The organism is Actinomadura rugatobispora (assembly GCF_042656285.1).
GTDB lineage: Bacteria > Actinomycetota > Actinomycetes > Streptosporangiales > Streptosporangiaceae > Spirillospora > Spirillospora rugatobispora.
In genome coordinates this window covers 1-57,138 of sequence record NZ_JBHSON010000050.1, presented here as the reverse complement: position 1 = coordinate 57,138, position 57,138 = coordinate 1, and the positions used below count along the sequence as shown (strand labels likewise).

The window sequence follows — 57,138 nt, the reverse complement described above, 5'->3', positions numbered from 1 at the left end:
GCGACTGGTACACCACATCCCGATCCTCAAGGGATGGCCGACGGCCCCGGCACGGCCCTGGTCGGCGACATCGGCCCAGGCTTCACCGGCGAAACCGGGCACCACACCTTCGCCGCCAACGAGCTCTTGGCTGGCCCGACCTCCGCCGGCAACGGCGTCTGTCCTACAGGTCTCAGGTGTTCAGTCCGCCGGCTGAGCCGGATCGGCCTGCTCGCCGCAGAACACCTCGTTGACGAGCCGTTGCCGGGCGTTCTGGAACGCTGTCGCTATGGACAGGTCGGCGTCGCCCGCCCAGTTCAGGACGGCGGTCAGGGCCGTGCCGCCGTTGTGGGTGACGACGGTGCGGCCGCAGTCCGTTTTCTGCACGAACACCCCCAGCTCGTAGGCCATGTTCGGGATGCCCGTCGGGCCGGGGTGCACATCTCGGCCAAGAAGGGGGCGCGGCGGGTGATGTTGATCGTCTTCTGCCTGCCAGCTTCCTCATAGTGGGCGTGCAGTTTGGGGTGCTCCGGCGAGGCGTCCAGCACCACGGTGCCCCGGGCCGGCACGTAGTCGGTGTTGGGATAGCTCCAGCTCGTCCCCGGCTCGAACCGGGCCGGCTTGGACAGTGCCAGTCGTATCGGGGTGGGCCGGCCGGCGCGGCCTCTGATCGGGCATGGGCCGACACCGTTGTCAGCCCTCCTCCTCGGGTCGGTTCGACCCGAGGAGGAGCAGCCGTGCGTGACCACGGTCACGGATGCCGGTCTTAGGCACCTTCTAGGACGGCCCATCGCGGGTTGCCGGTGGCTTGCTGGGTCAGCGTCCACAGGCGAGCGCGGGCGGCCGCCTGGTAGGCGAACGCGGGCGCGTTGACGGGACGCAGGTTCTCGTCGATGTAGATGCCGCGGAGCCGGGCGCGCTCATCTCCGGCGGGGTCGGCGCAGGCGTCCCAGGTCTCATCCCGCCCGGCGACGGAGGCGTAGGTCTGGCCGAGCCGTTCTGGCGGCGCCGACATCACACGGGCAGATGCGTACAGCATGCGCAAGGGGCGCGGCATGGCCGCGACGCGTTCGGGGTCCAGGCGCACCTGCGGCACGCGCACGCATGCCACGTCCAGCCGCCCTTCGGTGTGAAGAGCGAGGTGGTACGTGGTCATGATCTGGGCGAGCTTGGCGTGGTAGTACGCCTTGGCCGGGCTGTACCAGGAGGGATCGTCCAACCGGTCGAATCGGATTTTGATACGGGGCATGGAGATCAGCCCCTTGCTGGCCACGGAGATGAGCCGCGGGCGTGGCGCGGCGGCCAGGAGCGGGCTGAGCGCGGCGGCGAGCCGATGCGGCCCCAGGTGGTTGGTCGCCCAGAACAGTTCATGGCCGGCGGATGTGAAGCGGGGTTCGCGGATGGCCTGGTCGAAGACGGCGGCATTGTTGATGAGGAGGTCCAGGTGCGTGACCTCCTCGGCCACCCGGGCGGCGGCGAGGTCGATGGCGCCGGAGTCCGCCATGTCGACGATCACAAGGCGCGCCCGGTGGCTCGCCGCGGTCCTGTTGATGGCCTCAAGCGCGGCCCGGCCGCGGCCGGGGTCGCGGCACAGCGCGTACACCCGGTGTCCTTCGCGCGCCAGCAGGACGGCCGCACGCAGACCGATCCCCGAGTTGGCGCCCGTGATGGCGATCGTGAGCGGACTGGTCGACATGGGCCCTCCCCGGCCATACGATCCGATCTGTTCGGATCGATCCGAACAGATCAAACCACGGTGGGACGGGCGCGAGAAACCATGAGAGCGAGCGCGGTGCAGTGAGCAGTGCCATGAGCAGCGAGGACTTCGTCGAAGAGGCCGGCCTGTACTTCGAACGGCTCGGCCTGAGCAGGACCGCCGGAAGGGTCATGGGCGTCCTGCTGCTCTCCGATGACGACGGCATGGACCTTCCGGAACTGCGTGAGGAGCTCGGCGCCGCCAAGAGCAGCATCAGCGTCGCGGTCGGCCGGCTGGCGCAGGCGGGCCTGGTCGAGCGGTTCCGCCGTCCCGGAGCCCGCCGCGACCGCTACCGGCTGACCCGGGACGTCTTCGGCCGCGCCTTCCGGTCGAAGATGGCCGAATTCCAGCGGTTCCAGGAACTGGCCGAGCACGGCCTGGCCGTCGTCGGGGACGACCCGCGACGGCGCGAGCGGCTGGAGAACATGCGCGACATGTACGCGTTCATGGCCGAAGGCTTCCCGCGCCTCCTGGCCGAATGGGAGCGGACCCGCCAAGCCCCGTCCCACCGGCCGTGACCAGGGCCAGCCGGCCACGGGCAGACGATCGGCCCGCGAGAAGGATCGGAACGGTGGTCCTGGAGCCGGCGATCCCGCTGGGGCCAGCGATGCAGTGGGGCGCGATGCAGTGGGGCGCGATGCCGACGGCCGCGCAGGTGAGTCAGGCGGGCTTGGTGAGGAAGCCGGTGATGTCGGCGGCGATGTCGGGGTAGTCCTCGGCAAGCCAGATCATGTGGCTGGGGGCGGTGCTGATGAGCAGGCGGGCGTGCGGGATCGTCTCGGCCAAGGATCCCGCGTGGGCGTAGGTGACCGATCCGTCGTCGCGGGAAGCGATCACCAGGGTCGGCTGCCGGAGCCGCGCCGCCTGCCGGGCCGCCTGGGCTGAGGTGGCGGGGGCGGCCATGATGCGCATGTCGTTGCGGAAGCCCGAGCCCGAGCGCATCTGGGTGAACAGCTCCAGCAGCGCCGTGCGGTGGGCGGCGGGAAGGCCGGTCAGCAGTTCGGCGACGGGACGCGAGGTCAGGTCGGGCAGCAGCACCCTCAGGGCGAGATCGGGGGCGCGGCGACTCAGGGCGCGGATCAGTGCCCAGGTGGCCGCTTGGGCGCGCGGGTGGAAGGCCACCCCGCCGGCCATGCGGGTACGGCGGTCGGGCCAGGGCAGCAGCCCGACGGCGCTTTGCAGGATGAGGCGCTCGACCAGGTCGGGGTGGCGGGCCGCCAGCGCGAGTGCGGTCGGGCCCCCGGCCGACTGGCCCACCGCGCCGGCCAGGGAACCGATACCCAGGTGGGCGCACAGGCCGGCGAGCACATCGGCGAACCGGTCCGGGGTGGTGCCGGTGCCCAGCGGGGTACGGCCGTAGCCGGGACGCGAGACCGCCAGGATGGTGTGACCGGCCTCGGCGAACACCTCCTCGCCCAGCGCGATTCCGGCGCGCATGTGCCCGCCGTGCAGCATCAGCACAGTGCGGGGGCCGCGCTCCTCCAGCCGGTACTCCACCGGCCCGGCGGACAGGTCCACCAGCCGTGTCGGCCGTTCGGCCCCTTGCTCACCGATCATCGCGCAGTTCCTCTTCTCCCCGGAGAACGGCAGAGATCTAGATGTTGCCCGAACTCCTCAACGCAGATCGGGTCGTTCCGGTGCCCGAGTGCGCTGTCAGCCCACGATGGAGCGTTGTCCGGAGGGTTTCGGAGCCCCAGACGCACATGCCCGACCGGCCATCCGCCTCCAGTTGCTCCGCGCCGAGGCCGAGGAACCGGAAACCGAGATGGTCGAAGCGATGGCGCCCGGACTTCTGCGGCCGGCCGGCGTCGGCTCGATGAGCGCCGCGCAGGTCCTGGTCAGCTGGTCACCCCCGGGCCGGTTCCGCTCCGAGGCCGCGTTCGCCGGCACCGCGCCGATCGCTGCATCCTCAGGTCTGACCACTCGCCACCGGCTCAACCGCTCCGGCGATCGGTATCTCAACGCGCGGTACACACCATCGTGCTGGTCCGCACCCGCATCGCCCCGGCGGCATACATTCAGCGCCAAGCCCGGCGCTGCCCGAAACGCACCGTCGCACGGCGGCCAGGCAAGCTCCTGGAGAACCGGTCAGCCGACGGCCCCTCATCCTCACAAGAGATGCGCCGCCTCCTGTGAGGGGCCGTTCGGCGCGGTCAACCGAGTCCGGAGTGGAGTACACCGTGACCCTGTCCGCGAGTGCCAGCGAGCACTCGCCCGCGCGCAGAGCACGGCCGCTTCGATCGGGTCGCCGACCCTGGTCCCGGTGCCGTGGAGCTCGACGTACTGCACCGCCGCCGGGTCGACTCCGGCGCGGTCGTAGGCCGACCGGGAGCACCTCTTGCAGAGCCTGCCGGTCCGGTGTGGTGAGGGTACGGCCGCCTGCCGTGATCACGCAGTACAGCCGGTCGCCGTCCTCGACCGCTCTGGAGCGCGGCTTGAGGACCACGACGCCGCCGCCTTCGCCGCGAACGTAGCCGTTGGCCCGCGCGTCGAACGTGAAGCAGCGGAAGTCGGGAGACAGCGCTCCGAACGCCGCGACACGGCCCGTATCGTCGGAGGCGACACCGAGGAAGACACCGGTCCGACCGTCGGCCAGAAAGGACGGGCCGAGTGGCGCCGTCGTGGCCGACCACTGCGGTACCGCCGACCCGAGTGCATCGGGCCGCCCGGTGCCCGTGCTCGGCCCGCAGGTCAAGATGCGCCTGCAGCAGCTCACTCCCTGCTGTTGGAGGAGTTCCTCCAGGCCATCGTGTGTCCAGGTCGCGGTGACCGGGTCGGCGAGCCTTCCGAGGAGACACCTGAAGGTGTTCTTCGCGACCGCAGAACCGACCCTCTGCCAGCAAGATCTTTCCACATCTGAAGGTACAAGCTCATCCGGTGGAACGGATCGGGTGGAGCTGCGGGCGCGAGCCATCGGTATGGCCATCGGCGTGAAGGCGACGCATTATGGAACGATGCTGTTCCGTAGGCGGCGCACCCCAGAACGCAGCCAGGACGTGCTGGCTGCTGCCCTCTACGGGCGCAACAGCCGCGCCCGTGAGCGGATCGACCGGTGGTGGGCGGCCGGCGGAGCCGATCGCGACGGGGTCTGGCGCGGCGCGTGGTTCCTGCTGAGTGCGGCGTCCTTCAGGTTCGGCAACCACGAGCGGCCGGAGCGAGTCGTTCCGGTGCTGGAGTTCCTGCTCGAGGCCGACCCCACGTCCCCGTACCGGCCGCGGGTCCGGCTGACAGCCTGTCTCCCGCCGACCGCCGCCCGCCCGCCGGTCGGCGTGTACAGGGGCGATCCGGAGGTTGGACGGCTGGTCGAAGCCGCGCTGGGGTTCCCCGATCCCACATTGCGCCAGCGGTTGGCCGACCTGTTGTCCGTCACCGACCAGCCCGGCCTGCTGGACGCCCTGGAAACCGCCTTCCGGCCGCGTGCGCGGCTGGGCCCGACCTACCTCGGTGCGGCACCGCCCGGCCATGAGACCCGCTGCAACCTGTGGCGCAGCGGCGAGCCGAATGCGTTCCTGAAGATCGTCTGCGCCAACCCCAACCTGCCGCGGCCCCCTGCCCAGACCGGCGACATCGACCTGATGCTGCTCGCGCTCCTGAAGGACCGGCCCGATCTGCTGCCGGCATTCGAACAGGGCGCCTTGGCCGTGCGGCTGCTGGAGTATCTCGGTACCTGGCTGCCCGAACAGGTCCACGACCGGTGCCGCCGCGCGTTGCGTGACCTGTCGGCCCGGGAGGACGTCACGGTGGTGTGCGACCAGGCCATGCTCGGTGACGCCGAGGCGATCGCCGCGGCGCGCGACGCCGGGCACCGGCCGGCCGACCCCGCCTGGACACCCGTCTTCCTGCTGCTCACCCGGCAGTTCGCGGCCTATCGCGAGGCCGATCCGGACGAGCGGGTCCTGCAGTTGATGTGCTCCAGCGACGGGTCGACCATCGGGGAAGACGCCATCCTCGACCGGATCCTGGGAATTCTCGACACGGACCTGCCGGACGACGTGGCCGCAGCCGTGCGGCGGTCCTTGCGCGACCTCGGTCCCTTGGACGGCCCCTCGGTCGAGGACCTCAGACGCCGGTGGCTGCGAAGGACCATTCTGGCCCGCGCAATCAAGCGTGAGCCGGAGGCGGTCGCGGCCGTGGTCGACGCGGGCTATCTGCCCGAAGACGACGACCAGGATCTGCTCCCGCTGCTCTTCCTCACCGAGCAGTTCGAGCGGTACGACCGCGAAGATCCGAACGGCACAGGGCTGCGCGCCGTCCTCGCCGAGAAGCGTTACCGGTACGAGCACCGGCATTTCCGAACCGTCGCGGAACGGGCGGGACGCCCAGATCCCTGGCCGCCCAAAGAGCCGTCGCCGTCGGGCAACCGGATGTCGACCCGGCACGCCACCACGTGGCCGAGCAGCTTCGGCGGCGACGGCTTTGGCGGTCACTTCTGATCACCCGGTGCCAAGAGGCGTCAGTGAATGCTCTCCGGCACCTGCCTTGTCGCCCGGGCCATGAGCAGCAAGGGATGTCGGCCTCCCCGGATCCGTCGCGAAGCACGCGATTGGGCCTCAGAAGGTGATGACGACCTTGCCGAGGAGGCCACCGGCTTCGAAGCTCTCGTGGGCGGTACGGATATCGGCGGTCGGCGATCCGATCGACGTGGGCGTCGGCCCTCTGGAGCACGCCCGCCGCTGAACACCGTCAAACGGTACGCCCGGAACGACAAGCCTCCCAGGCTCGATTTCACACGCCTCCGCTACCCCTGCGACAGAGCCGACCTCAATCGGCCCCCGCCTTCGGGCTCCCTGACGCCCTCAGCCGCAGTGAACGTCGTACAGATCGATTCCGGCGCCGTCGACGCCACCAATGACGTCGATGCAGGCGCCCGGTGCCGAGACATATACCGGACCCGCGTAGTAGGTGGAGTCCCCGTAGTCGTGATCCCACGGGGTGATTCCGGTTGCGGAACGGCGTATGCCGACCGACTTCCAGTTCTCCGTATTGGCCCAGGCGCCGTATCCGTAGGTGAGAGCGCAGTTCTTTTTCGCTCCTGAGCTGTAGTAGACCTCGAGGGTTCCCTTTCTGGTGCCGTTCTCCGGGATGGCGTAGACGCCGACACGGCTGTAGCCGCTTCCACAGGGGCCGGCCGCGCTGGCCGGGGACGCGCCGACCACCAGCGCCGCGGACGCCACCCCGGCAGATGCCAGGATCGCGAGCACACTCCGAGTGTGCATGCCTTGCCCTTCGCTCGATCGTACGGTTCCGTTGACAGCCATGACCGTCCGCATAGAGCGGCGATGTGCAAGGCGGAGCGGCTCACGGCTCGGCCCGGTTCGATCACCTCCCCCGTAGGCCGTCGGGTCGCGTCCGCAACGCTTGCGTGCGTATTCGTTGACGATCCCGCCCAGACGTTGCCTTCTTCGTGTCCAAGCTGACGATTCGGTCGGGGCTGGTGACCGGTGAAGGCGGCGGCCTCGACGGGGGCATTGGCGAAGATCTGATGAGGCCGGTGCTCGTTGCAGAAGGTCTCGAACTCGCGGAGCGCGTGCCGCACGGGGGCGTCACCGCACCATGCCGGTCACCGTCGAGGGACTCGCGCTTGCCTGATCGTCGCCGCGAGACGGCAGACAACGGTCAGGTGCCGCGGCGCTGCTTCTCGCGGTAGCGGCGGGCCTTCACGATGTTGCCGCAGCCGCGCATGCTGCACCAGCGGGCCGTGCGGCTGCGCGACTCGTCGTAGAACAGCCAGCGGCATTCAGGGTTGGCGCAGGACTTCAGTCGTGTCCACGTTCCGGTGAGCACGGCCTGGTGCACTGCGGCCGCCAGCACCGCGATGGCCCCTCCGGCGCCGTCCTCCCGTGGTCGCAGTGAGGCGGCCACACCGCCGTGCAGGACGTCGAGGCGGACCACGGCGGCGTGCCGCGCCGCCAGATCGTTGAACGCCTCGACGGCCTCACGAGGCGCCTCCTCACCCGCGGTGTTGGCCGCGGCCAGCGTGCGCACGGCGCCGCGCAGGTTTCGCAGAGCGTCCAGGCCACCGGCCGTGATCGGCCGATCGTTGCTCAGCACGCCCTCGCCTGCCAGCCACGCGGTGGCGGCCTCGATGTCCGCCAGAGCATCGCGGCCGTTGTAGAGGTCCTCGGTGTCGACGAACCTGCGCACCAGTTCCAGCATGCCGGGCGCCGCGTTGCCGGGGTCGTCGGTCACGTTCACGGCTCTCTCCCCATCACCATCGTCTTCGACTTGATTGTAACGACGCGACCATCTACGGTCACCAGTGTATCGCTTTTGGTGGTGACGGTTCAGAGAAGCTCCTGCTAGGGCGAAGGGAACTCTTCGATGACCCACGACGTGGACACCGTCAAGGAGGCGAGCGCCGAGCGCTCCGCCGCGCTCGGGCTGCTGGCGATCTGCGCCGCGCAGTTCCTGGTATCGCTGGACCTCTCCATCGCGAGCATCGCCGTGCCGCACATGAGCGCCGAACTGGGCCTCGCGCGCGACTCGTCGGGCTGGGTGCTCTCCGCCTTCGCGCCGGCCTTCGCCTCGATGCTGCTGCTGGGCGGACGCGTCGCCGACCTGTACGGGCGCAAGCGGGTCTTCGTCACCAGCCTGCTGGTCCTGGGCACGGCGTCACTGCTGGCCGGCGCCGCCTGGAGCCCGGCCACGCTGATCACGGGACGGGTCCTGCAGGGTCTGGCCGCCGGCTTCATCGCCCCCTCGGCCCTCGGGCTGCTGACCGCCACCATTCCCGAGGGCCCGCAGCGCGAACGGGCCTTGGGGATCTACGGGGCGGTCCTCTCCGCCGGGTTCGTCAGCGGGATGATCGGCGGTGGCCTGCTCACCGAGTTCCTGACCTGGCGCTGGACGATGTACATCAACGTGCCCGTCGTGCTCGCGGCGGTGGCGCTGACCGTGCGCCACCTGCCCGAGAGCCGCGTCAGCGGAGGGGGCCGGCTGGACGTTCCCGGCGGCCTCCTGTCGGCGGGGGCGATGGTGTGCGTCGTCTACGCGCTCGAGGAGGCCGGCGCCGGAACGGCGTGGGCGTCCACGGCGCTGATCCTCGCCGCCGGCGTGGGCCTCATGCTGGCGTTCGTGAGGGCCGAACGCCGGACTCCCTCGCCCATCCTGCCCATGTCGCTGTTCAGGATCGGAGCCGTGGGCGGGGCTAACCTCGTCGGCCTGGTGATGGTCGCCGCCTACGGTGGGATGCTCATCATCCTGACCCTGTACCTGCAGGAGGTTCTGGGCTACGGTGCGCTGCCCGCCGGGCTGGTGTTCGCGGTCTCGGGCGCCATCGCCATCATCACCAGCACGTTCACCGGGAAACTCCTGCAACGCCGGCGCCTGGACCACGTGCTGCTGTTCGGCATCGTCGTCGCCGCGCTCGGCCTGCTGTCGCTGATCTTCCTGCCGGAACGCGGCGGGCTGTGGCTGGTCATCGGGGGCACCTCGGTCAACGCCCTCGGGCACATCATCGTCCTGGTGGTCGTCAGCATCGCCGCCAACAACGGTGTGCCGGCCGACCACAAGTCCGTCGCCGGGGCCGTGCTGAACACCGCACAGCAGCTGGGCATCGCCCTGGGCGTGGCCCTGCTGACCTCGCTGGCCGCCGCCGTAGCCGAGGCCCAGCCGGAGCCCGACTCCGCGGCGGCGCTGGTCACCGGCTGGCGATGGGCGCTGGCGCTGAGCGCGGCACTGGCCCTCTCGACCGTCCCCCTCACCCTGGCACTGCGCAAGAGGCTGCGGATGTGACCCGGTCGCCACGGTGTCGCCGCGCCGATCGCGGGTATCGAGTGTTCTCGATTAGATGGTTACGAAGGCAGGGAGGTTCGAGCATGGCGGATTTCACGACGGCACCGCTCACACCCGAGACGTGGCCGGACTTCGAACAGGTCATGGGCTCGAACGGCGGCGCGCGGGGATGCTGGTGCATGCACTGGCGGCTCTCGTTCAAGGAATGGGAGGCCGGACAAGGGGACGGCAACCGGGACACGCTCCGCAAGCGCGCGGAGCAGCAGCCTCCTCCCGGCCTGGTGTGTTACGTGGACGGCGAGGCCGTGGGCTGGGTCGGGGTGGGCGATCGCTCGGAGTACCCCCGCCTCCAGCGTTCGCCGGTCACCAAGCCCCTCGACGACACCCCGGCCTGGGTGATCAGCTGCCTGTTCGTGCGACGCGGCCACCGCCGGCAGGGACTGCAGGCGAAGATGATCGCCGCTGCCTGCGACTTCGCCGCCGACCACGGCCGGCACACCGTCGAGGGCTTTCCCGTCGCGCCCGCACCAGGACGGACGGCGGGCGCGGACAACGCCATGACCGGAATCGAGTCGGCGTTCTGTGAAGCCGGGTTCACCGAAGTGGCGCGCCGCAAGAAGGACCGCCCGGCGATGCGCCGTACCGTCGCCGACGGCTAGGCGTACCGACCACGGAGGTCGTGGAGTCGGCGGGCCGGTCAGATGCCGCCGGGCGGCCCGCTCGCCTGGAGGCCCGCTCCTGAGCGAGCGCGGCATCGCACCGCCGCGCGGTACCTGGCACTTTCAGGCCCTAGGTCTCCCGGCGCTCGAGCCGCAGTTGGGCGGGCGTCCCGAGCCGCACCGACTCGACCGCCGCCCGCCGGTAATACAGTTGGGCGTCGTTGTCGGACCGCATGCCCGCGGCGCCGTTGATCTGCATGGTCTGCGTCGTGACGGTGCGGGCCAGGTCCGACGCCGCCGCGAGATCGGCCGCCGCGTGCGCGGCCGCGTCGGGGTCGTGCACCAGCATGCGCGTCGCGTCGATGTGCATCGACATCTCGCTGAGGCGGAACGCCAGGCCCTGGAACTTGCCGACCGGCTGGCCGAACTGGCGGCGCGTCTTGGCGTACTCGACGGCGTGATCGAGCGCGGCCTGGGCGAGACCCACCAGAAACGCCGCCTGGCGCACACGCGCTCCGGCCAGCGCCGTCTCCCACTCGGCGGAGGAGTCGGCCCACGCGGTCACGGGGGTGCCCGCGAACTCCACCTCGTACGCCTCGCCGCGGCCCGTTTCCTCCAGCCGCCGCATCGTGATGGACGGGTGGTCGGCGGGCACGAGCGCCAGCCGCAGCCCGGCGGTGTCGACGCCGCCCACGAGAAGGTGGTCCACCTCCGTCGCGAACCCGACGAAGGACCGCCGGGCGGTGATCGCACCGTCCTGGCTGGACCATGGTTCGGCCGCGACCGCCAGCGCCACCGGCGCCTCCCCGACAGCGTCGTCCGGCAGCAGATCCCGCGCGGTGAGCGTGTCGAGCAGCGGCCCCTGGTACAGGACCGACCCGAGCAGCTCGGCGAGCCGCACGGTGTCGGCGGTGTCGAGCGCGCCGAGCCCGACCAGCCCCTGCCACACCATCCCGCGGATCCCGCGACGGTCGTCGTCGTCCCCGCCGCCGGCGCGCGGCCGATCGGCCATCCGCCGCACCAGCGGCGCCAGATCCTCGTCGAAGAACTCCGCGATGGCTGCGGTCATGACGGCAATCCCAACTTCGAGGTGGCGACGAAATAGAGCATGATCTCCGACGAGCCCTGGGCGAGGGTGAGCCCCGGTGCCTCGCGCAGCGCGGCGTCGAAGACGCCCCCGGCGATCGCCTCGGGGTCGCGTGCGTCCAGCAGCGCCCGCGGCCCGAGCAGTTCGACGGCCGCCAGCGACACTTCCTTGGCGGTCTCAGAGGTGTACCACTTAGCGGTCGCCGAGTGGACCTCGTCCGGCCGTCCGTCATGCAGGTTGGCCACGCACCGCCACGCCAGCAGCCGCGCGGCCCGCACCCGCGTCTCCAGTTGAGCCAGCCGCTGCTCGCTCCCGGGCGGCGCGTGCTCCCGCAGCGCGGCCAGCGTGCGCTCCGCCTTGGCGGAATGGTCCAGGCCGGTGCGCTCCAGCGGAAGCACCTTGCCCAGCACCTGCCACCCGTCGTCGACGTCGCCGAGGACGTCCTCGGGCCCGACCCGGATCCCGTCGAGCGTCACCAGGTCGAACCGCTCCTCCGACAGGTTCCACACCGGTTCGATGACCACGCCCAGGCTCCGCAGCGGGACCAGGAACAGCGTGATCCCGAAGAAGTTCACCGGGCCGGTCGACGTGCGGGCCGCGCACAGCGCGAAATCGCTGTGCTGCGCCTTCATGTTGTAGATCTTCCGGCCGTACAGGCGCCAGCCGTCGCCGTCCGGCTCTGCGCGGGTGGTCAGCGACGCCAGGTCCGATCCGACGTCCGGTTCGCTGAACAGCACGTTGGCCGTGGTCTGGCCGCGCGCCAGGCCCGGCAGGAACCGCTCCTTCTGCTCCTGCGTGCCGAACAGGTGGACGGCCATCCCCACGATGTCGATGCCCAGCAGGTGCACGTTGTCGGGCACGCCGTGGCGGATCATCTCCTCGGTGAGGATCGCCTTCTCCACGATCGTGGCGTCGGCTCCGCCGTACCGCTTGGGCCAGTTGATCGCGAGCCAGCCGAGCTCGCCCAGCCGCCGGTGCACGTCGAGCAGGCCGCTCTCCTGCCCGTCCGGCATCCGCCAGGCCTGGGCGATCTCCGCGCGGACCGCGTCTTCGCACAGCAGTGCGCAGACCTCTTTCCGGAAGCCGGCCTGTTCCGGCGTGGAAGCCGGGATCATCGCACGCTCACCTCGCTCAGTCTGTCGCGCATCACGTCCGCCAGCGCCTCGATGTGCGGTGGCCGGAGCATCGTGTAGTGGTCGCCCCGCAGCACGTGGATCTCATCGGCGCAGGCACGCCATCGGTCGAGCTTGCCGGGCTCGGAGTCCTCGGCGCACAGCACCACCACCCGGCCGTCCACGGGCGAGGGCTGGAACATCAGGAGCGCGCGCACGTTCGCGGCGAACACCGGGAACCGTTCGGCCACCTCGGCCTCGCCCGGTTCGGCGCCCATCGCCGCGACGTCGTCGGCGAACCGCGCGCGCAGCTCCTCATCGCCGGGACGGTACGGCGCGTCCGGGATTCCGGTGTCGATCACCAGCGTCACCGCGGCATCACCGTCCTGGCGCGCCATCTCGAACGCCACCGCTCCGCCGACCGACCAGCCGCCCAGGTGCAGCGGCCCCTCGGGCTGGACCTCGCGGACCGCGGCCAGATAGGCGGCGGCGAGGCCGGGCAGCCGCCGCTCCTCCGTCGCGCCGCCGTGCAGGCCCGGATCCTCCAGCGCGTAGACGGGCTGGTCGTCCCCCAGCAGTGCGGCCAGCGCGACGTAGGGCGCCACCGATCCGCCGGCGGCGTGCACGAGGAACAGCGGCGGCTTGGTGCCGTCGGTCCTGAGCGGCACGATCGGAGACGCCGTCTGCTGATCGGCGCCCGGCAGCCGCCCCTCACGTGCGGAGGGAGCGCCCTTGCGCCGTGCGAGGGCCTCCTCCCGTTCGCGTTGCAGCCGGAGCCGCAGCAGCGCACGCCGCTTCTCCTCCAGAGTGGCCGGGGGCGAGCCGTCCATCAGCTCGACTCCCTCAGCAGCCGATCGACTTCCTCTTCGTCCAGCCCGGCGATCTCGGCCTCCAGCCGCGCCACCTCCTCCTCCCCCAGCAGCGCACGCTGCGCCTCGTCGATCTGCGCGGCGAACTGGCTGAGCACCGGGTAGCTGAACAGCCGCCGCGGGTCGAGCGTCACCTGGAAGGCGTCGCGCACGCGCGAGACCATCTGGGTCACCTGGAGCGAGTTGCCGCCGAGGACGAAGAAGTTGTCCAGCGCACCGACGCTGTCGGCGTCCAGGCTCAGCAGGCCCTGCCAGATCTCGGCCAGCCGGCGCTGCGTCTCGGTGGTCAGCTCGGCCTGGGCCACGCCGCCGTCGGGACGCGGGTCGGGCAACCGCGCGTGGTCGATCTTCCCGGTGGAGGTCAGCGGGAGCTGCTCCAGCTTCACGTAATCGGTGGGCACCATGTGCAGGGGCAGCCGCCGGGTCAGGTGCTCGCGCAGCGCGTCCGGCTCGAACTCGCCGACCACGAAGGCGGCCAGCCAGGCCGACGCCGTGTCCGGGTCGCGCACGGTCACGACGCTCTGCCGGACGCCGTCGAACCCCTCGATGGCGTGCTCGATCTCGCCGAGCTCCACGCGCAGCCCGCGCAGCTTCACCTGGCGGTCGACGCGGCCCAGGAACTCCAGCTGGCCGTCGGCGTTCCAGCGCACCAGATCGCCGGTGGCGTACATGCGCTCGCCCGGCGTGAGGGCGAACGGGTCGGGCAGGAACTTCTCGGCGGTCTGGTCGGGCCGGCCGAGGTAGCCGACGGCCAGACCGGCGCCCGCCATGAACAGTTCCCCGGGCACGCCGACCGGCACCGGCCGCAGCCCCTTGTCCAGGACGTAGGCGCGCTGGTTGGCCATCGCCCGGCCGATCGGCGGCGGGCCGTCCAGCGGCTCCGGGGGGCACAGGTAGTCGACGCACGTGACGGTGACCTCGGTGGGCCCGTACCCGTTGTGGAACTCGCGGCCCGGCTTGCGCCACCGGTTGACCAGGTCGGGGCCGAACGGCTCCATGCCGATGAAGCACACCCGCAGATCGTCCACGGTGGACGGATCGAGCAGCCCGAGCACCGCGGGCGGGATGTCCACCAGCGTCACCCGCTCCTCGGCCAGCAGCGCCTGGAGCTTGTCGGGATCGAGCAGCTCCGTGCGGGGCGCGCCCACGATGGTCGCGCCGGCGGTCAGCGTCGAGAACACGTCCGACACGCTCACGTCGAAGGCGGGGTTGGAGAACTGCAGGATCCGGTCGTCCGGGGTCACCGAGAACATCTGCTGGAAGGTGGTGCAGAAGTTCACGGCGGCCCGGTGCGGGACCATGACCCCCTTGGGGGTGCCGGTCGAGCCCGACGTGTAGATGACGTAAGCCGTGTCCTCCTGCGCCACGCGTACCGCAGGCGGCGAAAGAGGCCGCCCGTCGAGCGCGTCGGTGTCCAGCAGGATCCGCCCCACCTCCGCGGGCACGCGGTCGGCGAGATCCGACGTCGTCACCACCGCCGCCACATCGGCGTCACCGAGCTGGTAGGCCAGCCGCTCCGGCGGATACTGCGGGTCGAGCGGCAGCCACGCCCCACCCGCCTTGAGCACGCCGAGTTCGGCGGCCGGCAGGTCGAAGCCGCGCTCGAGCAGGACCGCGACCACGCGCCCGGGCCCCACCTTGAAGTCGTCGACGAGCGCGTGCGCCAGGCGGCTGGACCGCTCGTCCAGCTGCGCGTAGGTCAGGTCCTCCCCCGCGAAGCGCATGGCGACCGCGTCGGGCGCCTCGGCCACGCGCGCCGCGAACAGCTCGTGCAGCAGACGCTCGTCGCGTTCGCCGGGCACGGGATTCCACTCGGTGAGCACGCGCAGGTATTCGCTGCTGGGCATGATGTCCAGCGTGTCCACCCGGGCGTCCGGCCTGGACAGCGCGTCGGCCATGACCGTGGTGAAGTGCCCGACCAGCCCCTCGACCCGCTCGTGGTCGAACAGCTCGGAGGAGTACTCGATCCATACGCCCAGGCCGCCGTCCGGCAGGTCGTTGATCTGGAAGGTGAGGTCGAACCGGGTCGTCTCCGGCTGCGGTGTCAGCATCTCGACGTCCACGCCGGGCAGGCGCCAGCGCGCGATCATCGGCTCCGGCAGCAGCGTGAACAGGTGCGCGACCAGCGGATTGCGCCCGGACAGCCGCTCGGGCTCCAGCTCCTTCACCAGGCGGCCGAACGGCACGTCCTGGCGGGCCATCGACTCCAGGATGGTGGTGTTGGTGGCGTGCGCCAGGTCACGGAAGCCGGGATCGCCCTCGAGGCTGCCGCGGACCACCACCGTGTTGGCGAAGAACCCCATCATGGGTTCGGTCTCCGAGCGCGTCCGCCCCGACAGGACGGACCCGAGCGCGATGTCGTCCTGGCCGGTGTAGCGGTTCAGCACGACCTGGTACCCGGCCATCGTCAGGGCGAGCAGGGAAACGCCCTCGGCCTGGGCCAGATCACGGATCCCCCGTGCGAGATCGTCGGGCAGGCGGGTCTCGTAGATGCGCCCGGCCCCGGTGGGCGCCGACGGGCGCTGCCGGTCGCCGCGCAGTTCCAGCGACTCCATCCCGTCCAGCGCGGAGCGCCAGTAGTCGATCTGCTTGGCCGGTTCCTCGCTGAGCATCCAGAGCCGTTGCCACGCCGCGTAGTCGGCCGGCTGGAGGTCCACCGGGGGGAACTCCGCGCCGCTCGGATCGGTGTAGCGGGCCGTCAGTTCCTCGGCGAACTGGCGCGACGACCATCCGTCGATGACGATGTGGTGCCAGACGATGGACAGCACGTGGTCCTCGGGGCCCAGGCGCAGCAGGGCGAACCTGTGGGGCGGGCCGTTGCGCAGGTCGAACTCCTCGCGCACCTGCCCGTCGATCCAGTCCTGAACCGACTCCTCCGTCCCGTCGGTCACGGGCAGTTCCCACGTCTCGGGCACCGGGTCGACGGCCTGGAAGGGCACGCCGTGCTCGTCGCCGAACCGGGTGCGCAGGCTCTCGTGCCGCGCGACGATCCCGCGCAACGCCTCGGAGAGGGCGGCCACGTCGAGCGGCCCGCGCAGCCGCATCGCGAACGGCACGTTGTAGACCGGTGCCCCGCCGACCATCTGGTGCAGGAACCACAGGAACCGCTGCTGCTCGGCGATCGCCATCTTGCCCGTGCGCGGGACGGCGACGATCCGCTCCCGATCGGCCTTCTCCGCCACGCGCTGGCGGACCTTCATCTCCAGCAGGGCGCGCCTGATCTCGGCGACGTCCCCGGTCTTGGGTGAGGTCATGATCTCCGTCTCCTCCTTCACCGTCGCACGCTCAGCGGGCGCAGGTCGGTCCACACCCGGGCGATGTGCTCCAGGCAGTCGCCCCGGCCGCCCGCGACGCCGGCCTCGCGCCAGCCGGCCGGGATCTCCCGGCCCGCGGGCCAGATCGAATACTGCTCCTCATGGTTGATCACCACGACGAACGTCTCTTCCATGGCTCTCACCTTTCCTGTGCCGCCAGGGCGGGAATGTCGGCCAGCTCGCCGAGGTAGCGATCGAGCGTCTTGAGCCCGTCCGTCGCCGGCCGCGCCAGCGAGACCGCGTGCCGGCTGAACCGCTGGGTGTCGAAATGCCGGGAGCTGTCGGTGAACATGTGGTCGAACTCGGCCGGAGCCGCGTCGCCGCCGCCGGACGGGGGCGGCAGCATCAGGCACAGCCCGGCGAGCCTCGCGTCGGTCTCGGCGCCCCCTTCGTCGGGCTCGGCGCCCTCTTCGTCGGCCCCGGCGAGCCTCGCGCCGGATTCGGCGACGGCCCCCAGGCGGTCGCGAAACTGGGCGTAGCCGACCCGCTCGAGTCCGCACCGGTCCGCGAGCACGTCGAAGGCCTCGGCGAAGCGCAGCCTCGCGGGCCACAGCACGTGCATCGGGCCGTCGGGCACCTCGATGTCGCCGATCGCGGCGCCCGCCACGAACTGGCTGACCGCGTCCACCGGCGTCACGTCGGTCTCGGCCGCGGTCGGGAACACGCATCCGGTACGCGCGCACGCGTACAGCAGGTTGTGGGCCAGCGAATCCGGGTTGGCCACGCCGGTCTCCCGGTGCGGCCAGACCTCGCCGAGGCGGTGCACCACCGAGCTGACGCCCTGCCGCTGCGCGTCGGCCAGCAGGCTTTCGGCGACGTACTTGGATCTGTTGTAGCCGTCCGCGGCGACCCCGTCCGTCTCCGGGATCTGGTCCTCGGCGATGCGCTGGGCGGCCGGCCCGGCGGGCGGGAAGATGCTCAGGGTCGACAGGGTGTGCACGCGGGCGCCGCCCGAAGCGAGCTTGATGAGCTGCTGCACGCCGATCACATTGGCGGGGCGGTGGTCCAGATAGCCCGACAGGAAGTTCACCGCGCCCGCGGCGTTGACGACACCGGACACGGTCGAGGCGATCGTGTCGAACCGCCGCTCCGACAGGCCCAGCAGATCGCTGCCCAGGTCTCCGGGGAGCACCTCGACCCGTCCGGTCTTCAGCGCCATGGGCAGCATCTGCCAGGCGGACGTCAACTGGTACCGCTCCAGGACCTCGGTCAGCCGCCGGGCCCCGTCAGGAGCGTCGGCGCACCGCACCAGGCAGATCAGCCCGGCATGGGAGTTCACCAGCAACTCGGCGAGGATGTGCGCCCCGACGAACCCGGTCGCGCCGGTGAGCAGCAGCGTCTGCGGCGGACGCCACGCCAGGTCGTGCTTGATGTAGGCCAGTTCGGCGCTGTCGTCGTCAACGCCCTTGGACAGCCGTTCCGCCTGTTCGCGCACGGTCGGCGCGACGAGCAGATCCCTGGGCCGCACCGGCCTTCCCAGACGGTGGCCGACCGCGGCCGTGAGCCGGTAGGCGATCAGCGATGTGCCCCCGTAGTCGGAGAACGGCACGGACACCGAGACCAGCTCCCGTCCCAGCACCTCCCGCCACGCCGAACAGACCAGCTCCTCCATCGGGTTGGCGGGCGGCTCGATCCGCTCTGCCGGGCCCGCCTGCCGCGCCGTCTCGGCCGCGATGAGCGCGGCCAGCGCCCTGCGGTCGGCCTTGCCGTTCCGGTTGAGCGGGAGCGCGTCGAGCACCACGATCTGATGCGGGACCTGCTCCGCCGGCAGCTTCTCCGCCGCGTACATGCGCAGCAGCTCCACCGACGGCGCGTTGCCCGCCGATCGCGGCGTGACGCACGCGACCAGCGTTGACTCGGGCCCCTCACCGAGCACGACCGCCATCGCGCTGCCCACCAGCGCATGGTCGGCCAGGGCGGACTCGACATCGCCGAGCTCCACCCGCACCCCGCCGAGCTTGACCTGCTCGTCGCGCCGGCCCATGAAGTACAGCAGCCCGTCATCGCCGACCCGCGCCAGATCGCCCGTCCGGTAGAGCCAGCCGCCCGGGATCTGGGGGAAGGGATTGGCCACGAACACCTGCGCGGTGCGCTCGGGATCGTTGAGATAGCCCGCTCCAATGCACTCCCCGCCGAGGTACACCTCGCCGGTCGCGTTCATCGGGGCGGGCTTGAGGTCGTCGTCGAGCACGATCGCGGCGGTGTTGTCGATGGCGCGCCCGATCGGGATCCGGTCGACGTCGGCGTCGGTGACCTCGTGGAACACCGACCCGATCGAACACTCCGTCGGCCCGAAGGTGTTGGTGACCTTGAGCTCGGGCAGCAGCGCGCGCAGCCGGTGCACCACGCCGGGACCGGACGCCTCCCCGCCGATCAGCATGCGCCGCAGGCTCGACGTCGCCTCGCGCAGGTCCTCGCGCACCTCCAGCAGCGTGACGAACACCGCGAGCACGGACGGCACGAAGTCGGTGATCGTGACTCCGTGGCGGCCGATGGTCATCGCGGTCTCCTCGAGGTCGAGGATCCCGTCGCGGTGCGGCAGCACGACCTGCCCGCCCGACACCAGCGGCCACAGCACCTGCCACATCGAGGAGTCGAACGTGGACCGGCTGTTCTGCAACGTCACGTGATCGGCTCCGTCGCCGAACCGGCGCGACATCGTGGTCAGCCTGTTGACCAGGCCGCGGTGGTCGTTGAGCGCGCACTTGGGCGTGCCGGTCGAGCCCGAGGTGTAGAAGCCGTAGATCAGGTCCTGGGGTGCCGGCCTGCGGTCGGCCGGCGGAGGCGTCGGGCCGGCCGGATCGTGCGGCGGCTCCGCGCAGTCGACGATGACCGTGGGGAGGGCCAATCCCAGGTCGGCGATGGCGTCCGCGGTCGCCGGGGACGCCACGACGGCGGACGGCGCCAGCTCGGACACCACCGTCTTGAGGCGTTCCGCCGGCCAGGCGGGATCCAGCGGAACGAACGCCGAGCCCGTCTTCATCACCCCGAACAGCGCCGCCGGAAATTCGGGCCCGTCCGCTATCAGCACGGGTATCAACTGCCGCGTCGACACACCGCTGCCGATCAGCTGATGGGCCGTCGAGTCGGCCGCGGCATCGAGGTCGGCATAGCTCATCGTGGTGTCCCGATAGCGGATGGCGGGACGGTCCGGCGCGTTCTTCACCTGCTCGCAGAACAGGTCGAGGACCGTGCTGTTCCGGGGGAACGCATGCCGCGGCCCAAGGGACAGTTGAATGGCGCTTCGGGCAGGTTCGCTCAGGTGCGCCTGCTGATGGCTTCGCATCGTGCTCCCGTGGTCTCGACTGGCAAGAGCTGCCTTGTGCGGGGCAGATCACTAGTCAGGTCGGTGAGTGTCAGGTAGCCAGGGCCGACCTTCCGCAAGCATGACGAGGGCGTCGAAGAAGTGTGCGCCGCGTGTGACGGCCGTGGATGGGCAGGCGCGGCTCACACAGAATGGTCAGGCTCCGGTGAGTGAACCTTCTTCATCCCGTCTTCCGGTCGAACAGGACGTGGGATGGCCATGGGGACGAGCCTGCCGGAGCGCGGTTTCCGGCTGGTTCTCAGGTGGTTCTCATGCAGTTCTTGCCGCGAGAACCACCTGAGAACCGCCTGAGAACCGCGCAGAAACCGCGTTTTGCCACGCTCGGCCCCGTGATCGTTCAGACAGGAGCTCAGGGTTCACTGAGTGCCGGATCGCGCCCGCCCGACAGCGCAGGGAGAATTCGTGGGGCCTTCCAAGAATGACGAACGCATCGGACTCCTCCAGTCGGGCGGGCTTTCCTCCCTGGCCGTCGGAGTCTGGCTTCATGAACTGCCCGCCCCGGCCAGGCATTACATAGCCGACATCGGCCAGTCGGACCGCGCGGAGATGGACGCGCTCGCCGCTTCGTTGCGAAGATTCGGCGACGAGGTCTCCGTGATCGACCTGAGATCGTCCATGGCCGCGGTGGCGTCGGATCTGCTCCGGTATCGCGCCCGTCACGACGGCGGCTACTGGAACACCACCGGTGCCGCGCGCTTCGTGCTCGTCAGCGAGGTCACGCCGCTGATGCGGGCCGACGGATGCCGGCGGTTCGCCCACGGCTGTGTCGGCGGGGGCAACGACCAGCGCCGCTTCGCGCGCTACGGCGCCCAGATCGCCCCGGAGCTGCCCATCATCGAGCCGTGGACGGACCCGCAGGCGCTCGAGCGGTTCCCCGATCGCCGGACCATGCTCGAGGCCGTCGTCGAGCACGGGCTGGATCTCGACCCGGGCAGCGGCGCCGAGCGGTCCACCGACGCCAACCTCGCCGGGATCTCGCACGAGTCGGCCGAGCTGGAAGACCTCGAAACGCCGGTCACCCGGCTCGATCCGCGGTGGAGCAGATGGCCCGGGCAGACCCCGGACGAGCCCGAGACCGTCACCGTCGTCTTCCGCGACGGACGGGTCGCCGACGTCGACGGCAGCGGGCCCGACCCGGTCGAGTGGATGGCGCGGGCCAACCAGGTCGGTGCGAGGCACGGCATCTGGCTGCGCGATGTGGTCGAGCGCCGCATCATCGGCACGGTCTGCCGGGGCATCTACGAGGCGCCCGGCCTGGAGCTGCTGGACCGCGCGTGGACCCGCGTCCTGCAGGCCGGCCTCGACCCCGCGGGGCGCGATCTCTACGATCGGCTGGCCTCGACCCTGGGCGACGCGATGTACGAGGCGCGCTGGCTCGAGCCGGCAGCGCACGCGGCGCGGGACGCGATCGACCGGCTCGTCGGCGAGCTCGACGGCAAGGTGACCCTGTCCGTCCACCGGGGCATCGCCCGGGTCGATCGGATGAAGGTCGTCGCCCGCGTGCCCCAGCAGACCCGGTTCGGCTCGGGCGGCAACCGCTGGAGCCGGATGGCCGCCGTTTAGGCATGGAAGGAGACAGCGATGCGCGAGCGTCGATTCGGCCGGTTGGACTGGACGGTCAGCGAGATCGGCCACGGCATGTGGGGCATAGCCGGCGGCGAGGGCGGATGGTCAGGAGCCGAGGACGAGGCCGGCAACCATGCGCTCGACGAGGCGGTGCGGCTCGGGTGCACCTTCTTCGACACCGCCTGGATCTACGGCCGCGGGCACAGCGAAGAGATGCTCGGTCATCTGCTCAGAAGGCACCCGGAACACCGGCCGTACATCGCGACCAAGCCCCCGCCCAAAGACCTCAAGTGGCCCTCCACCCGCGACTCCGAACTGTCTGACGTATACCCGCCGGATCATCTCTGGGAATACCTGCACCGCAGCCTCAAGGGGCTCGACGTGCCATGCGTCGACCTGTTCCAGTTCCATGTCTGGGAGGACGCCTGGGCGGACGACAAGGCCTGGCAGGACCCCATCATCGAGATGAAGGAACGCGGGCTGATCAAGGGGGTCGGCATCAGCGTCAATCGCTGGGAGCCCTGGAACGTCCTGCAAACCCTGAACACCGGCCTGATCGACACGGTCCAGGTCATCTACAACATCTTCGACCAGGCCCCCGAAGACGAACTGTTCCCGGCCTGCCGAGAACTGGACATCGCGGTGATCGCACGGGTTCCCTTCGACGAAGGCACGCTCACCGGCACCCTCACCCGTGACACCCGCTGGCCCGAAGGCGACTGGCGCAACTCCTACTTCGTGCCGGAGAACCTCGCCGCGAGCGTGGAGCACGCCGAACGACTGGCGCGGATCGTACCCGAAGGAATGACCATGCCCGAACTCGCGCTGCGCTTCATCCTTCAGAACCCTGACGTCGCCACGGTCATCCCCGGCATGAGCAAGGTCGCCCATGTCCGTGCCAACATCGCCACCAGCGACGCCGAACCTCTGAGCGAAGAACTGATGGCGCGGTTGCGCGAACACCGCTGGGACCGCCAACCCACCGCGTGGTCGCAATGAGCGCCGCGCCGAAGCCCATCGTGTTGTGGGCCGTGCCCCGATCGCGGTCGACGGCGTTCCTGCGCATCATGCTGGAGCGCGGCGATCTCGAGGTCGTCCACGAACCGTTCTCGTACCTGCAGATGGACGGCCACTTCGATGTGGCGGGCAGGCGGGTCACGTCGACGACCGAATTGCTCGACGTGATGTTCGAGGTCAACGCCAACAAGCGCCGGGTGTTCGTCAAGGACACCTCCGACTACGACTACACGCCGCTGCTCGAGGACGAGCGCCTGTTCGGCGACGTCGTCAACACGTTCATGATCCGGGAGCCGGCGGGCGCGATATCGTCGCACTACGCGATGAACCCCAAGGCCACCCTGGACGAGTACGGATTCGAATACCTGCACACCATCTTCGAGGCCGTGCGAACGACCACCGGCGAGGTCCCCCTGGTGGTCGACGGCGACGATCTCGTGGCCGATCCGGAGGCGACGGTCCGGGCTTATTGTGAGCGGGTCGGGCTCGAATTCATGCCCGAGGCGATGCGCTGGGATCCCGGTGAACGAACGAACTGGCAGCGCAAGGCCGCGTGGCACTCGGAGGTCGCCGAGAGCAGCGGGCTGGTGGCCAAGGCACCTCCCAAGCAACGCGAAACGCCCGACACCAACGAACACCTGCGCCGCGTCGCCGAGCACCACCGACCATTCCACGACGCCCTCGCCCGCCACCGCCTCGCCGGCTAGTGGCCGCGTTCACCTCCGTGCCTTCGCTCGCGCGGCGGCTGAGGCAGAAGGCCATGCGTCCCGCTAGTCCCCCAGGCGCATCTAGGGGGCTAGTCGGGTGAGTATGGTGGCCGGAGGATCCAACGCAGGATCGTTGACGAGAATCGCCTGTTCCAGCTCGCGAAGCTCCGGGCCCACGTCCAGGCCCAATTCCTCGACAAGAACACGGCGGCCTGTTCGATAGACCTCGAGCGCTTCGGCCTTGCGGCCCAGCTGGTAAAGCGCGAGCATGAGCTGGGCCCGCAGCCGCTCCCGGAAGGGGTTTTCGGCGACGAACCTGTAGAGGTCGCCGATGATGTCCGCATGGCAGCCCCGGGCCAGCTCGACCTGCATCAGCTCTTCCACGACCGCCAGACGCTGCTCGGTCAGCCGCGCGGACTCGTCGCGCGGGGTCGGCAGATGTTCTTGACCTACATACGCCGCACTTTGCCACAGGGTCAGCGCCTTTCGGAACTTCTCGGCGCCTTCCGCGGCATGCCCGGCGCTGACCTTCGCGCGCCCATGCTCCACGAGCTCCTTGAAGTGGAGCGCGTCCAGTTCTCCGGAATTCACGGCGAGGACGTAACCCGGCGGGCGGTGTTCGATCCGCCGTATTCCGTCCAGCCTACGGCGCAGACTGTGAATCTTGACCTGCAGGACTTTGCCGGCGGTCCGGGGAGGACGCCCTCCCCACAGCTCCTCGATCAGGCGATCGGCCGGTACGACGACATTCGGTGTGCACAGCAGAACGGCCAGCAGGTCACGCATGTGGGGTGACAGCCGGATGGCGCGCTCTCCATTCCACACCTCCATCACCCCGAGAATGCGAAACTGCATCTTCACCTCACCCTCCATGAGTCCACGATGTCACCCCGCGACCTCGACCGGCAGTCGTCGATGGCGGCACAGCCCCAGGCTCCGCGGCGATCCGTACTCCGTCGACGAGGAGGGAGTCCCGCCGCTGGGCGATGCGGCCGAATTCGTCGATCCGACACGCACAGTCATCCGTGCGACCTTCCGTCGAGACCTCAAACGACAGAGAGTTACAACGGAAGTATCGGCGACGCTACGCGCCTCCATCTCCCGAAAATCACGGGAACACTCCCCAGCCATGAACGACCCAAACTTGTTGGTCAACATGATGTCAACTTGATTCACCTAGACCGACTCCCCCATGCCTTTCCTTGTGCCATCACCCCTGGTCAGACTGCTCCAAGAGAAGTGGATCTTCCACCCGCCAAGCGACGGCCCGCCCAGAAGCCGACTCGGCGTCCTGGACGATGGCAAGAGAGATCACCGTGACGCAGTGACTCACCTTCCAAAAGTGATCATTCAGTTTTCACCTAGGGTGATGTCTGCACGCCAGGCCCACGCCGCAGGTGATCCCGAGTTTCGCAACCGTCCGCAATTACCGCGTCACGCACCGCACACCCGCAAGACGAATGCCTATTTTGCCCACCTCCCTCTGAGATTCGGCAGGCTCGATGCACGGAACCGACGACCTAAACAAGATGAACGACTCCTTTAAAACGCGACGAATAGACAGTGAACCCATTGCATCCCTCGGCGGTCCGGTCGATTTCACGCAGGCTGCGACCACATTCGTGCGGTGTCGCGCCGCGTTGCGTCACGCTCTCCCAGTCAGGCCCAGCGGCGAGGACGCGGATCGCGAGCCAGTTGTCGCCGTGCGGGTCCACCGGGGCCACGACGCCCTGCACGAGGAGGATCACGGCGTGCCGGGTGTCGACGAAGCTGGTGCATGTCAGGGCCAGGTCGCACTCCCCCGCCCAGCGGAGGGGCTGAGCGGTTTCCGCCGCGAAGACCATCACCATGGCGAGGCCGATCCGCAGCGCCGGGCTAGATCCTGTCCCGCGACGGTCAGCATCGGGGACTGAGCACAGCGTCTTCACCGGTTGCCAGTCGGTTCCGGCCAGGCGGGTGATCGCCGCGTACCAGGCGTTGGAGCCGCCCGGGCCATTCGCCGAAGCTCACACTCTGCCACCAGCTGATGAAGTACAGCGCCCCGGCGACCCGGAGCCGCCCGGGCGGCGGCGTACGTGAGGAGCAGCCGGCGTCGTCGGACCACAGCTAAAGCGATCGATCACAGAGTTCTTCACGTCCGCCTACTTGCTCAGCGCGCGGCGTCACAAGGAACCTGCGGACAGCCGTTGCCACTGAGAATGATCTCGGTGTCCTGAACCCACGATCTGGGCGGACGGTTTGTTCGTCGTGGTCCTGGAGCATGCGCATGACGGTTGCGGGTGAGGAGTGCCATCCCCTCTCCTTGCCGGTGGTGATGACGAACCGGGCGGCCATGTCGAGCAGACTTGGCTTCTGATCGCGCACGTGGAGGGCGTGAGAGGGCACGCGGCGACCGGGCGCTTCCACCGCTCTGCAGCGACGCCTGACGGCAACTACTTCTTTCAGCTCCCCAAACTGCCCAGCGGACTCGGGCCACCCCACCCCGCGTGAGTGCGCTTCAAGATCGTCTCCCCCAGACGGGGGCAGGTGGAAAGATCCACGCATGAACGTCCCATTGCGTTACGCCGCTCTCGGCAGTTCGTTCGCCGCCGGCCCGGCCATCGCTCCGGTTGTGGACCCCAACGCCATGCGGTCGGGCAGGAACTATCCGCATCTACTGGCAGGGCGTCTCGGCGCGGAGCTGACCGATCTGACCACATCCGGCGCGAGCACGGCGACGATTCTGGACCAGTCGCAGGTGACCATAACGGGTGCGGAGTATCCGCCCCAGCTGTGGTCAGTGCCGGAGTCGGTGGATCTCGTCACGGTCACCGCCGGCGGCAACGACCTGAACTATGCAGGGTCGATGCTGTTCACGGCGTGGCAGCGCGTTCAGCCGGACGGCCCGTTCACGACAATGATGGCCGCCGGTTTCGCGGACGGTATTCCGGTGCCGACGGCGGACGATGTGGAGCGGACGGCGGCGGGGCTGGCGCAGATCGTCGAGCGGGTCCGTGTTCGCGCGCCACGGGCGCGGGTGCTGCTGGTCGACTATCTGACCGTGATCGGCGGCGACACGGCGCCAAGCGATGAGGTGCCGTTCGAGCCGGGGGAGATCGAGGCATTCCGGGTGATCCAGTCGGCGTTGGAGGCGGCGTACACGGCGGCGGCCGACCGGACCGGGGCAGAGCTGGTCGCGGTGTCGCAGGCCAGTCGCGATCACGCATTGGGTACGGCCGAACCATGGGTCGCGTCCTTCGCACCGGACTTGATGGAGACCGCCGGGTCGTTCCATCCGAACGCGGCAGGCATGGCGGCGGTCGCCGACCTGCTTGGAGAAAGACTCCATTAAGAGGACATAACAAAATGCGTGCGTAGCGCTACGCGCCGTGATGGCTGGTGTGTTGTCGGGGCATGGGCATGGGCGGGCGCGTGCCGCCGGGTTGAATAGCGCATTGGCGAATCTGGTGAGCGCGGAGGCCGGGATCAGCGCGGGCACGGTGGTGGAGCAGGCGACGGCTGGGCCCTGACGGCCGTCATCGCCACCGACCGGTGTCGCGCTGCAGCTGGTGAGCCGTGACCGGACCGGCGGCGAGGCGGTGCCGGCCCACATCCTGACCCTGCTCACCGCCGACGCCCGCTGACGCTTCCCCAACGGATCCGAGCGCGATCGATGACGCGGAGCCAGGCGTTAGGCAAGTTCGCCTGCGGGGTCCGGCGCGGCGACGAGGCAGGGACGCGCCGGTGGTGACCCGGCTGACGGACGGCACGGTGTGCGGCGATCGGGTCGAGGTCAGCAGCCAATTCCTGGCCTTGCCGGAAAACGCCGTCGACCTCCAGCAGCGCCCGCCGTTCCAAGGCCGAGCCCCTGGAAGCAGGGGGCTACTGCCAACTCATCGATCCTGATCAGCCCCTCCGCCACCCGATCCGGCCCGACCCGGGCTGTGGCATCGGGATAGCACCGATCGGACGGGAAAGGCGCCTGCGTCGTCCATGCCGTTCCGGAACGGTCAACGCCGTCCGTCCCGCTGAAGGCTCCGGGCACACCACCCGGGTCCTGCTGGACGTTCCCGGCTTACCGCCGAGCTGGCGGTGTTCGTCGATCCGCACACCGCGCAGGTACGCGGAAAGCTGGAGAGCTACGGCAACTCAGGGGGCACTGCTCGTGCGAGCCTGGATCTCCAACCTGCACCGCCACCTGCACCTGGGCGAGACGGGGCGCTTCTACAGCGAACTGGTGGCCTGCTGCTGTGGCTGGGCCCGACGCCGCCGCGCCGGCCGCAAGCTCCGCGGCCTCCTGACCCCCGAGCGCGGCACGCCTGGGCGGCGACGGCCGTGTCCGGGCACGGCGCCATCGGTCTCCACCGGCCTGACCTGGTCCAAGCACGCGGGCACCAACGTCGAGGACCTGCGCTGGTCGACGCCGGAGCCCACGTCGACCACGCGGCCTCCGACGTCGGGATGGAGAAGGTCGCAGGCCGCCGCGGGCAAGAACCTGTGGCAACCGCGCAAGATCACCTGGCCGGACGGACCGGGCGGCGACTACGTCGTCATGAAGATCGACAAATAGTGGCCCCAGCGCCTCCCGCAGGGCAGGGACCGCCGAACCCGCCGCAGCTCCCCCACAGAACAAAAGACCCAGCCCGCAGGCACCGGCAGCTGACACGGCCCGGCCGCTGGACGATTCTCGCAACGTCTCCAGCGGCCGTTCGGGACACGATCCGCACCACGGCACACGACGGGTGTCGGGGCGACGGGCATGTTTGGCCGCCTTCTGTGCCATCGCTGTGCCGGTGCGGTCCCAGGCCATGCTGCCGACAGCCGGGCCCGGCGACTCACCATTGTCCGGCAGTTCTTCCGCTCCGCTCGAACCCACAAGATCGTGCTCGTCATCGTGCAGAACAGCACCCTCGACCATCAGCGGCGCTGTTCCGGCATCGCTGCCGTCGACCGGACGGTCCAGCTCGGGCGGCGGCCGCCCCGGGTGCCACTGGACCCGGCGAGCCGGATGATCCTGCGGTAATGCCTGCCAGGTCGCCAAGGGCACCAAGGCCGACCGATCCCCTTCACCGCCTAGTACTACAGTCGCGTTCATGACGCGCGTGTCCGCGTCGCTGGTACGCACGACCGTCTTCCACGACGGCCCCTGCAAGACGATCGCAGACGTCGAGTACGCGATGTCCGGTCGACCGGCGCAACAACCAGCGCCTGGGACTTCAGATGCCACCCACCGTGTGGTGACTGCTCAGATCTGGTTCGCGCCTCCGTCAACGTAGAAGTTCGCGCCGACGACGTAGCTGCTCTGTTCCGAGGCCAGGAAGGCCACGACTGCGGCGGCCTCCTCAGGCTGACCCATGCGGCCCCTGGCCACGGTCGCGGCGACATTCTCCTTGACGGCCCTAGCGGTCTCCTCGTCGCCGAAAGCGGCGGTGCCCCCGGGAGTCTCGATCCATGCCGGCGAGACCACGTTGACCCGGATGCCACGGCCCTTGAGCTCGTTGGACCACGTCCGTGCGAAGGACCGGACGGCCGCCTTCGACGCCGCGTACGCGCCGAACGCCTCTACTCCGCGGTCGCCGGCGGTCGAACCGACCAGGACGATCGAGGCTCCGTCGTTGAGCAGCGGCAGGGCCTTCTGCACGGTGAACAGCGTGCCTCGGACGTTGACCGCGAAGGTCTGGTCGAAGTGCTCCTCGGTGGTCTGCTCCAGCGTCACGAACGCACCGACCGCCGCGTTCGCCACAAGCACGTCCAAACCCTTGCCTCGCGCCCGGACCGCCTCGTAGAGCCGGTCCAGGTCCTCCGGCTTCGAGATGTCACCGACGACCGCGGTGGCCCGGTCCGCTCCGATGGTCTTGACGGCGGCCTCCAGTTCGGCCTCGCGCCGGCCGGTGACGAACACGTACGCGCCCTCGTCCGCCAGCCGTACGGCGGTGGCCAGACCGATCCCGCTGCTTCCTCCGGTGACCACCGACGTCTTGCCATTCAGCTGTCCCATGGGGGTGTCTCCATCACTCTCTCGATGCCGATCCGTGCGACATCGATACTGCGGGAGATCGGGGATACTATCCATAATGCAGCGTCCGGCGTTCTTTACGTATCGTCCAGGAGGTGTCGTCGGTGCTCGGCTTTGGGGATCCAGTGGCTGACGCGATCGGCCTGCTCAGGCCCCGCACGGTGATCGGGCCCAGCCTCCGGGCCGTGGGTGAGTGGGCGTTGCGCTTCGACACGTTCTTGCACGTGCGGGTCGGCGGCCTCGTGCGCGGCACGTGCTGGTTGATCCTCGAAGGGCACGAGCCGGTGCTCCTGCAGGCGGGTGACACCTTCATGCTGGGCAACCCGCCGCCTTACGTGCTGGCCGGCACGCTCGACGCAAGCCCGCGCCCCGCGGAGCCGGTGTGGGCGGGCGCCGAAGACGGGTTCGTGCGGATCGGCCCGGAGTCCGAGGACGACCTCTACCTCTGCGTCGGGCACATCGCGTTCGACGACGGGAACGCGGCCCTCCTGACCGATCTTCTGCCGCCGCTCGTGGTCGTCCGCGTGGCCGATCCTCACGGCAGGCGGCTCGCGCAGCTGATCGATCTCCTGGCCACCGAGGTCGGGGCCGCCGCCGTCGGCGGCCCGCTGGTGCAGAACCACCTCGCACAGATCCTGCTCGTGCACATGCTGCGCGCTCACGCCGGTCAGACAGACCGGCCCACAGGCTGGCTGGGCGCCCTGAACGAGGACGGCATCGGTGCCGCCCTGCGCGCCATGCACGCGGACGTGGCCCACTCCTGGAGCCTCAAGGAGCTCGCCGAGATCGGCCACATGTCGCGTTCCGCGTTCGCCCAGGCCTTCAAGAGCCACGTCGGGGTCCCGCCCCTGGAGTACCTGATCCAATGGCGCATGAGCCTCGCGCGCGACGCCCTCGCCCGCGACACTCTGTCGATCTCCGAGCTCGCACGGGCCACGGGCTACCTGTCCGAGAGCGCGTTCAGCACCGCGTTCCGCCGCGTGGTCGGCTCATCGCCCGCACAGTTCCGGAACCGGGCACGGCAGCCACCGCGTTCGGCCGCGAACGGAAGCTGAAGGAGGCGTCCTGTGCTCAGCAGTGAGCTCGCCGGGCTGGCCGGCGTGACCGTGCCGTTCGGCCGCCATACCTGCGATTAGTTCCGGCGCTCCATCGGGTCTCTACTCTGGACGACCGCTACGACCAAAGAGGAGTCTCATGGGCAAGGTCATCTACTGGATGAACACCTCGATCGACGGCTACATCGCGGATCCTGACGGCGGCATGGACTTCATGGAACCGGCCGAGGACTTTCGCCTGGCGGCCAACGACCATGTCCGCCGGATCACGGCGTTCCTGTTCGGGCGGCGGCTGTTCGAGGCGATGGAGAAGCCCTGGACTCAAGACCTCGGCCAGGAAGGCGCCCCGGCCATCGAGCGGGAGTTCGCCCAGCTCTACAAGGAGACGCCGCGGTACGTCTTCTCCGACACCCTCCAGACCGTCCCCGAAGGGGTCACGATCGTCCGTCGGAAGGACGCCGTGTCCGCGGTGACGCGCCTCAAGCAGGAGATCGACGGCACCCTCCAGCTCGGCGGCCCAGAGCTGGCCGCCTCCCTGGTGGACCTGATCGACGAGTTCTGGGTGTACACGTTCCCCGTGATCATCGGGGAGGGCAGGCCATACCTGCCCGTAGGGAAGAAACTGCTGCTGCGCCCGGTCGAGCACCGTTCCTTCGCCTCGGGAACCACGTTCCGGCGCTACGTACGGTCCTGACCGCCCAGGAGCGGACCCCGCACGGGCGTACAACACAGCGGCTGTACGCCCGTGCGTGCTCCTGGACGAAGTGGCGCGCGCGTCACTGAACCAGCTCGTTGGAGACGATGACCAGACTCCTCACGCTCGGTGAGACCTGGAACAGCAGCCGGGGGCGCCCCTGCCGAGACGGTCATGATCTTCCGCTAGCCGTACCAGCAGCGGCAACGGGTGCAAGCGCCGTGTCGTCGGGCCAGGGGTACGGCTCGCCGCGGGTGTCTCGGTAGCGGTCGACCGTGGTCATGTCGGGTCGGCGCTGAGCCGCGGCGGCGACCGGTGGGGTTCATAGGCCGCTTCTGGCGATCGGGTGCGAGGGCGGCGTGGCGTGGACAGGCTCATCGATGGTGGCGATGCCCAGGCCGCGGGTCTCCGGGAAGACCCAGGCCCACAGGGCCACACCGGCGTACAGGACGGTGGCGGCGAGGAAGATCGGCGTGTAGCCGGAGCGGTCGATGACCGCTCCGGCGATGATCGGCGGGAGGGCGGAGGTGCCGCGCGCGATCTGCAGGGCCGAGGAGACCCCGGTCGAGCGGAACGCCGTGGGGAAGACCTCGGTGAACAGGGTGCCGAAGATGGTGGGGGCGTTCGACCCGAAGTACAGGACGAAGAACGGCACCAGGATCCACGCCGTGTCGAGCAGCGTGGCCCCTCCCAGGTAGACGATCAGTCCGCCGGTCGCGGCCAGCGCCATGATCAGGGAGAGGGTGGGGCGGCGGCCCCATCGGTCGCAGGCCCAGGAGCCGAACAGGCAGCCGACCAGCCCGGCGAACGCGGTGAAGAAGATCCACCAGGATGCGTCGGACATGCTGAACCCGCTCGAGACCAGGTAGTCCGGGAGCAGGGTGGTGACGCCGTAGTAGGCCCAGAAGTACATGATCGCCGCGATCAGGCACTTGAGGAGCGGGACGACGAAGGAGCGGCGGGCGTACTCGCGGGGGGCCGGACGGGCCGCCGCGGCCGTTCGTTCCCAGGCGGGCGACTCCGGTGTGTGCGCCCTCAGGTAGATGACGAGCAGGACGGGCAGGCCGGAGATCGCGAACGTCCATCGCCAGCCGACCGCGGGCAGCACGTGCCCGCCGACGACCGAGGCGAGCATGATCGAGAGGAAGGCGCCGCCGTAGAACAGGCCGCCCCACCAGCCGCGCCGCTTGGGGCCGATCGCCTCGGAGATCAGCGACTGGCCGACACCGTACTCGCCGCCCAGGCCCATCCCGGCGATGGCGGTGAGCACCAGCAGGACCTCGTAGTTCGGGCTGAGCGCGCGGGCGAACGTCGCCAGCGTGAACATCAGCACGGTGATCACCAGGACGCGGCGGCGGCCGATCCGGTCGGCGAGCACCCCGAAGAGCACCCCGCCGACCGCCATGAAGATCAGCGAGGTGGAGACGATCCACGCGCCCTGAGCCCCGGAGAGCCCGAACTCCTTCTTGATCGGGATGAGCATGAAGGTCAGCAGGAACACTTCGTAGTAGTCGAAGAGCCAGCCGAGGAAGGCCCCGAGGAACGCGCCGCGCTCCTTCTTGCCGAGGCGCAGCCTGCCTTCGCTAGTGTCCGGCATCGCGGCCTCCTGTCACAGGCCGGGTGAGGATGAGCGTTCCGGCGGCGGCGGGACGGGCCCGCCAGCCGGATCGGACGAGGATGGTCGTGTCGTCCTGCGTCACGATCGCCGGGCCCGCCAGCTCCCCCGTGACGCCGGCCCGGGACAGCACCGGAACGGTCGCGAAGCCGCCGGTCTCGGGCAGATAGACCTGCCGCTCGGTCCGTGTGGGTGCGCCGCCGTGCCCGCCGACCCGGTGGTCGGTGCCCGGCGCGGCCGCGGTGGCGCGGACCGCGGTGATCTCCACGCGGCCGTGCGGGTCGTCCTGCCCGTAGAGGCGGCGGTGCAGGTCGGCGAAGTCGGTCTCCAGGCGGCCCACCATGTCGGCGCCGCCGGTCACCGGTACGGTCAGCTCGTGCGACTGGCCGACGTATCGGGCGTCCACGGCGAGCCGGACGGTGATGGCGGACGGGTCGGCGCCGGCCCGCTCGATGTCGCTGCGGGCCGCCGCGGCGATCTCGTCGAGCCGGGCGCGCAGGTCGGCCGGGTCGAGATCGGCGGTGCCGTGCTGGAAGGTGCGCCAGCGCGGCACCTTGACCTCGGCGGTCAGCAGCCCGTACGCCGACAGGACGCCGGGGTGCGGGGGGACGAGGATCTCGGCGATGCCCAGGTCGGCGGCGATGGTGCAGGCGTGCATCGCGCCCGCTCCGCCGGAGGCGACCAGGGCGAAGTTGCGCGGGTCGTGGCCGCGGCCGACCGACACGACCCGGACGGCGGCGGCCATCGCGGCGCAGGCGATGCGATGGACGCCCCAGGCGGTGGCCACCTCGGTCATGTCCAGCCGTTCGGCGACCTGCCGGATCGCCTTGGCCGCGAGGTCGCGGGACAGCCGCAGGCTGCCGCCGGCCAGTCCTTCTTCGCCGAGGAACCCGAGCAGCAGGTTGGCGTCGGTCACCGTGGGCTCGGTGCCGCCCCAGCCGTAGGCGGCGGGCCCGGGGGCGGAGCCGGCGCTGCGCGGGCCGACGCACAGGCTGCCGGCGGCGTCCACGTAGGCGACGCTGCCGCCGCCGGCGCCGATGGTGTGCACGTCCACGGTGGGGAGCCGCAGCGGCTGGCCGCCGATCTCGCCCTCGTCGTGGGTGAGGGCCTGCCCGTCCACGATCATCGCGACATCGGTGCTGGTCCCGCCCATGTCGAAGCCGAGCACGTCGGGACGGCCGGCGGCGCGGCCGATGGCCGCGGCGCCGGCGGCGCCGCCGGCCAGGCCGGACAGCAGCGTGCCGACGGCGCGCTCCTCGATCAGCTCGCTGGCGACGATGCCGCCGTGCGACTCCATGACCTGGAGCGGCACCCGTACGCCGGTGTCGGCGAGCCGGGTGCGCAGGCCGGCGATGTAGCGGCCGATGAGCGGGCGGATGTAGGCGTCCATCGCGGTGACCACGAGCCGTTCGAACTCGCGGAACCGCGGGTCGATCCGGGACGACAGGCTGACGATCACGCCCGGGTGGCGCTCCTCGATGATCTCCCTGGCGCGCTGCTCGTGCCGCGTGTCGACGAACGAGAACAGGAAGGAGACGGCGATCGCGGTGACGCCGTGCCGCAGGACGAGCTCGTCGGCGGCACTGGCGACGGCGTCGGTGTCGAGCGGTTCGATCTGGGTGCCGTCCGGGGCGATCCGTCCGGGGACGCCGTACACGCGCTCGGGCGGGCAGAGGAAGTCGGGCGTGTCGGAGCCGGTGAACAGGTCGTACATCTGCCGCCGCTTGCCGCGGCCGATGTGGAGGGTGTCCTGGAAGCCCTCCGTGGTGATGATCCCGATGCGGGCGCCGTCGTGCTGGAGGACCGCGTTCGTGCCGACCGTGGTGCCGTGCACGATCGAGGTCACCTCCGCCGGGGAGGCGCCGGCGGCGTCCAGGGCCTGGCACAGGCCCTCGATCAGGCCCACGCCCGGGTCGTGCGCCGTGGTCGGGACCTTGGCGATGGTCGCGGCGCCGCCGTCGTCCGGGCAGACGATGATGTCGGTGAAGGTACCGCCGATGTCGATTCCAACCGAGACGGTCACGCGTCGCGCTCCTTGTCCTCGAGGTCCTCACGGTCGTGCCGGGCCGCGGACGAGCGGGCCCGCTCGGTCGCCGCGGCGTCCACGTCGCCGTCGCCGGTGACGACGACGCCGTACAGGTCGCGCGCGGCGTCCCGGGTGACCCGGCGGTCGCGCACGTCCCGGGCCACGTCCTCGGCCGGACGGGTGTGCGGGTCCCCGTAGCCGCCCCCGCCGGACAGGCGGACCCGCAGCCGGTCGCCCTCGCGGAGGTGCACCATCGTCTTGGACGGCAGCGACTCGGCCGTGCCGTCGGCACGTTCCACATCGCCGTGGCTGAACGGGGCGCCGAGGCCGCCTCGCAGGCCCCAGGCGTGCGTGGTGTGCCGCTCGCCCCGGTAGTTGGCGCTGGCCGAGCCGGCGGTCAGGGTGAACACCTTCTCCGTGCCGCAGCCGCCGCGCCAGCGCCCGGCGCCGCCGGAGTCGGCCCAGATCCGCCAGCTCAGCACCCGTACCGGCGACTCCATCTCGATCGCCTCGGCCGGAACGTTCATGCAGTTCGAGGCGCTGGCCTCGACCGCGTCCACCCCGTCGAGGCCGGGCCTGGCGGCCATCCCGCCCATCCCGATCTCGCTGGTCACGTACGTCCTGCCGGTCGCCGGGTCGGTGCCGCCGAAGTTCATGACCAGGAGCTGGCCGCTCTGCGCGGCGGGCATCCGGTCCGGTACGGCCTGGGCGAAGCAGCCGAACAGCGCGTCGCACAGCCGCAGCACCGTCGCGGTGCGCGAGTTGACCGGTGCCGGCTCGTGCGGGTTGACCAGGCTGCCGGGCGGCAGCGTGATCTTGACGCCGCGGTAGCAGCCGCTGTTGTTCGGGATGTCGGGGCCGGTGACGGCGCGCAGCACGTAGTAGACGGCGGCGATGGACGAGGCCGGGACGCAGTTGTAGGGGCCCTTGGCCTGCGGTGCCGTCCCGGTGAAGTCGACGTGCAGGTCCGAACCGGCCACGGTGACGGTCGCGCGGATCTCCACGGGGCGGCCGATGTCCACGCCGTCGTCGTCCATGAAGTCGGTGAAGGTGTACGCGCCGTCGGGGATCTCGGCGACGCGGGCCCGGGTCAGCCGTTCGGAACGGTCCAGCAGCGCGGCCATGACCTCCTCCAGCACGGTGAGGCCGACCTCGTCCACCAGCTCGCGCATCCGGTCCTCGGCGAGGTGGCAGGCGGCGAGTTGGGCGCGCAGGTCCCCGAGCACCACGTCCGGGGTGCGGACGTTCGCCCTGATCATGTCGAAGATCGGGGTGACCGGCTCGCCCGCGTCGAACAGCTTCATCGGCGGCAGCCGCAGGCCCTCCTGGTACAGCTCGGTGGCGTTGGGCGGCAGGCTGCCGGGCACCATGCCGCCGATCTCCTGATGGTGCGACATCGTGGCGGCGATGCCCACCATGTCCGCACCGTGGAACAGCGGCCGCAGCACCGCGATGTCGGGCAGATGGGTGCCGCCCGCGTACGGGTCGTTGAGGATGAAGACGTCCCCCGGTCGCATGGTCTCCGCGGGCCAGCGTTCCAGCACCGACCGCACGGACGGGATCATGCAGCCCAGGTGGATCGGGATCGCCGCCGCCTGGGCGACGTTGTCGCCCGACCGGTCGAAGACCGCGGCCGAGGCGTCCAGTCCCTCCTTGACGATGGCCGAGTAGGCGGCGCGCAGCAGCGCCGTCTCCATCTCGTCGGCGATCGCCGACAGCCGGTATCTGACGACTTCCTGGGTGACGGGGTCCACATGCACTCCTGTCGGATCGCGAACCGGGGAATCGGCCTGGCGGGCGCGGCCACGTGTTCTTGACGGTCGATACTCACGGTGGGTCCCCGAGCCCAGCAAGATGCAGAACGTGCAACGGGCACCGCCCCGACTACACGTTCTGCCGCGCCATCGTTCAGCCCATCCGGCCGCGGGTGCGGCGGCGGAAGTCCCGGCCGCGCAGCGCGACCAGCAGCCGCAGCCGGGTGTCGGTGTCGTCCAGCGGGCCGTTGACCAGATCCGCGAGGCGTTCCAGCCGGTAGTAGAGGGTGCGCCGCTCGATGTTCAGCGCCCGCGCCACCTCGGCCTTGCGCCCGCCGTGCTCCAGGTACGCCGCCAGCGTCGGCAGCAGCGGGGAGCCCGCGGTCGCGTCGTGGTCGAGCAGCCGGCCCAGTTCCCGCGCCACGTGCCGGGCCAGCGCGGGGCCCTGGTCCAGGTCCATCAGAAGGCGGTCGATGCCGAGGTCGTCCGGGGACAGCACGCCCCGCCCGTGCCCGGTGCGCAGTCCGTACCGGACCGCCTCGCACGCCTCGCCGTAGGCGCGGGGCAGGCCGTCCATCCCGACCGGGTCGCCCAGGCCGACGAGCAGGTCGACGCCGTGCCGGGCCGCGCACTGCTCGACGACCTCGGCGGTCCGCTCCCGGGGCTCGCCGCCGGGGGCCGGCAGGACGGCGATGAGCTGGCCGCCGTCATAACCGATCAGCGGCCTGGGCTGGACGCCGAACACCCGCCCGGTCACGGTCGTCACCGCCCGCAGCGGGCGGCCCAGGCGGTCCCCGCGGCCCTCCTCCGGCAGCTCGGTCGCCAGCGGGCGCATGACCAGCACGAGCAGCGGCCCGGACAGGTCGGCGCCGAAGGTGCTCGCCTTCAGCCGCATCTCCCGGACGTCCTCGTACCGGCCGCCGAGCAGGTCGTGCACGAAGGTGCTGCGCGCGTCCAGCCGCTGCCGCTCCAGGTCCGACACCGACGCGAAGGCCAGCCCGATCGCCGCGGCGGCCCGGTCCAGCGCCAGCCGGTCCACATCGTCGATCGGACGGGGACGGGCCAGCATGTGGATGGTCCCCCACAGCTCGCCGCGCGCGACGATCGGCACCCATGCGCAGGCCAGCCCGGCGGACTCGGCGGCGACCGGGGAGCCGTCCGGCGGGCTGGGATGGCCGACCCGCGCGTGCGCGGACCACCCGTCCACCCAGCCGCGCAGCTCCGGGGTGTCGGGCGCGTACGCGATCACCTCGTGCGCCTCGTCCGACAGGACCACCGGATGATCGACCGCACGGGCCAGCTCGGCGATCATCTGGGGCAGCCCGGCGCCCTCCATCGCCAGCCGGGAGAACCGGCGGCTGATGCCCTCCGCGCGCTGCAGCATCCCGTAGTGCGCGTTGACGATCACCGAGTGCACGGCCTGCGTCATGTCCATGAAGTACGCCGGCGTCCGCAGCGCGATCAACGGCAGCCCCGCCTCGTCCGCCGCCTCGACCAGGGCGTGCGGCACCGCGGCGAAGGTCACCCCGACCTCGATCGCCACGCCGGCCAGGCCGGTCCGGGCCAGCGCCCGCACCCACGCGCGCTGCGCGTCCGCGTCCCGGCTGATCCCCATGCCCTGCGTCAGCAGCAGCTCGCCGCCGGTGAACAACCGCGCCGAGTCCGGCATCTCGGAGATGTGCACCCACCGCACGGCGCGGTCCAGACCGTCCTCACCGGCCAGGACGCGGGCCCCGGCACGGCGGAACGGTTCGTAGCGCAGCACGTCCCTGAGGATCAGGCTCATCGCCTCAAGGTACACATTCCGCGAAATAGAACGACGTTCCGCGTCATAGTCCGCTCATTGCCGCCCGTCCGGACCGCAACGAAGATCGCAGAGCCACCTCGAAAGCACACGGACGGAACGAACTCATGCACCTGGCACGGCAGGACGCCGGAGCCGCCGTCATCATCGGCGGCGGGATCATCGGCGCCGCGGTCGCGTACGAGCTGGTCCGGTACGGCCTCACCGCGACGCTCGTCGAAAGGGACGCGATCGGCCGTGGGCAGTCCGGCCGCAACTGGGGATTCGTGCGCCAGCAGGGCCGCAGCCCGGCCGAGCTGCCGCTGATGCGCGCCGCGACCCGGCGGTGGGGCGAACTGGAAGAGGAACTGGACGCCTCGTTCGACTGGGTGCGCGGCGGGAACCTCGCGCTGGCCACCGACGACGACGGCGCCGAACGGTACCGGACCTGGGCCGGGATCGGCCGCGAGCACGGCGTCGACACCGCCTTGATCGGCGCCGCCGAGGTGCAGCGGATCGTCCCCGGGCTGCGGCTGCCGTACACCGCCGCACTCTACGCGGCCGGGGACGGGCACGCCGACCCGTTGTCGGCCACCCGCGCGTACGCCTCGGCCGCCGAGCGCGGCGGGGTGCGGGTGCTCTGCGGGCACACCGCGCGCGCGATCGTCCAGCGGGGCGGACGGGTGCGCGGTGTGGTCACCGACGGGGGCACGCTGGACGCCGACGTCGTGGTGTGCGCGGCTGGATCCGCGTCCCGGCGGCTGCTGCGTACCGCGGGGCTGTCGCTGCCGCAGAACCTCGTCCGCGGAACGGTCGCGATGACCGAACCCGTGGAGCCGCTGACCAGGGCGAGCGTCTGGGCACCCGGCCTGGCGTTCCGGCAGCGCCCGGACGGACGCCTGGTGGTGTCCACCGGGGGCGGCGGCGAGGTGGACCTCACCCTGGAGACCATGATCCAGGCGCGCCGCTTCCTGCCCGCGTTCCGGCACAACGCCCGCCGCCTGCGCCTGCGCGTCAACGGCGCGGCGCTGCACGACCTGCGCCGCCGGTTCGGCGCCGAACTGCCGGACCCGGAACCGCGCCCGACGTACGGCCGCGTCCGCGACAGCATGCTGCGGCTGCGCGAGGCCGTCCCGGCGCTCTCCTCGGTCCGCTGCGAGCGGGCCTGGGCCGGCCAGATCGACTCCACTCCCGACGCGCTGCCCGTCGTCGACCGGTTGCCGGACCCCGCCGGCCTGGTGGTGGCGACCGGCTTCAGCGGTCACGGGTTCGGCCTGGCCCCCGCGATCGCCGAGTCCGTCGCCGATCTGGTCGTCGGCGCGCCCCCGCGGCACGAGACCGGCACGTTCCGGTTCAGCCGCTTCGCCGAGGGCGACTTCAAGGCCCCGGACGCCATCCTCTGAGCCCGCCGGCGGACCCCGCTCGGCTGTGCGGCCAACCTGAATCCGCCGTCGGCCAGACGATGCGGACTGGCCCGGTGTGGGCGGCGGCGGGCGACCCCATGCACAGGGCGCGGATTCCGGACTCCTCGGCGGCCGGTGATGCTCGCGACGGCCCCGCCCATGCTCATGCCGAGCATGCCGATGCGCTCGGAATCGGCGAAAGGCGAGCGTCCGCACGGAGGCTGTCCGTGTCATGTCGCCCGGTCTGTTCCCTCAAGGGGGAAGCAACTTTCCGCAGGTCGCTGCTCTGGTAGCCCTCCCTCCGATCGTCCCCGCGAGCGAACCGCGCGAAGCGCGTTGTGATTGCGCGTTGCGGGGGGCGGCGGGACGCGGACGGTTTCGGCTGTGGCCGATGCCCGAAGGTTGCCGGAAGGGGGAAGCGGATGCAGCCGATCACGACTGACGATCCCGTCGGCATGGGGGCGTATCGGGTGCTGGCGCGGCTGGGAGCCGGCGGCATGGGCCGGGTCTATCTGGCGCGTTCCCCGGGTGGACGCTTTGTCGCCCTGAAGGTCATCCGACCGGAGTTCGCCGGGGACGCGGAGTTCCGTGCCCGGTTCCACCGCGAGGTGGCGGCGGCCCGGCTGGTCAGTGGGGCGTTCACCACGCCGGTGCTGGACGCCGACACCGAAGGCCCGGTGCCATGGCTGGCGACCGCCTACGTCGCGGGCCCGTCCCTGCAGGAGGCGATCGACGGGTACGGGCCGCTGACCGAGGCGGGGACCCGTGCGCTGGGTGCGGGGCTGGCCGAGGCTCTCGTGGCGGTGCACGACGCGGGGCTGGTGCACCGGGACCTGAAGCCGTCCAATGTGCTGTTGACCGCCGGCGGTCCCCGGGTGATCGACTTCGGGATCAGCCGCGTCCTGGACGGAACGGCGGTGACGCAGGCCGGTTCGGTCCTGGGGACGCCCGCCTACATGTCGCCCGAGCATGTGAACGGCGGGGTGTCCGCCGCGAGCGATGTGTTCTCGCTGGGCGGCGTGCTGGTCTTCGCGGCGACGGGAAAGGGGCCGTTCGGTTCGGGCCCGGCGGACGCGCTGCTGTACCGGGTCGTCCGGTCGGAGCCGGTTCTGGACGGCGTCCCGCACGCCCTGCGCCCGTTGGTGGCCGCGTGCCTGGCCAAGGACCCGGGCGGGCGGCCGGGGCCGTGGGATCTGCTCGACGCGCTTGCCCGGGGCGCGTCGGCCGACGCGTCCAGCTGGCTGTCGGCCGGGATCCGCGCGGATCTGGCGCTGCGGGAGCGCCGGCTGGCCGATCTGGAGACCTCGCCGCCCGTCCCACTCCCTGAACCCTCGCGGGCTGGGCAGGAGACCCGGCCGGCCCTCCGCACCGGGATAAGGCGGCGCCGTGTGATCGCGCTGGCGGGCGGGGCCGCGCTGCTCTCCCTGGCCGGCGCGGGCGCCGCCGCCTGGCGCTCGAGCATGTCGGGCCACGACCCCGACGCGCCGGGGACGGGGAACCCGGGGTCGCTGGTGGGAGCCAGACAGGGCCCCGCCCCCACGTGGACCTTCGCCTCCGAGCAGCCGTACACGTTCGCGCAACTGGTCATCGGTGAGGGGACCGTCTATCTGGCGGGCCCCGTACTGGAAGCGATCGATCCTTCGACCGGTCGGCGGAAATGGTCCGTGCGGACCGCCTCGTCGAGAATGCTCCTGTCGGGGTCCCAGATCTTCACCGCCAGCCCCAAGCAACGGCTCAGCGTGCTCGACGCCGCCACCGGCCGGCAGCGGCGCCAGGTGGAGAGCGGCGAACTGTACACCGCCCTCTCAGGGGCCGTGGAGTTCATCGGAAGTTCCGGGGACCTGCTCGTACTGGGAGCCTTCGGTGGTTTCCTGACCGTCTTCGACACCCGGACGGGGCGCATGGCCTGGAGGAAGAACCCGGCCGTCGACACCCGGCAGATCGCCGTCGACGAGGACGCCTGTTACGTCCGCACCGACCGGGACCTGTACGCGCTCGCCCTCGACAACGGACGGGAGTTGTGGCGCACGCCGCTCAACCCGGCCACCGGGATGCCGAACCTGGTTCGGTCCGGCGGCTCGCTCATCACCTCCACGGCGGAGGGCGCGGTCGCCCTGGATCTCGCCGGACGGCGGCTGTGGGCGAGCGCCCTCCAGGATCCCAGGGAAATCCGGCTGTACGCGCGGATCACAGTGAACACGGACACGGTGTTCTGCTTCATGGTCGACACCATCGTCGCGCTGGACCCGAGGACCGGCGCGCATCGCTGGCGCGCCCAGGCTCCCGCGCCGCTCGACTCGCTCCAGGGGCAGGGGCCCGCCGTGTCGCCGGCGGTCATGGCCGTGCCCCTCGACCAACAACGCACCTCGGCGGGCTTCAGCGTGCTGGACGCCCGGACGGGAGCATCCCGGTGGAGGGTCCAGACACCGGGCGACCGCTCCACCCACTGGATATTGGCGGTGGACGCCGGAACCGTCTTCGCCTTCGACGGGACGCGACTGCACGCGTTCCGCGGCTGACGTGGCCGACACACCCCTCAGGAGCTCACACATTGCACCCCCTTGAACCGGGAGATCCCGACAAGATAGGCCCGTACCGCCCGCTCGCCCGATTGGGCGCGGGCGGCGTGGGGATCGTGTTCCTCGCCCGGTCCCGCGGGGGCCGGGCGGTCGCCGTCAAGGTGATCCGTCCGGAGCTGGCCGACCAGTCCGGCTTCCGCGACAGGTTCGCCCGGGAGATCGCCGCGGTCCGCCGGGTCGGCGGCGCGTTCACCTGCGCGGTGCTCGACGCCGACGCCGACGCGCCCCGGCCGTGGCTGGCCACCGAGTTCGTCGCGGGGCCGTCGCTGCACCAGGCCGTCGCGTCCCATGGCCCGCTGCCCCCGGCCGCCCTGCAGCGCCTGGCGGCCGGTCTGGCCGAGGCGCTGTCGTCCATTCACGCCGCCGGGGTCGTGCACCGCGACCTCAAGCCGTCCAACGTGCTGCTCGCCGGTGACGGCCCCAGGGTGATCGACTTCGGCATCGCCCGCCCCGCGGACGAGTCCGCGCTGACCGCCACGGGGGTCTTCGTCGGCTCGGCCGGGTACATGGCGCCCGAACTGGTCCTCGGCACCGAGATCGGCCCGGCGGGCGACGTCTTCTCCCTGGGCGCCGTGCTGGCCTTCGCCGCGACCGGGCAGGGGCCGTTCGGGACGGGCCCCGCCCCGGTGCTGCTGCATCGCGTCGTGCACGAAGCTCCGGACCTGGCGGCGGTGCCCACCGAGGTGCTCCGTGCCCTCATCGCCGCCTGCCTCGACAAGGACGCGCGCCGCCGTCCCCTTCCCCGGGACGTGGCCGCCGCACCGGTTCCCGTTCCCGTTCCCGGCGCGGCGACCTGGCCTTCCGGACCGCTGACCGGCGACATCCGCGACCGTGAGACCGAGCTGACGACCATGCTCCGCCGGGGGCCCTCCGCCCCCGGACGCCGCCGGTTCCTCGTCGCGGGCCTGGCGGGCGCGGGCCTCGCGGTCGCCGGAGGCGCCGCCGCGTGGACGACGTGGCGGCTCGGCGGGGCAGGCGAGAAGCAGATCAAGCACCTGTGGACCGTGCGCGCGAAGAGCCGTGACGCCGAACCGCGCATCAGGCTGGGCAACACCTTCCTGTACCTGGAAGATCAGACGCTGCAGGCGCTCGAAGCCGCGAGCGGCGAACGCCTGTGGCAGCACTCCGCCGGCCTGGGTTCGACCAGGCCGGCGGTCGCGGCCGGTCCGTCATCGATCCTGCTCTGCGAGCTCGACCTCACGGAACTCGATCTGACCACGGGAGAGGGAAGGACCATCTTCCGATAGGAACCGCTGGCCGAGCATACGCCCAGGGAGGTTCTCGGCCTGCGAAACGGCGTGGTGTTCCTCCGGCAGGACAACGCCTCCGACGCCGAGGACTCGATCAGCACCAGAACACTGGCCGACATGGCCCAACAGTGGTCACTGCCCGTCGACTTCAACGGGGATTCCACTTTCATCCTCTCCGGCGACCGCATCTACTTCATGGACGGGCGGAACCGTCTGCTGGCCATCAACGCGACCAACGGTTCGATCGCATGGGAACACCAGGCCGGCCTCAGTTCCGGCCCCGTCCTGGCATCGGGGAACACGGCCTATATCCAGCACGGGTCCCGGATCCTGGCCCTCGACGCCGCGACCGGCCGGACGCGATGGGACTACAGCGCCCGGGGCAAACCCTCCGGCCTCTCACTGTCCCAAGGATCCCTCTACGCCCTCGACCCCGGCGGCATGGCATTCTCGATCGACGCCGCCACCGGCCGGACGCGTTGGACGAGCCGCAGCAAGGTCGGGAGCCCATCGGGCGATTCGGTGATCTGTTCCGGGATCCTCTTCGCGGGAGCCAAGCCTGCCTCTCGGACGGACGAGTCCGACACTGGCCTGTTCGGCTGGGACGTGGCCACCGGAGAACTCGTCTGGCGATTCCCGCACAAGCCCCGCGAGGACGGCCTGGGCTGGAAGCTGATCGCCGGGGGCGACATGTTCTTCGCCGCCTACAACGCCGACCTGCTCGCCTTCAGAGCCGCCTGACGGGCGCGTCACAGACGGCGACCAACAACATCTTGGTGGACGTTCGCCGAGATGGCGGGCATAGAAGATGTCTGGAGCACGTTCCGGCCGACCGGGCAGGGGCGGTCCGTCAGGAAATCCGCTCGACCGACACCCATCTCTGCACTGACAGCCGCCATGTGAAACCGCCCCGGTGGCCGAAACTTCCACGTTCGACCACCGTCGCATCGAAAACGACCGCGAACCGGGCGCCCTTGTTGCGTCCGCGCGCCACCCGATCGTCCTCGATCAGGTCGGGCCACGGCACCTCCTCCGACTCGACCTGGCACCAGGTAACTCGTCGCCGCCATCGCGAACGCCGCACGATCTTGAGCCCGTTCCACTCCCAGTGCGAGTAATACACACCCTCGAACCGGCCTGAAGCGCCCACTTCCAACACGCCCATTTTCGACTGATCGGAATCGGCCATGGCCTGATTCAACCAGGGCGACCACTCTGAGACACTCCCCCCGATCGCCTGTCGGCAGCGAGTGGCCTTGGGGCATGAAACGGACGCCGCACAGTGTGCGACCTGAACAGGCCAGGCGCCGGTCAGGTCACCGCAGGCGGTTCCTGGTGCCGCCCGTCCCCGCCCTATCCAGTCGCCCGAGATGGTTCGTGCCTGCGGTCTGATCCGCATGCCGCGGAGCGCCCACCGCACCGAGAGCTCGGCTACCGCCACATGATCGGCGCCCGGTTCAACGAACGGCGCGCACATGCGTTTGTCCGCCATTGAGGCACGCATTATATTGCCGACGTGCTCCTTTTCTCACGCACGTGGACTGCATTGCGCGCGGCGGTCGCCGAACTGCCGGACGAGGACTTCGCTCAGCCGTCCGGCTGTGCCGGCTGGCTCGTGCGGGACCTGGCGTGCCACCTGGTCATCGACGCTCAGGATGTCCTGATCACCCTCGTGACCCCCGCCGGAACAGAACCGACCTGCGACGCGGTGACCTACTGGAACGTCTCCGACAGACCGCCGACCGGCGACGACCCGCTCGACGCGCTGATCGTCCGGCTGGCGGCCGCGTACGAGGAGCCGCGGCTGCTCAAGTTCCACCTCGACGACGTCGGCTCCGCCGCCGGCCGCGCCGCCGAACTCGCCGACACGGACCTGCGGGTCAGCACCCAGGACAAGGTCCTCACCGCGGGCGACTACCTCTCCGCGTACGTCATCGAGTGGACGCTGCACCACCTCGACCTCATCGCGCACCTCCCGGACGCGGCGAAGCCACCCGCGGAAGGGCTCGCCCGGTCCCGCGAGATGCTGGAGAAGATCGCCGGGACCGCGTTTCCCGCGTCGTTCTCCGACGAGGACGCGCTGTTGGTGGGCACCGGACGGCGTGCCCCGACCGAGGTGGAGAAGACCGCGCTGGGTGAACTGGCGGTGAAGCTCCCGTTCGTCCTGGGGTAATGATCCACGAGGACGGAACCTTCAGCGCGGGCTGACGACGATGACGTGGAAAGGCTCCGCCGCCTGCGTGCCTGCAGACGACTCCGGGTCTGGCCGCTGATCGGATGGCAGGTCGCCGGCCGGGACGCTGTGGCTCGGGAACATCGGCATCGAACGCGGACGAGATCAGCGCACGAGGAGGAAGGGCACGGTCGTGGCGAATATCGCGACGGGCGGGCCGGCCATGACCTGGAGCACAGAATGATGTGTCAGGGTCGTCCGGGACCATCCGATCAGCACGACAATGACCGCCAGTCCTAGCATGCCGGGGCCCCAGACGAGGGAAAGAATCGCCACGGCGGCACCTGCGATCCCGGTGTGAAAACTGATCTTCCACAGGGCGGTGATCGGCCCCATGACAAAAAGCACCCCGAGCATCGCCGCCTGGACCGCGACCACATCCGACGGTGCGCCGACGACCTGAAGCACGCCGATTCCGATGACTATCAGAACGGCCGAGATCAGGAGCGGTATGACGCGGTGCTCTCGGGTCGTCAGGTGATGGTCGGTGTACCGCCCCGCGACGACCCCTCCGATGATCACTGCCATGGGCCCGATCACGGTGATCGCCGCCCCCAGAAGACCCCAGGCCAGCCCGGTAGGACCGGATCGCCAGCCCACAGCCAGGAAGAGGGCCATGGCCAATGCCCATGGGGCGAAGATCTCGGTGATGACCTTGGCCAGGCGGAACCGCCATGTCGTCGGCGTAGCGATTTCATCGCCCTCAACGGACTCAGCGGCATCTGGTGCAGACATATACCATCCCCTGTTCCTGATCGCATACTCGGCCCTGAGGGGTCCTGAGCCATGAGACGCGAAGTGCCCGCCATGAACCCCTGGACGAGATCTCGGCCTCCACTCTTCTCCTTTTCATGAGACCTTGAACTCACACTCTTTGCGTGACGCGATATGAGACCTTACTGCATCTGCGTCACTCTCAAATCCAAAGCTCTGAGCGAGACAGATACTCGCCAGCGATGCGCCATTACCTGCCATCCACGAGCAGTCCAAACGTTCCGGGGCGCCCCCTGTGGGCATGAGCGTCAGACGAACGTCAGCGATGCGCCAGCGAGCCACATGCGCACCGCGCTACCGTCGCGATCACACCGACCCACCAGGAAAGGGACGGTGTAACACATCGCTGCCATCGGCGTGCACCTCAGCCGCCGCCCGTCAGCGTGCCGGGCGATCCCCTACCAGCGCGGATTGCCAGGACAGCCCTGCGGCCGATCTCATCACCTTGCGCAGAACTGGGTCAGGACGGTGTCGTCCTCCAGTTTCTGCTCGCCCCAGTCAGCGTTCCGGTTCATGGTGAGGACGTGCCGGCCGTCGGCGGTGGCCACCGTCCGGGAGGCCGAGCCGGGGATCATGCCGCCGTGGCCCCAGACCGAGCAGCCCTTCTTGAGTTTGAATTCGCGGATGCCGAGTCCGTATCCGTCGTTGGGGCCACCGTGTCCCTTGTCCCCGTTGACGTGGACGGTGCTGGTCAGTGCCCGCTGCTGCTCGGCGGGTAGGAGCTCGCCGCCCAGCAGTTTGGACAGGAAGGTGGTCACGTCGCCGACGGTCGAGATCAGTGCCCCCGCCGAGAAGGCCACCGTGGGACTGAATTCTGTGACGTCGTACACCTTGGCGGCCGGTTCTTCCGCGAAGAGCGTTGAGTAGTGCCTGGAATGCGGTCGGGGCAGCTTCGGCGACGTCTCGGGAACGCTGGTGCCGCGTAGCTTGAGCGGCTTGATGATGAGCCGCTCGACCGCTTCCTTGTAGGTGCCGCCGGTGACCTTCTCGATGATCATCCCGGCGAGGATGTAGTTGGTGTCGGAGTAGTCCCATTCTCCCCGCTCATCGGGCTTGCTGCCGTCCTCGGGCTGGAAGTTGGGCGGGTGGGCGAGTCCGATGTTCACCAGCTCGCGGGGTGTCCACCGCCGGTGGCGGTTCTTGTCGAACTCCTCCCCGGCGTACTTGGCGCGGAATCCCTCGTCCATGTTGTAGTCGAAGATGCCGCTGGTGTGGTTGAGCAGGTGCCGGACGGTGATGTTCTCGGCGTGGTAGTCCTTGCCGCGCACCACCCCGGGCAGCCACTTCTCGACACTGTCGTTGAGCGACAGCCTGCCCTGGGCTTCGAGTTTGAGGAGCACGGTCGCGGTGAACGGCTTGGTCATGCTGGCGATGCGGAACCTGTCGTCAGTGCCGCGCGGCTGGTCGCGCCCGGTCTCGCGGACGCCGGCCCGGCCGTTCCATCTTCCGCGGGCGTCTTTCACCTGGGCGATGACTCCGGGAGTGCCCTGCTTGACGATCTCGTCCAGCGCGGCCTGGGTCCCGGCGTGTGGCCGAGGGGCGGTGCTCGGCGAGGCGGCGATCGCGAGGCCGGCGGCGGTCGTGGCGGTGAGCGCGCCCACCGCGGTGAGGACGACGAGTGCGCGGCGCGATGGCTGGAAAGCGTTCATACGAACGATTCAACCGATCGCCGGAACAACGCACCATCGGGGATGTCCCTGAGATCATTCAGGGACGAATATCAGGGATATCAAAGGGACGATACCGACAACCTTCGGGGCCATCTTCTTGAGGTGATCCACAAGGCAATGCGGCACACGCTCGCTGATCATTGACTTTCAGCCGTGCTGGGATGCGTGCGACTGGGCGGGCATGTCCCGATCGGGTTACCGGAACGGCCTTCCAGGCGCTCTGTGCGTCACCTTTCAGGACTGGCTGCGACGCTCGCGGCGGCGAAGAACAGCGCGCGACGGCATGTGGGCCGCCGACTCCTGAAGTGTGCGCCTTCACATGGTCCGATGGCTCTACGCCTGCCGGGGAAAGCGATTCCCACATCGGTCACCGTCATCTGGCTGGAGTTTGGCTGACGCGGTAGTCCCTGCGGCAACGTGGAATCCTGTGGAAGGTTCAGTGCCTTCGACTCGCTGACCGGGAGCGGGTGTGATGGTCGAGATTCACGTTCGTTTCGTCGCTGCCCGGGTGAGCGGGATCGAATCCGTATCGGCCGATGTGGGAGCCGCTTCGTCGCCTCGTCCCAGCACCCGGGTCCACATCCATGCCGGGCGGACGCCGAGGAGGATGCTGACCACGCCCGCGCAGGCGACCGCGTTCGCTGGTCCGATCAGGTCGGCCATCGCACCCGCGGCGAGTACGCCCAGGCCCTGCACCGTGACGAGGCCCGAGGAAAGGACGCCTAATCCCCCGGCCCGGACGGGCTCCGGAAGCAGTCGTACGAACGATGCGCTGAGCTGGATGTGATAGCCGGTCGCCAGCGCACCGGAGACGGCGAACAGGAGCGTGGACGCGGCGAGGCCGGGGCGGAACGCGCACAGCGCGAGGGGTACTCCGGTGAGCAGCGCCAGCGGTGCCAGGGCGCGGGCACGGAGGGCCTCGGACAGCAGGCGCCCGAACACGACCGCACCGACGACGCTCCCGACCGAGGTTCCTGCCATGATCAGCCCCACTGCCGCGGCGGAGTCGCTGCCGAGCGCGCTCGCGTACGGGGCCGCGAGGCCCTCGGGGGCGATGTGACAGCCGGCCAGCCAGCTGAGGCCGAGGAGCGATCGCAGCCCGGGATGGCGCAGGACCGGCATCAACCCGCCCGACGCCGGCCGGGATCGGCTGGTGTCCGCGGCCGGAGCGTCCCGCCGGCGTACGCCGAAGTGCACGAGCAGCGCGGAGACCGCGAAGCTGATGGCGTTCAGGCCGAGCCCGGCGCTCGGACTCACGGCCTGGGTCAGTGCGCCCCCGGTGAGAAACCCGGCGACCTGGGCGGTCTGGATCGTCATCTGCCTGATGGACAGGCCGAGCACATAGCGGTCGCGGTCCAGGACGTCCGCGAGCAGTGCGAGCTGGGCCGCCTTGAACGGCCCGCTGAGCGTGGTCATGCCCGCGAGCAGCACGCAGAGCACGGGCAGCGGCAGGCCGGGCACCGCCATCAGGCCGACGAGCGCCGCCCGGAGCAGGTCGGTGACGACGATGACCCGGCGGCGCGGGTACCGGTCGGCGAGGCCCCCGAGCAGCACGCCGCCCAGCAGCGAGGGCAGATAGGTGAGGGCGTAGGTCAGCCCGGTGAGCAGGGCCGAGGACGTCCGCTCGTACACCAGCACGGACAGCGCCACCCGAGCGAACTGATCGCCCAGTTGGGAAAGCAGTTCCGCGGCCCACAGGGCGCGGAACTCGCCGACCGCGAAGACCTCTCGGAAGGTCGCCGGCGTCGGCCGTGGCCTCACCGGGGGCGCCCTGAGTCGTCCGGGCTGGTGCCGCGGCAGGATTCTCCGGCGACATCGCGCAACTCGATCCTCCTGTTCGCGGGTTCAGCGGTCCTGAGCGAGGCGGACGGGTGAGTGCGCAGGCGCGACGCCCACCCGTACCGCGTCGCGTGTACGAGGCCGAGCTCACCTCGGTCTCGTCGGGGGGTGGATCTGGCTTAGTACTCGACGCCGCGCATGAACTTCACCTCCTTCTCTGAGGGCTTTGAGCAGACAAGAGGGAAGGAAGGCTCCACCTCCGCTGCGGCGGTCTCTGAGTTAACCGGGGGGCGCTGGCGTCTCGCTGACGAGTCGCTTACGTGCCGGAGACGGCCCTTCAGGGGTCGGTGAGGTGGGTGGGTCCTGGTAGGGGGTGTTGCTCTCTTCGGCGCGAGCGCGCTCGTGCGCGAAGAGACGTACAAGGTCAGGCAGGCGGTAGCGGATCTCCGCCACGGTGCCGGGGACGGCCACGTCCAGGAGTCTGGCGTCGACGAGTCGTTCCAGTGCCGCCTCGGTGTCGGTGTCGCTCAGGTCGGCGATGGCGGCGGCAGACTGTACGCCGAAGTCCGGTTCGGGGAGCAGGGCGATCCGGTGGAACACCATCTTGGTGCGGTCGTCCAGAGCGCGGTGGCTGAGCGCGAGAGGCGCCCGGATGTCCAGCCCGCCGTGCACGAGTTCGTCCAGGCGTGCGGACTCCTCGCGCAGCCGGGCGACGAGGCGCACCAAGGGCCAGTGCGGCTTGGTCACGAGCCTGGCCGCGGCGATACGCACCGCGAGCGGCAGGCCGCCGCAGAGTCGGGCCAGCTCTTCGGCCGCGGGCTGCTCCCCCGCGACCCGTCGGCGCCCGAGCACGTGCCGTAGCAGTTCGAGCGCCTGGTCTGGGGGCAGCACGTCGAGTTCCAGGGACCGAGCGACATCGAGCCCACCGAGGCGCCGCCGGCTGGTCGCCAGGACCGCGCAACTGGAGCTTCCGGGTAGCAGCGGCCGGACCTGCGCCTCATCGGTGGCGTTGTCGAGCACGACCAGAACCCGTCGGCCGTTCACGATGCTGCGGAACATGCCGACGCGGTCGTCGAGGTCGTCAGGGGTCTGCCGGTGGTCCACGCCCAGGCTCGAAAGCAGCCGCATCAGCGCGTGCGCCGGATCGAGCCGCTGCGCGCCGGCCCTGTTCAGGTCGAGGTACAGCTGGCCGTCGGGATAGTTCTCGGCCAGCAAGTGCGCGACGTACACCGCGAGGACGGTCTTGCCCACGCCGGCCCTTCCAGTGATCAGCGCGATGGGGACCGCCCTGGAGGCTGCGGTTCCGATGCCGGGACGAAGCGTCGCCAGCAATGCGCCGACTTCCCGGTCGCGGCCGACGACCGCGCCGACGCCCGGGGGCAGTTGCCGGGGGATCGCCGGATGCGCCGCGGGCGCGGCGTACGCAGGCGCGGCAGGCGCGGCGGGCTCGGCGATGGCGGGCCCGATGGTCTCGGACACCAGGTCGAGCCCGGTCCGGCCGGAGAGGATCGCCGTCTCGAGCTGCCGCAGATGTTCGCCGGGATCCAGGCCCAGTTCCTGCGCCAGCCGCTGCCGGGCATGCCGGTACGCGGCCAGCGCCTCGGCCGTACGGCCGGCGCCGTGCAGGGCGATCACCTGCTGGGCCCAGAACCGCTCACGCAGCGGATGCTCGGCGGTCAGTTCACGCAGTTCCGCCACGACGCCGCGGTAGCGCCCCAGCCGCAGCTCCGCATCGATCAGGCGTTCGTGCGCGTTCAGCCGCTCCTCGGTGATCAGCGGCACCTCCTCACGGTGCAGCGTCTCGGACGCCACGTCGGCGAGAACTGGGCCGCGCCACAGGGTCATCGCCTCACGCAGCCGCGCCGCCTCACCGGCGACATCATCGTCACGGCCGCACCGCGCAGCCGCGCTGGTCAGCACACGGAACCGCGACAGATCGAGTTGGACACCGCCGCCTCCGGGCCCGGCGTCGGGGTCGGCGTCGACGTCGAGCCGGTAGCCGCCCGGCACGCTACGGATGGAGTGCGCCCGCTCAGAGCCGAATGCCAGCCGGATTCTGCGCACGTGCGAGTGCAGCGTCGCCCGCGCGGTCGCCGGCGGCCACTGCCCCCATACGCAATCCACCAGCCGGTGGTACGGCACCGGCCTCCCGGCGCTCAACGCGAGCGTGGCCAGCAGTGCGCGCTGCTTGGCCGCCCCCAGGCCGATGGCTTGTCCGTCCACGGTGACCAGCAGCGGCCCCAGCACTCCGCAGTGCAGATACGAATCCGCCGCCCTGGCGCCGCGTCCGCCGCTCACCCGAACTCCGCCGGCCCGACCGGGCTCAGTCGACCGCCTGCGCGTCCATGGTCTACACGGCCTGAACGCTGCATCCGTTGAGTTCTGCTGTGGCCCTTCACGCTTGTCCCTCCGATCGGGCGGTCGGCGCATGGCCGGACGAGCCCGGCGGCAGAGCCGAGAGTCGTGGCCATGCACCTCGGTCGGGGTGCACTGGGGAGCCCGGAGATTTCGGGGGCGTTCTACGGGCAGCGGTTGATCTGGCCGGCGTGCCGAGGTTCCGCGGTGAGCTGGATTCCAAGGACGGACTCGACATCGCGCAGTGAGTCGTCTTCGAGATAGCGGTGGAGGTAGGGGACGCGGGCCAGTGAAAGGACGGCGAAGCGTCGGACGATGGCGTCGATCATCGCCGCGCCGGTGTGCAGCTCGTGGTGGTGCTCGCGCCAGCGCTCCAGCGATTCCGGCTCGTCGTAGAAGCGGTCGGCGATCGCGGCGTCGGCGCGCTCGTGGGCGAACTCGTCCACGATGAGCCGCCCGCCGGGGGCGAGGAGGGCCGACGCCCGGTCGATCGCCTTGTCCAGTTCGCACATGTGATGCAGGGACAGCGAGAAGATGATCGCGTCGAAGCGCTCGTCGTCGTACGAGCAGATGTCGGCCACCCGTACGGTCGGGCTCGCGTGCTCCGGGTCGATGTCGATCGCGGTGACCTCATAGCCGGCGTCCCGCAACCGGTCCGCCAGCTCGCCGCCGCCGCAGCCGGCGTCGAGCACCCGGGCCGGTGGCGGCGGGAGGTGGGCGGTGATGAATTCCATGCGTTCTACGGTCGGGCCACGGCGGCATAAGGACAACTGCGGGTTTCGCAGCCCAGGTATAAGCTGCGCGCATGCTTGATGCGTGGGCGCTGCGCATTCTGGTGGAGGTCGGAGAGCGGGGCTCGTTCTCCGCGGCGGCCGAGGCGTTGACCATGACTCAGCCCGCGGTCTCCCGCCAGATCGCCTCGCTGGAGCGCGCCCTGGGGGTCGACCTGTTCCGCCGGGCACCGCGCGGAGTCCTGCCCACGGCCGCCGGGGCGCTGGCGATCGACGAGGCACGGGAGATCCTCGACCGGATGAACGGGCTGCGGGCCCGGATGGACGCCTTCGCCGAGTTGCGGACCGGGCATCTGCGGATGGCGGCGTTCCCCAGCGCCAACACCGCCTTCGTCCCGGACGCGATCCGGCGCTTCCGCGACGCGTACCCGGGGATCGACGTCAGCCTGGTCCGGGCCGGCACGGACGAGATCCGGGCTGGCAGACTCGACCTCGCCCTGGTCACCGACTGGGACTCGGTCGATCCGGGTGTGCAACTGACGCCGCTGCTGGACGAGGTGCACCGGGTGGCGCTCCCGTCCCGGCATCCGCTGGCGCGGCGTACCACGGTCCCGCTGCGCGAACTGCGGGACGAGACATGGATCGAGGGCGCCCACCCCGACTGCCTCGGCCCGCTCGACCTCCTCACCGAGGCGCTCGGCGGCCCGCCGCGCATCGGGTTCACCTGTGACGACTGGACCGGAAAGCAGGCACTGGTCGCCGGTGGCCTGGGCATCACGATCATGTCCACGCTCGCCTCGTCCGCGGTGCGGCCCGACATCAGGCTCCGCCCGACGGTGCCGCCGCTCCCGGCACGCAAGGTGCTCGCCGCGGTCCCGCCGGTCCGGCTCCGCACCCCGGCCACCAGTGCGATGCTGACCCTGCTCATCGGCCTCGCCGCCGAATACCGCTGATCGCCCACCGTGGGCGTCGGCTCAGGCGCGCCTCACGCCGGCCAGGCCGGAGGCGCGATAGAAGGCGGTCAGCCCATGCCCGAGCTTTTCCGCGGGTCTTCGGGTGGTGTTCGCCCGAACCCATCTGGAGGAGCACGGCGCCGCCCACGACGGCGACGAGCGCGGTCGCCTTGGCGGGGTCGACGGGTTCCCCGAAGACGGTGATGCTGACCACGGCCACCACCGCGGTGCTCAGGCCGAACAACGCGTAGGCGACGCCCGCCTCCACATGCTGCAGGGCCACGGCGAACAGCAGCAGTTCGAGGAAGAACGCGACCACCGCCGCGACGGCCGGGACGGGACGGCGGAACCCGTCCGAGCCGTCGAGCAGGAACACGCTCCCCGCGTCGGTGGCGATCGCCGCGTACAGGGCGGCGCGGCCGAGCGCTGATCGGCCGTCGTTCATGCCGCTCCCGTCCCGAGCCGCAACGCCACCACGCCGACGACGATGCAGGTCATGCCCGCTATCTTGCGCGCGTTGGCGCGTTCGTCCAGGAAGAGCACACCGGTGAGCGCGACGGCCAGCGTCCCCACCGCGGCGAACGACGCGTCCGCGACGCTGGTGGGAATGGTCCGCAGCGCGACCGCGAAGGTCCACAGGGCCAGGCCGTACGCGCCGACCGCCGCGACGCCGAACCATGGGCGTCGCAGGCCCTGGGAACGTTTGAGCGCGTAGGTGCCGGCCGCGTCCCCGGCCACGGCGATCGCCAGATAGAGCCACCCCATGGTTCGGCGTTCACTGGGGCTCGTCGGCCGTGTAGGGCGGCGCCGGCTCGTACTGCATGGAGCGCATGACGGCGCGGGCGTGGTCGCGGCCGTGGAGGCGGCCGACCAGCCACAGCGCCATGTCGATGCCGGCGGACACGCCCTGGCTGCTGACCAGGTCGCCGTCCACCACGTATCGGGCGTCGCGGACCACCGTGATGTCGCCGCGCGCCTCCAGGGCGTCTTCGAGGTCCCTTTCGGTCGCCACGCGCCGGCCGCGCGCCGGACCGGCCGCGTGCATCAGGAACGCGCCGGTGCACACGCTGGTGGCCCATACGGCGCTGTCGGCCGTTCGTTTGATCCAGTCCATGAGCACCGGGTCGGCCATCGCGGACTCGATACGCTTGTGGGCTCCTCCGGGGACGAGCAGCACGTCCAGCGGCGGATGGTCGTCGAGGGTGTGGTCGGGCAGGACGCGCAGGCCCTTGTTGCAGCGTACGGGGCCGGAACGCTCGGCGACGAGGACGCAGGTGTCGGCGTGGCCGCGGCGCATCGAGGAGGTGGTGAACGCCTGCCAGGGGCCGACGAAGTCCAGTTCCTCGACCCCGTCGAAGATGAACAGCCCGTAGGTGGTCATCGCGCTACTCCTTCATGAAAGGACGGGCAGCCCCGGCGCTGGGTGCGGCCGAGGCAGGATGAACGCAGGGGCGAACGGCGGCGCCGGGACGCGGGCGCGATGCCGGTCATGAGACCGACGTCTCCACGGGGCAGCGATCCTGGGGGCAGGCGAGGTAGTCGCAGAGCCTGCAGATCCGGTCCGCGTGCTCCCGGTCCACCGACAGGCCGGCCAGCACCGGCTCGCTGAGCGCGGCCAGTGCCCGCCGCTGCGCGTCGGTCAACGGCTCCAACGCCCGGCGGAGGACCTCCCGCCGCTCGGCGACGATCGCCTCGGCCGCCCTCTCACCGGCCTCGGTGAGCCACAGCGAGACGCTGCGCCGGTCCTGGCCGGGACGCCGCTCGACCAGGCCGTCGGCGACGAGCCTGTCGACCAGCCGCACGGTTCCCGAACCGGTGATCCCCAGGACCCGGCTCAAGGCGTCGATGCGCTCCCCGGGCACGAAATGGATCGTCGCCAGCGCCGACGCGCCGCTGGTCCCGTGGACGCCGGCGCGTCGCGTGGTCTCCTCCAGCGCGTCGGCCAGAGCGACCACGAGGGCCGAGACGAGGTTCGCCGATCTGTCATCCACGCCACCGAGATTAGATGACTGACTCAGTCATGTAAATAGGGCCCAGGTGCGGATCGGGCGGCGGTGCCGGCGGACGCCGTGACCGTCAGCGAGCCGTCAGCGGACCGCAAGCGGCTCCGCATAGCGTCACCCCCGTACTCACAGCACCGAGGTCAAAGGAGTGACGCCATGCCTCAGTCGGTCGGGTTGATCGAGCCGTTCGACGGCTTCGGCACCGACGCGGCCTTCCGCCCGCCCACGACCGCACCTGCGTAGGCCGTGGCCGGGACGCGGTTCCAGTGTTCGTGCTGTGCTCACCGTGGTGGTCGTTGACACGCAACCATGCGCCTACCTGGCTTGAACAGCCCCAGGACCGGGCGTCGCCTGGCACCGGTCGACCTCGACCGGTCGGTCAACGCACGCGCTGGCCGCTGGATCGCTGAGTACAACGGCGCGCGCGCCCGTAAGCACTCGCAAACGTGAAAGCAGGACTGGGGAAAGGCCGCATGGCAAGCTCGGAAATCGAGTACACCACCTACATCCACGCCTCGCCTGAGCAACTGTGGCGGGCGCTGACCGACCCGGCGTTCACCTGGCGTTACTGGGGGGTCGCCTACGAGTCGGACTGGCGGGTGGGGTCACCGGTGAAGGTGCAGGTCACCCCCGATGGGGACTTCAGCGATCTGGGCTCGGTCGTCCTGGAGTCCGAGCCGTATCGGCGCCTGTCCTTCAGCAACGGCACGGCCCCTCCCGAACACCTCGAGCAGTACGGGAGGAGCGCGGACGACCAGGCCGACGAGCCGCGCCGGTCGACGACCACGTTCGACATCGAGCCGATGGGGGCGACGGTCAAGTTGACCTTGGTCCATGCCGGCCTGCAGCCGACGAGCGAGGACTTCGACGCGTACGCGGAAGGCTGGCCGCAGGTCCTGTCGAGTCTGAAGACCCTGCTCGAAACCGGCGAGACGCTCCCCCTGCCGACCGAATAGGGCCGATCGGGACCTTGGGTCATCGTCGAAACCGATGGCGCTCGCCGAGCGGGAGATGCGGCCGGCCGCCGGAATCCGGGTGTGCAGGCAGCTGGGAACGAGATCGCGGTGGTCCGCTCGCGTCCCGGACGGGCGCTCCCTACCGGTCCTGGTGATTCCGGGCCGAGGGTGCCTCGGTGCTGCCCTATCGCGCCTTCCGGAAACAGGCCGCTCGACGTGCTCATGGTCGAGCATCGGGGCGTCGGGCCGTCACGCAAGGACACGACGGGAACCGACCTAGCCGCAATGCCGGGTAGTTAAGGGCTTGGGGTGGGCGTCAACTCAGGTGGGTGGAGGATGTCGATGGTGAGGGTCGCCCGGTGGTTGGTGCGGTCGACCTGGCCTTTTGCCCGGTGTTTGGAGATC

The 57,138-nt window shown here is 70.4% G+C and carries 46 protein-coding genes and 3 pseudogenes; 19 read left to right on the top strand and 30 right to left on the bottom strand.

Features of this window, described 5'->3' with window-relative positions:
- Positions 1 to 180: 180 nt before the first annotated feature.
- Together ACFPZN_RS31495 and ACFPZN_RS31490 are read right to left on the bottom strand one after the other, a co-directional pair.
- Positions 181 to 390, bottom strand: a complete 210-nt coding sequence (locus tag ACFPZN_RS31495) for a hypothetical protein (protein ID WP_378285905.1) — start codon at positions 388 to 390, stop codon at positions 181 to 183.
- A gap of 355 nt (positions 391 to 745) precedes the next feature.
- A complete protein-coding gene (locus ACFPZN_RS31490) occupies positions 746 to 1,675 on the bottom strand; it encodes an SDR family NAD(P)-dependent oxidoreductase (RefSeq protein ID WP_378285904.1) in 930 nt (309 codons plus the stop codon).
- A 113-nt stretch (positions 1,676 to 1,788) separates the two neighbouring features.
- Between ACFPZN_RS31490 and ACFPZN_RS31485 the strand changes: the two genes are divergently transcribed.
- A complete protein-coding gene (locus ACFPZN_RS31485; RefSeq protein WP_378285903.1) occupies positions 1,789 to 2,253 on the top strand; it encodes a GbsR/MarR family transcriptional regulator in 465 nt (154 codons plus the stop codon).
- 142 nt (positions 2,254 to 2,395) lie between these two features.
- Here ACFPZN_RS31485 and ACFPZN_RS31480 read toward each other — a convergent pair whose 3' ends face one another.
- Positions 2,396 to 3,292 (bottom strand): alpha/beta fold hydrolase, encoded by an 897-nt coding sequence (locus ACFPZN_RS31480; protein WP_378285902.1) that lies wholly within the window; start codon positions 3,290 to 3,292, stop codon positions 2,396 to 2,398.
- A 106-nt stretch (positions 3,293 to 3,398) separates the two neighbouring features.
- Between ACFPZN_RS31480 and ACFPZN_RS31475 the strand changes: the two are divergent.
- A pseudogene (locus ACFPZN_RS31475) lies at positions 3,399 to 3,689 on the top strand (transposase); the annotation flags it as partial.
- Positions 3,690 to 3,844: 155 nt separating this feature from the next.
- On the opposite strand, the pseudogene ACFPZN_RS31470 reads toward ACFPZN_RS31475, so the two are convergent.
- Both ACFPZN_RS31470 and ACFPZN_RS31465 read right to left on the bottom strand, forming a co-directional pair.
- Positions 3,845 to 4,033, bottom strand: a pseudogene (locus ACFPZN_RS31470) (hypothetical protein); the annotation flags it as partial.
- A 181-nt stretch (positions 4,034 to 4,214) separates the two neighbouring features.
- Positions 4,215 to 4,649, bottom strand: a pseudogene (locus ACFPZN_RS31465) (hypothetical protein); the annotation flags it as partial.
- On the opposite strand from ACFPZN_RS31465, the gene ACFPZN_RS31460 reads away from it, so the two are divergent.
- A complete protein-coding gene (locus ACFPZN_RS31460) occupies positions 4,540 to 6,168 on the top strand; it encodes a hypothetical protein (protein WP_378285901.1) in 1,629 nt (542 codons plus the stop codon). The pseudogene ACFPZN_RS31465 and the gene ACFPZN_RS31460 sit on opposite strands and share 110 nt — an antisense overlap.
- Before the next feature lie 363 nt (positions 6,169 to 6,531).
- Here the strand turns inward: ACFPZN_RS31460 and ACFPZN_RS31455 are convergent, their stop codons facing one another.
- Both ACFPZN_RS31455 and ACFPZN_RS31450 read right to left on the bottom strand, forming a co-directional pair.
- Positions 6,532 to 6,936, bottom strand: a complete 405-nt coding sequence (locus ACFPZN_RS31455; protein ID WP_378285900.1) for a hypothetical protein — start codon at positions 6,934 to 6,936, stop codon at positions 6,532 to 6,534.
- Between the two features lie 415 nt (positions 6,937 to 7,351).
- Positions 7,352 to 7,930 (bottom strand): CGNR zinc finger domain-containing protein, encoded by a 579-nt coding sequence (locus tag ACFPZN_RS31450; RefSeq protein ID WP_378285899.1) that lies wholly within the window; start codon positions 7,928 to 7,930, stop codon positions 7,352 to 7,354.
- A gap of 126 nt (positions 7,931 to 8,056) precedes the next feature.
- Here ACFPZN_RS31450 and ACFPZN_RS31445 point away from each other — a divergent pair, with 126 nt between their 5' ends.
- Together ACFPZN_RS31445 and ACFPZN_RS31440 are read left to right on the top strand one after the other, a co-directional pair.
- Positions 8,057 to 9,469: an MFS transporter gene (locus tag ACFPZN_RS31445; RefSeq protein WP_378285898.1), complete on the top strand. Its 1,413-nt coding sequence runs from the start codon at positions 8,057 to 8,059 to the stop codon at positions 9,467 to 9,469.
- 83 nt (positions 9,470 to 9,552) lie between these two features.
- Complete coding sequence (locus tag ACFPZN_RS31440; protein WP_378285897.1) at positions 9,553 to 10,128, top strand: GNAT family N-acetyltransferase; 576 nt, start codon at positions 9,553 to 9,555, stop codon at positions 10,126 to 10,128.
- Between the two features lie 130 nt (positions 10,129 to 10,258).
- Here the strand turns inward: ACFPZN_RS31440 and ACFPZN_RS31435 are convergent, their stop codons facing one another.
- From ACFPZN_RS31435 to ACFPZN_RS31410, 6 genes are read right to left on the bottom strand one after another with little or no spacing between them, the layout of a single operon-like run.
- Positions 10,259 to 11,197, bottom strand: a complete 939-nt coding sequence (locus ACFPZN_RS31435; RefSeq protein WP_378285896.1) for an acyl-CoA dehydrogenase family protein — start codon at positions 11,195 to 11,197, stop codon at positions 10,259 to 10,261.
- Positions 11,194 to 12,330: an acyl-CoA dehydrogenase family protein gene (locus tag ACFPZN_RS31430; protein WP_378285895.1), complete on the bottom strand. Its 1,137-nt coding sequence runs from the start codon at positions 12,328 to 12,330 to the stop codon at positions 11,194 to 11,196. The genes ACFPZN_RS31435 and ACFPZN_RS31430 overlap by 4 nt, the downstream gene beginning before the upstream one ends.
- A complete protein-coding gene (locus tag ACFPZN_RS31425; RefSeq protein WP_378285894.1) occupies positions 12,327 to 13,157 on the bottom strand; it encodes a thioesterase domain-containing protein in 831 nt (276 codons plus the stop codon). The genes ACFPZN_RS31430 and ACFPZN_RS31425 overlap by 4 nt, the downstream gene beginning before the upstream one ends.
- A complete protein-coding gene (locus tag ACFPZN_RS31420) occupies positions 13,157 to 16,450 on the bottom strand; it encodes a non-ribosomal peptide synthetase (RefSeq protein WP_378285893.1) in 3,294 nt (1,097 codons plus the stop codon). The genes ACFPZN_RS31425 and ACFPZN_RS31420 overlap by 1 nt, the downstream gene beginning before the upstream one ends.
- 17 nt (positions 16,451 to 16,467) lie before the next feature.
- Positions 16,468 to 16,644 carry an MbtH family protein gene (locus ACFPZN_RS31415; RefSeq protein WP_378285891.1) on the bottom strand — a complete coding sequence of 59 codons (177 nt, stop codon included), beginning with the start codon at positions 16,642 to 16,644 and terminating at the stop codon, positions 16,468 to 16,470.
- 5 nt (positions 16,645 to 16,649) lie between these two features.
- Complete coding sequence (locus tag ACFPZN_RS31410) at positions 16,650 to 19,676, bottom strand: non-ribosomal peptide synthetase (protein WP_378285890.1); 3,027 nt, start codon at positions 19,674 to 19,676, stop codon at positions 16,650 to 16,652.
- Between the two features lie 561 nt (positions 19,677 to 20,237).
- Between ACFPZN_RS31410 and ACFPZN_RS31405 the strand changes: the two genes are divergently transcribed.
- The 3 genes from ACFPZN_RS31405 to ACFPZN_RS31395 are packed head-to-tail and all read left to right on the top strand — an operon-like array spanning position 20,238 to position 23,125.
- A complete protein-coding gene (locus ACFPZN_RS31405; RefSeq protein ID WP_378285889.1) occupies positions 20,238 to 21,398 on the top strand; it encodes an argininosuccinate synthase domain-containing protein in 1,161 nt (386 codons plus the stop codon).
- Between the two features lie 18 nt (positions 21,399 to 21,416).
- Positions 21,417 to 22,400, top strand: coding sequence for an aldo/keto reductase (locus ACFPZN_RS31400; protein ID WP_378285888.1), 984 nt, complete (start codon positions 21,417 to 21,419; stop codon positions 22,398 to 22,400).
- The gene (locus tag ACFPZN_RS31395; RefSeq protein WP_378285887.1) at positions 22,397 to 23,125 is read left to right on the top strand and encodes a sulfotransferase-like domain-containing protein; all 729 of its coding nucleotides are present in this window, start codon (positions 22,397 to 22,399) and stop codon (positions 23,123 to 23,125) included. Before ACFPZN_RS31400 ends, ACFPZN_RS31395 begins: the two co-directional genes overlap by 4 nt.
- An 81-nt stretch (positions 23,126 to 23,206) precedes the next feature.
- On the opposite strand, the gene ACFPZN_RS31390 is transcribed toward ACFPZN_RS31395, so the two are convergent.
- The gene (locus ACFPZN_RS31390) at positions 23,207 to 23,998 is read right to left on the bottom strand and encodes an AfsR/SARP family transcriptional regulator (RefSeq protein ID WP_378285886.1); all 792 of its coding nucleotides are present in this window, start codon (positions 23,996 to 23,998) and stop codon (positions 23,207 to 23,209) included.
- A gap of 647 nt (positions 23,999 to 24,645) precedes the next feature.
- The gene (locus ACFPZN_RS31385) at positions 24,646 to 25,053 is read right to left on the bottom strand and encodes a hypothetical protein (RefSeq protein WP_378285885.1); all 408 of its coding nucleotides are present in this window, start codon (positions 25,051 to 25,053) and stop codon (positions 24,646 to 24,648) included.
- Between the two features lie 614 nt (positions 25,054 to 25,667).
- Between ACFPZN_RS31385 and ACFPZN_RS31380 the strand changes: the two genes are divergently transcribed.
- Both ACFPZN_RS31380 and ACFPZN_RS31375 read left to right on the top strand, forming a co-directional pair.
- Positions 25,668 to 26,456: an SGNH/GDSL hydrolase family protein gene (locus tag ACFPZN_RS31380; RefSeq protein WP_378285884.1), complete on the top strand. Its 789-nt coding sequence runs from the start codon at positions 25,668 to 25,670 to the stop codon at positions 26,454 to 26,456.
- An 813-nt stretch (positions 26,457 to 27,269) separates the two neighbouring features.
- Positions 27,270 to 27,674 carry a hypothetical protein gene (locus ACFPZN_RS31375; protein WP_378285883.1) on the top strand — a complete coding sequence of 135 codons (405 nt, stop codon included), beginning with the start codon at positions 27,270 to 27,272 and terminating at the stop codon, positions 27,672 to 27,674.
- A 675-nt stretch (positions 27,675 to 28,349) separates the two neighbouring features.
- Here the strand turns inward: ACFPZN_RS31375 and ACFPZN_RS31370 are convergent.
- Complete coding sequence (locus ACFPZN_RS31370) at positions 28,350 to 29,102, bottom strand: SDR family NAD(P)-dependent oxidoreductase (protein ID WP_378285882.1); 753 nt, start codon at positions 29,100 to 29,102, stop codon at positions 28,350 to 28,352.
- 143 nt (positions 29,103 to 29,245) lie between these two features.
- Between ACFPZN_RS31370 and ACFPZN_RS31365 the strand changes: the two genes are divergently transcribed.
- Together ACFPZN_RS31365 and ACFPZN_RS31360 are read left to right on the top strand one after the other, a co-directional pair.
- Complete coding sequence (locus ACFPZN_RS31365) at positions 29,246 to 30,175, top strand: AraC family transcriptional regulator (protein ID WP_378285881.1); 930 nt, start codon at positions 29,246 to 29,248, stop codon at positions 30,173 to 30,175.
- A gap of 139 nt (positions 30,176 to 30,314) precedes the next feature.
- Positions 30,315 to 30,869: a dihydrofolate reductase family protein gene (locus ACFPZN_RS31360; protein ID WP_378285880.1), complete on the top strand. Its 555-nt coding sequence runs from the start codon at positions 30,315 to 30,317 to the stop codon at positions 30,867 to 30,869.
- Between the two features lie 322 nt (positions 30,870 to 31,191).
- Here the strand turns inward: ACFPZN_RS31360 and ACFPZN_RS31355 are convergent, their stop codons facing one another.
- The 4 genes from ACFPZN_RS31355 to ACFPZN_RS31340 all read right to left on the bottom strand — a co-directional run bounded on the left by ACFPZN_RS31355 (position 31,192) and on the right by ACFPZN_RS31340 (position 38,050).
- On the bottom strand, positions 31,192 to 32,466 hold the full coding sequence (locus ACFPZN_RS31355; protein ID WP_378285879.1) for an MFS transporter: 1,275 nt from the start codon (positions 32,464 to 32,466) through the stop codon (positions 31,192 to 31,194).
- Positions 32,453 to 34,507 (bottom strand): hydantoinase/oxoprolinase family protein, encoded by a 2,055-nt coding sequence (locus ACFPZN_RS31350; RefSeq protein WP_378285878.1) that lies wholly within the window; start codon positions 34,505 to 34,507, stop codon positions 32,453 to 32,455. The genes ACFPZN_RS31355 and ACFPZN_RS31350 overlap by 14 nt, the downstream gene beginning before the upstream one ends.
- Positions 34,504 to 36,264, bottom strand: coding sequence for a hydantoinase B/oxoprolinase family protein (locus ACFPZN_RS31345; RefSeq protein WP_378285876.1), 1,761 nt, complete (start codon positions 36,262 to 36,264; stop codon positions 34,504 to 34,506). The genes ACFPZN_RS31350 and ACFPZN_RS31345 overlap by 4 nt, the downstream gene beginning before the upstream one ends.
- Before the next feature lie 154 nt (positions 36,265 to 36,418).
- Positions 36,419 to 38,050 carry a PucR family transcriptional regulator gene (locus ACFPZN_RS31340; RefSeq protein WP_378285874.1) on the bottom strand — a complete coding sequence of 544 codons (1,632 nt, stop codon included), beginning with the start codon at positions 38,048 to 38,050 and terminating at the stop codon, positions 36,419 to 36,421.
- 125 nt (positions 38,051 to 38,175) lie between these two features.
- Between ACFPZN_RS31340 and ACFPZN_RS31335 the strand changes: the two genes are divergently transcribed.
- The 4 genes from ACFPZN_RS31335 to ACFPZN_RS31320 all read left to right on the top strand — a co-directional run bounded on the left by ACFPZN_RS31335 (position 38,176) and on the right by ACFPZN_RS31320 (position 44,020).
- Positions 38,176 to 39,450, top strand: a complete 1,275-nt coding sequence (locus tag ACFPZN_RS31335) for an NAD(P)/FAD-dependent oxidoreductase (RefSeq protein WP_378285872.1) — start codon at positions 38,176 to 38,178, stop codon at positions 39,448 to 39,450.
- 422 nt (positions 39,451 to 39,872) lie between these two features.
- Complete coding sequence (locus ACFPZN_RS31330; protein WP_378285871.1) at positions 39,873 to 41,969, top strand: outer membrane protein assembly factor BamB family protein; 2,097 nt, start codon at positions 39,873 to 39,875, stop codon at positions 41,967 to 41,969.
- Positions 41,970 to 42,001: 32 nt separating this feature from the next.
- Positions 42,002 to 43,276 carry a serine/threonine-protein kinase gene (locus tag ACFPZN_RS31325; RefSeq protein WP_378285870.1) on the top strand — a complete coding sequence of 425 codons (1,275 nt, stop codon included), beginning with the start codon at positions 42,002 to 42,004 and terminating at the stop codon, positions 43,274 to 43,276.
- Between the two features lie 51 nt (positions 43,277 to 43,327).
- Positions 43,328 to 44,020 (top strand): outer membrane protein assembly factor BamB family protein, encoded by a 693-nt coding sequence (locus tag ACFPZN_RS31320; RefSeq protein ID WP_378285869.1) that lies wholly within the window; start codon positions 43,328 to 43,330, stop codon positions 44,018 to 44,020.
- 109 nt (positions 44,021 to 44,129) lie between these two features.
- Here the strand turns inward: ACFPZN_RS31320 and ACFPZN_RS31315 are convergent, their stop codons facing one another.
- Positions 44,130 to 44,468: a hypothetical protein gene (locus ACFPZN_RS31315; protein WP_378285868.1), complete on the bottom strand. Its 339-nt coding sequence runs from the start codon at positions 44,466 to 44,468 to the stop codon at positions 44,130 to 44,132.
- Positions 44,469 to 44,795: 327 nt separating this feature from the next.
- Here ACFPZN_RS31315 and ACFPZN_RS31310 point away from each other — a divergent pair, with 327 nt between their 5' ends.
- Positions 44,796 to 45,452, top strand: coding sequence for a maleylpyruvate isomerase N-terminal domain-containing protein (locus tag ACFPZN_RS31310; RefSeq protein WP_378285867.1), 657 nt, complete (start codon positions 44,796 to 44,798; stop codon positions 45,450 to 45,452).
- Between the two features lie 165 nt (positions 45,453 to 45,617).
- On the opposite strand, the gene ACFPZN_RS31305 is transcribed toward ACFPZN_RS31310, so the two are convergent.
- From ACFPZN_RS31305 to ACFPZN_RS31285, 5 genes are all read right to left on the bottom strand, one after another.
- Complete coding sequence (locus ACFPZN_RS31305) at positions 45,618 to 46,247, bottom strand: hypothetical protein (protein ID WP_378285866.1); 630 nt, start codon at positions 46,245 to 46,247, stop codon at positions 45,618 to 45,620.
- 479 nt (positions 46,248 to 46,726) lie between these two features.
- Positions 46,727 to 47,935 (bottom strand): serine hydrolase domain-containing protein, encoded by a 1,209-nt coding sequence (locus ACFPZN_RS31300; protein WP_378285865.1) that lies wholly within the window; start codon positions 47,933 to 47,935, stop codon positions 46,727 to 46,729.
- A gap of 504 nt (positions 47,936 to 48,439) precedes the next feature.
- Positions 48,440 to 49,717, bottom strand: coding sequence for an MFS transporter (locus ACFPZN_RS31295; RefSeq protein ID WP_378285864.1), 1,278 nt, complete (start codon positions 49,715 to 49,717; stop codon positions 48,440 to 48,442).
- A gap of 297 nt (positions 49,718 to 50,014) precedes the next feature.
- The gene (locus ACFPZN_RS31290) at positions 50,015 to 52,033 is read right to left on the bottom strand and encodes an AfsR/SARP family transcriptional regulator (protein ID WP_378285863.1); all 2,019 of its coding nucleotides are present in this window, start codon (positions 52,031 to 52,033) and stop codon (positions 50,015 to 50,017) included.
- A gap of 221 nt (positions 52,034 to 52,254) precedes the next feature.
- Complete coding sequence (locus ACFPZN_RS31285) at positions 52,255 to 52,824, bottom strand: class I SAM-dependent methyltransferase (protein WP_378285862.1); 570 nt, start codon at positions 52,822 to 52,824, stop codon at positions 52,255 to 52,257.
- A gap of 71 nt (positions 52,825 to 52,895) precedes the next feature.
- Here ACFPZN_RS31285 and ACFPZN_RS31280 point away from each other — a divergent pair, with 71 nt between their 5' ends.
- On the top strand, positions 52,896 to 53,774 hold the full coding sequence (locus tag ACFPZN_RS31280; protein WP_378285861.1) for a LysR family transcriptional regulator: 879 nt from the start codon (positions 52,896 to 52,898) through the stop codon (positions 53,772 to 53,774).
- Here the strand turns inward: ACFPZN_RS31280 and ACFPZN_RS31275 are convergent.
- The 4 genes from ACFPZN_RS31275 to ACFPZN_RS31260 all read right to left on the bottom strand — a co-directional run bounded on the left by ACFPZN_RS31275 (position 53,746) and on the right by ACFPZN_RS31260 (position 55,765).
- On the bottom strand, positions 53,746 to 54,219 hold the full coding sequence (locus tag ACFPZN_RS31275) for a DMT family transporter (RefSeq protein ID WP_378285860.1): 474 nt from the start codon (positions 54,217 to 54,219) through the stop codon (positions 53,746 to 53,748). The two genes, ACFPZN_RS31280 and ACFPZN_RS31275, sit on opposite strands and share 29 nt — an antisense overlap.
- A complete protein-coding gene (locus tag ACFPZN_RS31270; protein WP_378285859.1) occupies positions 54,216 to 54,539 on the bottom strand; it encodes a DMT family transporter in 324 nt (107 codons plus the stop codon). Before ACFPZN_RS31270 ends, ACFPZN_RS31275 begins: the two co-directional genes overlap by 4 nt.
- Positions 54,540 to 54,549: 10 nt before the next feature.
- On the bottom strand, positions 54,550 to 55,155 hold the full coding sequence (locus ACFPZN_RS31265; protein WP_378285858.1) for a DJ-1/PfpI family protein: 606 nt from the start codon (positions 55,153 to 55,155) through the stop codon (positions 54,550 to 54,552).
- A 106-nt stretch (positions 55,156 to 55,261) separates the two neighbouring features.
- On the bottom strand, positions 55,262 to 55,765 hold the full coding sequence (locus ACFPZN_RS31260; RefSeq protein WP_378285857.1) for a MarR family winged helix-turn-helix transcriptional regulator: 504 nt from the start codon (positions 55,763 to 55,765) through the stop codon (positions 55,262 to 55,264).
- A gap of 485 nt (positions 55,766 to 56,250) precedes the next feature.
- Between ACFPZN_RS31260 and ACFPZN_RS31255 the strand changes: the two genes are divergently transcribed.
- The gene (locus tag ACFPZN_RS31255) at positions 56,251 to 56,733 is read left to right on the top strand and encodes an SRPBCC family protein (RefSeq protein ID WP_378285856.1); all 483 of its coding nucleotides are present in this window, start codon (positions 56,251 to 56,253) and stop codon (positions 56,731 to 56,733) included.
- Positions 56,734 to 57,138 lie beyond the last annotated feature (405 nt).

Bases quoted from the DNA above. Each gene is read 5' to 3' on its own strand.
- ACFPZN_RS31495 (WP_378285905.1), bottom strand. From the start codon at position 390: ATGGCCTACGAGCTGGGGGTGTTCGTGCAGAAAACGGACTGCGGCCGC.
- ACFPZN_RS31490 (WP_378285904.1), bottom strand. From the start codon at position 1,675: ATGTCGACCAGTCCGCTCACGATCGCCATCACGGGCGCCAACTCGGGG.
- ACFPZN_RS31485 (WP_378285903.1), top strand. From the start codon at position 1,789: ATGAGCAGCGAGGACTTCGTCGAAGAGGCCGGCCTGTACTTCGAACGG.
- ACFPZN_RS31480 (WP_378285902.1), bottom strand. From the start codon at position 3,292: ATGATCGGTGAGCAAGGGGCCGAACGGCCGACACGGCTGGTGGACCTG.
- ACFPZN_RS31445 (WP_378285898.1), top strand. From the start codon at position 8,057: ATGACCCACGACGTGGACACCGTCAAGGAGGCGAGCGCCGAGCGCTCC.
- ACFPZN_RS31440 (WP_378285897.1), top strand. From the start codon at position 9,553: ATGGCGGATTTCACGACGGCACCGCTCACACCCGAGACGTGGCCGGAC.
- ACFPZN_RS31435 (WP_378285896.1), bottom strand. From the start codon at position 11,197: ATGACCGCAGCCATCGCGGAGTTCTTCGACGAGGATCTGGCGCCGCTG.
- ACFPZN_RS31430 (WP_378285895.1), bottom strand. From the start codon at position 12,330: ATGATCCCGGCTTCCACGCCGGAACAGGCCGGCTTCCGGAAAGAGGTC.
- ACFPZN_RS31425 (WP_378285894.1), bottom strand. From the start codon at position 13,157: ATGGACGGCTCGCCCCCGGCCACTCTGGAGGAGAAGCGGCGTGCGCTG.
- ACFPZN_RS31420 (WP_378285893.1), bottom strand. From the start codon at position 16,450: ATGACCTCACCCAAGACCGGGGACGTCGCCGAGATCAGGCGCGCCCTG.
- ACFPZN_RS31415 (WP_378285891.1), bottom strand. From the start codon at position 16,644: ATGGAAGAGACGTTCGTCGTGGTGATCAACCATGAGGAGCAGTATTCG.
- ACFPZN_RS31400 (WP_378285888.1), top strand. From the start codon at position 21,417: ATGCGCGAGCGTCGATTCGGCCGGTTGGACTGGACGGTCAGCGAGATC.
- ACFPZN_RS31395 (WP_378285887.1), top strand. From the start codon at position 22,397: ATGAGCGCCGCGCCGAAGCCCATCGTGTTGTGGGCCGTGCCCCGATCG.
- ACFPZN_RS31390 (WP_378285886.1), bottom strand. From the start codon at position 23,998: ATGGAGGGTGAGGTGAAGATGCAGTTTCGCATTCTCGGGGTGATGGAG.
- ACFPZN_RS31380 (WP_378285884.1), top strand. From the start codon at position 25,668: ATGAACGTCCCATTGCGTTACGCCGCTCTCGGCAGTTCGTTCGCCGCC.
- ACFPZN_RS31370 (WP_378285882.1), bottom strand. From the start codon at position 29,102: ATGGGACAGCTGAATGGCAAGACGTCGGTGGTCACCGGAGGAAGCAGC.
- ACFPZN_RS31360 (WP_378285880.1), top strand. From the start codon at position 30,315: ATGGGCAAGGTCATCTACTGGATGAACACCTCGATCGACGGCTACATC.
- ACFPZN_RS31355 (WP_378285879.1), bottom strand. From the start codon at position 32,466: ATGCCGGACACTAGCGAAGGCAGGCTGCGCCTCGGCAAGAAGGAGCGC.
- ACFPZN_RS31340 (WP_378285874.1), bottom strand. From the start codon at position 38,050: ATGAGCCTGATCCTCAGGGACGTGCTGCGCTACGAACCGTTCCGCCGT.
- ACFPZN_RS31335 (WP_378285872.1), top strand. From the start codon at position 38,176: ATGCACCTGGCACGGCAGGACGCCGGAGCCGCCGTCATCATCGGCGGC.
- ACFPZN_RS31330 (WP_378285871.1), top strand. From the start codon at position 39,873: ATGCAGCCGATCACGACTGACGATCCCGTCGGCATGGGGGCGTATCGG.
- ACFPZN_RS31315 (WP_378285868.1), bottom strand. From the start codon at position 44,468: ATGGCCGATTCCGATCAGTCGAAAATGGGCGTGTTGGAAGTGGGCGCT.
- ACFPZN_RS31305 (WP_378285866.1), bottom strand. From the start codon at position 46,247: ATGTCTGCACCAGATGCCGCTGAGTCCGTTGAGGGCGATGAAATCGCT.
- ACFPZN_RS31300 (WP_378285865.1), bottom strand. From the start codon at position 47,935: ATGAACGCTTTCCAGCCATCGCGCCGCGCACTCGTCGTCCTCACCGCG.
- ACFPZN_RS31285 (WP_378285862.1), bottom strand. From the start codon at position 52,824: ATGGAATTCATCACCGCCCACCTCCCGCCGCCACCGGCCCGGGTGCTC.
- ACFPZN_RS31280 (WP_378285861.1), top strand. From the start codon at position 52,896: ATGCTTGATGCGTGGGCGCTGCGCATTCTGGTGGAGGTCGGAGAGCGG.
- ACFPZN_RS31275 (WP_378285860.1), bottom strand. From the start codon at position 54,219: ATGAACGACGGCCGATCAGCGCTCGGCCGCGCCGCCCTGTACGCGGCG.
- ACFPZN_RS31270 (WP_378285859.1), bottom strand. From the start codon at position 54,539: ATGGGGTGGCTCTATCTGGCGATCGCCGTGGCCGGGGACGCGGCCGGC.
- ACFPZN_RS31265 (WP_378285858.1), bottom strand. From the start codon at position 55,155: ATGACCACCTACGGGCTGTTCATCTTCGACGGGGTCGAGGAACTGGAC.
- ACFPZN_RS31255 (WP_378285856.1), top strand. From the start codon at position 56,251: ATGGCAAGCTCGGAAATCGAGTACACCACCTACATCCACGCCTCGCCT.